Source organism: Colwellia sp. 5_MG-2023 (genome assembly GCF_030547795.1).
Classification (GTDB): domain Bacteria; phylum Pseudomonadota; class Gammaproteobacteria; order Enterobacterales; family Alteromonadaceae; genus Colwellia.
The window spans coordinates 1-51,126 of the sequence record NZ_JAUOPW010000028.1; the positions used below are offsets into that span (position 1 = coordinate 1).

The 51,126-nt window shown below is 36.0% G+C and carries 45 protein-coding genes and 1 tRNA gene; 13 read left to right on the forward strand and 33 right to left on the reverse strand.

The annotated features are described in order from the left end of the window. From Q4496_RS15165 to Q4496_RS15215, 11 genes are all read right to left on the reverse strand, one after another. A tRNA-Lys gene (locus Q4496_RS15165) sits at positions 1-73 on the reverse strand. Positions 74-245: 172 nt separating this feature from the next. After that, positions 246-1,037, reverse strand: coding sequence for a tol-pal system protein YbgF (ybgF, locus tag Q4496_RS15170; RefSeq protein WP_215972634.1), 792 nt, complete (start codon positions 1,035-1,037; stop codon positions 246-248). Between the two features lie 68 nt (positions 1,038-1,105). Next, the gene (gene pal, locus Q4496_RS15175; protein WP_215972635.1) at positions 1,106-1,654 is read right to left on the reverse strand and encodes a peptidoglycan-associated lipoprotein Pal; all 549 of its coding nucleotides are present in this window, start codon (positions 1,652-1,654) and stop codon (positions 1,106-1,108) included. 91 nt (positions 1,655-1,745) lie between these two features. After that, positions 1,746-3,089, reverse strand: a complete 1,344-nt coding sequence (gene tolB, locus Q4496_RS15180) for a Tol-Pal system beta propeller repeat protein TolB (protein WP_215972636.1) — start codon at positions 3,087-3,089, stop codon at positions 1,746-1,748. Positions 3,090-3,172: 83 nt separating this feature from the next. Continuing rightward, positions 3,173-4,105, reverse strand: a complete 933-nt coding sequence (gene tolA, locus Q4496_RS15185) for a cell envelope integrity protein TolA (RefSeq protein WP_215972637.1) — start codon at positions 4,103-4,105, stop codon at positions 3,173-3,175. A 1-nt stretch (position 4,106) separates the two neighbouring features. After that, complete coding sequence (gene tolR / locus Q4496_RS15190; RefSeq protein ID WP_159821120.1) at positions 4,107-4,532, reverse strand: protein TolR; 426 nt, start codon at positions 4,530-4,532, stop codon at positions 4,107-4,109. A 15-nt stretch (positions 4,533-4,547) separates the two neighbouring features. Beyond that, a complete protein-coding gene (gene tolQ / locus Q4496_RS15195) occupies positions 4,548-5,231 on the reverse strand; it encodes a protein TolQ (protein ID WP_215972638.1) in 684 nt (227 codons plus the stop codon). Beyond that, positions 5,221-5,658, reverse strand: a complete 438-nt coding sequence (ybgC, locus tag Q4496_RS15200) for a tol-pal system-associated acyl-CoA thioesterase (RefSeq protein WP_215972639.1) — start codon at positions 5,656-5,658, stop codon at positions 5,221-5,223. Before ybgC ends, tolQ begins: the two co-directional genes overlap by 11 nt. Before the next feature lie 548 nt (positions 5,659-6,206). Then, complete coding sequence (lolE, locus tag Q4496_RS15205) at positions 6,207-7,568, reverse strand: lipoprotein-releasing ABC transporter permease subunit LolE (protein ID WP_252727438.1); 1,362 nt, start codon at positions 7,566-7,568, stop codon at positions 6,207-6,209. 11 nt (positions 7,569-7,579) lie between these two features. Beyond that, positions 7,580-8,281, reverse strand: coding sequence for a lipoprotein-releasing ABC transporter ATP-binding protein LolD (gene lolD / locus Q4496_RS15210; protein WP_303610772.1), 702 nt, complete (start codon positions 8,279-8,281; stop codon positions 7,580-7,582). After that, positions 8,274-9,536: a lipoprotein-releasing ABC transporter permease subunit gene (locus Q4496_RS15215; protein WP_303610773.1), complete on the reverse strand. Its 1,263-nt coding sequence runs from the start codon at positions 9,534-9,536 to the stop codon at positions 8,274-8,276. Before Q4496_RS15215 ends, lolD begins: the two co-directional genes overlap by 8 nt. Before the next feature lie 190 nt (positions 9,537-9,726). On the opposite strand from Q4496_RS15215, the gene Q4496_RS15220 reads away from it, so the two are divergent. Continuing rightward, positions 9,727-10,332 carry a PilZ domain-containing protein gene (locus tag Q4496_RS15220; RefSeq protein WP_215972642.1) on the forward strand — a complete coding sequence of 202 codons (606 nt, stop codon included), beginning with the start codon at positions 9,727-9,729 and terminating at the stop codon, positions 10,330-10,332. Between the two features lie 76 nt (positions 10,333-10,408). Here Q4496_RS15220 and Q4496_RS15225 read toward each other — a convergent pair whose 3' ends face one another. The 8 genes from Q4496_RS15225 to Q4496_RS15260 all read right to left on the reverse strand — a co-directional run bounded on the left by Q4496_RS15225 (position 10,409) and on the right by Q4496_RS15260 (position 18,972). Then, positions 10,409-10,600 (reverse strand): hypothetical protein, encoded by a 192-nt coding sequence (locus Q4496_RS15225; protein WP_215972643.1) that lies wholly within the window; start codon positions 10,598-10,600, stop codon positions 10,409-10,411. 30 nt (positions 10,601-10,630) lie between these two features. After that, positions 10,631-11,476, reverse strand: coding sequence for an SPFH domain-containing protein (locus tag Q4496_RS15230; protein ID WP_215972644.1), 846 nt, complete (start codon positions 11,474-11,476; stop codon positions 10,631-10,633). Between the two features lie 208 nt (positions 11,477-11,684). Beyond that, a complete protein-coding gene (gene greA, locus Q4496_RS15235) occupies positions 11,685-12,161 on the reverse strand; it encodes a transcription elongation factor GreA (RefSeq protein WP_215972645.1) in 477 nt (158 codons plus the stop codon). Positions 12,162-12,315: 154 nt separating this feature from the next. Then, positions 12,316-15,534: a carbamoyl-phosphate synthase large subunit gene (gene carB / locus Q4496_RS15240; RefSeq protein ID WP_215972646.1), complete on the reverse strand. Its 3,219-nt coding sequence runs from the start codon at positions 15,532-15,534 to the stop codon at positions 12,316-12,318. A gap of 35 nt (positions 15,535-15,569) precedes the next feature. Beyond that, positions 15,570-16,754 carry a glutamine-hydrolyzing carbamoyl-phosphate synthase small subunit gene (carA, locus tag Q4496_RS15245; RefSeq protein ID WP_215972647.1) on the reverse strand — a complete coding sequence of 395 codons (1,185 nt, stop codon included), beginning with the start codon at positions 16,752-16,754 and terminating at the stop codon, positions 15,570-15,572. A gap of 272 nt (positions 16,755-17,026) precedes the next feature. Then, positions 17,027-17,830 (reverse strand): 4-hydroxy-tetrahydrodipicolinate reductase, encoded by an 804-nt coding sequence (dapB, locus tag Q4496_RS15250; protein WP_215972648.1) that lies wholly within the window; start codon positions 17,828-17,830, stop codon positions 17,027-17,029. 9 nt (positions 17,831-17,839) lie between these two features. Beyond that, complete coding sequence (locus Q4496_RS15255; protein ID WP_303602780.1) at positions 17,840-18,268, reverse strand: hypothetical protein; 429 nt, start codon at positions 18,266-18,268, stop codon at positions 17,840-17,842. Between the two features lie 80 nt (positions 18,269-18,348). Continuing rightward, positions 18,349-18,972, reverse strand: a complete 624-nt coding sequence (locus Q4496_RS15260) for an FKBP-type peptidyl-prolyl cis-trans isomerase (protein WP_303602779.1) — start codon at positions 18,970-18,972, stop codon at positions 18,349-18,351. 193 nt (positions 18,973-19,165) lie between these two features. Between Q4496_RS15260 and Q4496_RS15265 the strand changes: the two genes are divergently transcribed. Further along, complete coding sequence (locus Q4496_RS15265; RefSeq protein WP_215972651.1) at positions 19,166-20,509, forward strand: Na+/H+ antiporter NhaC family protein; 1,344 nt, start codon at positions 19,166-19,168, stop codon at positions 20,507-20,509. Between the two features lie 20 nt (positions 20,510-20,529). On the opposite strand, the gene Q4496_RS15270 is transcribed toward Q4496_RS15265, so the two are convergent. The 3 genes from Q4496_RS15270 to zipA form a co-directional block, all read right to left on the reverse strand. Next, positions 20,530-21,162 carry a hypothetical protein gene (locus Q4496_RS15270; protein ID WP_215972652.1) on the reverse strand — a complete coding sequence of 211 codons (633 nt, stop codon included), beginning with the start codon at positions 21,160-21,162 and terminating at the stop codon, positions 20,530-20,532. Between the two features lie 37 nt (positions 21,163-21,199). Then, entirely contained in the window at positions 21,200-23,272 is a 2,073-nt protein-coding gene (gene ligA, locus Q4496_RS15275; protein WP_303602778.1) for an NAD-dependent DNA ligase LigA, read from the reverse strand. 83 nt (positions 23,273-23,355) lie between these two features. Continuing rightward, entirely contained in the window at positions 23,356-24,456 is a 1,101-nt protein-coding gene (gene zipA, locus Q4496_RS15280) for a cell division protein ZipA (RefSeq protein ID WP_303602777.1), read from the reverse strand. 241 nt (positions 24,457-24,697) lie between these two features. Here zipA and cysZ point away from each other — a divergent pair, with 241 nt between their 5' ends. After that, positions 24,698-25,465 carry a sulfate transporter CysZ gene (cysZ, locus tag Q4496_RS15285; protein ID WP_215972655.1) on the forward strand — a complete coding sequence of 256 codons (768 nt, stop codon included), beginning with the start codon at positions 24,698-24,700 and terminating at the stop codon, positions 25,463-25,465. 131 nt (positions 25,466-25,596) lie between these two features. After that, a complete protein-coding gene (locus Q4496_RS15290) occupies positions 25,597-25,965 on the forward strand; it encodes a hypothetical protein (protein WP_215972656.1) in 369 nt (122 codons plus the stop codon). Positions 25,966-26,066: 101 nt separating this feature from the next. Here the strand turns inward: Q4496_RS15290 and Q4496_RS15295 are convergent, their stop codons facing one another. Continuing rightward, complete coding sequence (locus Q4496_RS15295) at positions 26,067-26,207, reverse strand: hypothetical protein (RefSeq protein ID WP_215972657.1); 141 nt, start codon at positions 26,205-26,207, stop codon at positions 26,067-26,069. Between the two features lie 496 nt (positions 26,208-26,703). Here Q4496_RS15295 and tkt point away from each other — a divergent pair, with 496 nt between their 5' ends. Further along, on the forward strand, positions 26,704-28,692 hold the full coding sequence (gene tkt / locus Q4496_RS15300; RefSeq protein WP_303602776.1) for a transketolase: 1,989 nt from the start codon (positions 26,704-26,706) through the stop codon (positions 28,690-28,692). A gap of 123 nt (positions 28,693-28,815) precedes the next feature. Beyond that, positions 28,816-29,868, forward strand: a complete 1,053-nt coding sequence (epd, locus tag Q4496_RS15305; RefSeq protein WP_303602775.1) for an erythrose-4-phosphate dehydrogenase — start codon at positions 28,816-28,818, stop codon at positions 29,866-29,868. Positions 29,869-30,017: 149 nt separating this feature from the next. Here epd and pgi read toward each other — a convergent pair whose 3' ends face one another. After that, the gene (gene pgi / locus Q4496_RS15310) at positions 30,018-31,658 is read right to left on the reverse strand and encodes a glucose-6-phosphate isomerase (protein WP_303602774.1); all 1,641 of its coding nucleotides are present in this window, start codon (positions 31,656-31,658) and stop codon (positions 30,018-30,020) included. A 271-nt stretch (positions 31,659-31,929) separates the two neighbouring features. Here pgi and Q4496_RS15315 point away from each other — a divergent pair, with 271 nt between their 5' ends. Continuing rightward, complete coding sequence (locus tag Q4496_RS15315) at positions 31,930-32,955, forward strand: LacI family DNA-binding transcriptional regulator (protein WP_215972661.1); 1,026 nt, start codon at positions 31,930-31,932, stop codon at positions 32,953-32,955. Positions 32,956-32,972: 17 nt separating this feature from the next. On the opposite strand, the gene pspC is transcribed toward Q4496_RS15315, so the two are convergent. The 3 genes from pspC to pspA form a co-directional block, all read right to left on the reverse strand. Next, positions 32,973-33,422, reverse strand: coding sequence for an envelope stress response membrane protein PspC (gene pspC, locus Q4496_RS15320; RefSeq protein WP_215972662.1), 450 nt, complete (start codon positions 33,420-33,422; stop codon positions 32,973-32,975). After that, positions 33,419-33,649: an envelope stress response membrane protein PspB gene (pspB, locus tag Q4496_RS15325; RefSeq protein ID WP_303495826.1), complete on the reverse strand. Its 231-nt coding sequence runs from the start codon at positions 33,647-33,649 to the stop codon at positions 33,419-33,421. The genes pspC and pspB overlap by 4 nt, the downstream gene beginning before the upstream one ends. 130 nt (positions 33,650-33,779) lie before the next feature. Then, on the reverse strand, positions 33,780-34,445 hold the full coding sequence (gene pspA, locus Q4496_RS15330; RefSeq protein ID WP_215972663.1) for a phage shock protein PspA: 666 nt from the start codon (positions 34,443-34,445) through the stop codon (positions 33,780-33,782). A gap of 308 nt (positions 34,446-34,753) precedes the next feature. On the opposite strand from pspA, the gene pspF reads away from it, so the two are divergent. The 6 genes from pspF to Q4496_RS15360 are packed head-to-tail and all read left to right on the forward strand — an operon-like array spanning position 34,754 to position 41,276. After that, positions 34,754-35,881: a phage shock protein operon transcriptional activator gene (pspF, locus tag Q4496_RS15335; RefSeq protein ID WP_303610777.1), complete on the forward strand. Its 1,128-nt coding sequence runs from the start codon at positions 34,754-34,756 to the stop codon at positions 35,879-35,881. Continuing rightward, complete coding sequence (locus Q4496_RS15340) at positions 35,874-37,550, forward strand: ABC transporter substrate-binding protein (protein ID WP_303610774.1); 1,677 nt, start codon at positions 35,874-35,876, stop codon at positions 37,548-37,550. Before pspF ends, Q4496_RS15340 begins: the two co-directional genes overlap by 8 nt. Before the next feature lie 2 nt (positions 37,551-37,552). Next, on the forward strand, positions 37,553-38,581 hold the full coding sequence (locus Q4496_RS15345) for an ABC transporter permease subunit (protein WP_303610775.1): 1,029 nt from the start codon (positions 37,553-37,555) through the stop codon (positions 38,579-38,581). Beyond that, positions 38,571-39,464, forward strand: coding sequence for an ABC transporter permease subunit (locus tag Q4496_RS15350; protein WP_215972666.1), 894 nt, complete (start codon positions 38,571-38,573; stop codon positions 39,462-39,464). Before Q4496_RS15345 ends, Q4496_RS15350 begins: the two co-directional genes overlap by 11 nt. Beyond that, a complete protein-coding gene (locus Q4496_RS15355; RefSeq protein ID WP_215972667.1) occupies positions 39,464-40,483 on the forward strand; it encodes an oligopeptide/dipeptide ABC transporter ATP-binding protein in 1,020 nt (339 codons plus the stop codon). The genes Q4496_RS15350 and Q4496_RS15355 overlap by 1 nt, the downstream gene beginning before the upstream one ends. Before the next feature lies 1 nt (position 40,484). Further along, positions 40,485-41,276 (forward strand): ATP-binding cassette domain-containing protein, encoded by a 792-nt coding sequence (locus tag Q4496_RS15360; protein ID WP_303610776.1) that lies wholly within the window; start codon positions 40,485-40,487, stop codon positions 41,274-41,276. 46 nt (positions 41,277-41,322) lie between these two features. Here Q4496_RS15360 and Q4496_RS15365 read toward each other — a convergent pair whose 3' ends face one another. From Q4496_RS15365 to tig, 6 genes are all read right to left on the reverse strand, one after another. Continuing rightward, on the reverse strand, positions 41,323-43,242 hold the full coding sequence (locus Q4496_RS15365; RefSeq protein WP_215972669.1) for a SurA N-terminal domain-containing protein: 1,920 nt from the start codon (positions 43,240-43,242) through the stop codon (positions 41,323-41,325). Positions 43,243-43,501: 259 nt separating this feature from the next. Continuing rightward, entirely contained in the window at positions 43,502-43,777 is a 276-nt protein-coding gene (gene hupB, locus Q4496_RS15370; protein ID WP_159821154.1) for a nucleoid-associated protein HU-beta, read from the reverse strand. Between the two features lie 351 nt (positions 43,778-44,128). Continuing rightward, the gene (lon, locus tag Q4496_RS15375) at positions 44,129-46,474 is read right to left on the reverse strand and encodes an endopeptidase La (protein WP_303602772.1); all 2,346 of its coding nucleotides are present in this window, start codon (positions 46,472-46,474) and stop codon (positions 44,129-44,131) included. A gap of 250 nt (positions 46,475-46,724) precedes the next feature. Further along, positions 46,725-48,002, reverse strand: coding sequence for an ATP-dependent protease ATP-binding subunit ClpX (gene clpX, locus Q4496_RS15380; RefSeq protein WP_215972671.1), 1,278 nt, complete (start codon positions 48,000-48,002; stop codon positions 46,725-46,727). Positions 48,003-48,123: 121 nt separating this feature from the next. Next, positions 48,124-48,771: an ATP-dependent Clp endopeptidase proteolytic subunit ClpP gene (gene clpP, locus Q4496_RS15385; RefSeq protein WP_289847530.1), complete on the reverse strand. Its 648-nt coding sequence runs from the start codon at positions 48,769-48,771 to the stop codon at positions 48,124-48,126. Positions 48,772-48,951: 180 nt separating this feature from the next. Beyond that, positions 48,952-50,259, reverse strand: a complete 1,308-nt coding sequence (gene tig, locus Q4496_RS15390) for a trigger factor (RefSeq protein WP_215972673.1) — start codon at positions 50,257-50,259, stop codon at positions 48,952-48,954. Between the last annotated feature and the right edge of the window lie 867 nt (positions 50,260-51,126).

The window sequence follows — 51,126 nt, forward strand, 5'->3', positions numbered from 1 at the left end:
TCGGCCGTGAAGGATTTGAACCTTCGACAAATTGGTTAAAAGCCAACTGCTCTACCAACTGAGCTAACGGCCGACATTGCGTTAAGGTTGGTGCCTCAACGCGCCGCATATAATACTGATATATAAATTTAGTGCAAGAATAAATTTACTTTTTTTCACTATTATACATTGTTTGATTAAAAACAAAGCACATTGCTAGTTTTGTCAACAACAAAAATAGCAATAGTCTTTAAACTAGCAAAGGCTTAGTTTAGTTTATTTAACCGAGGTTTTGCTAATTGTGCTGAAGTTGACTCAGGATATTCACTTAACAGTTGACGATATAGCTGCTTAGCTTTATTGTCATTTTTTTGTTGTTGTGCAACCATAGCTAATTTTAACAGTGCATCAGGTCTTTTACTTGAGTCTTTAAATTGCTCAACAACAATAGAAAATTCTTGTTCAGCTTCAGATAACTTACCTTTATTAAACAACAACTGCCCTAACCAATAATGTGAATTAGGCGCATAAGTTGACTGAGGATATGCCTTATTAAAGCTGTGAAACTCAGAAATTGCCTGTTCATATCGCTTATCTTTTAGCACCAAATTAAGTGCTTTATCATAAGCTTCATTCTCAGTTAAATCATCACTATAATTTTTGGTAACCGCCGGCAAATTAACCACCGTAGTACTAGCAGCTTGTGAGGTTGACTGCAAAGCCGCACTTACTCGTCTATCTAGCTCTTGATATAACTCTCGCTGTCTTTCAAGTACTTGAGATAGTTGATGTGTATGTAACTCAGTTACACCACGTAATTCATTAACTTGATTTTGTAAATCATCAAGCTGACTTTGAATATTTACTTGCGCTCGATTACGAGAGTCAAGTTTTCGCTCAACATTAGCCAATTGCTCTGTTAATGAACCTTTATTTTGTTTTTCACTCGATGCAGAGCTTACATCAATAACTGGCGCTTGAGCCGCTAGCACAACTGAGGTACTAGCAGTCAAAATTAAGCCAAATAAAACCGCTCTATTTGAAAGGGTTAGTTTCATTTTTTTTCCGATTATATTTATTTAAAGTTCGCTATGCAGTTCTGATGCATAGCGTTTAATAAATAGTTTTAGTATACAATTACCGCACGGCGATTTTTAGAAAAAGCTTCTTCAGATCTATCTTTGATCATTGGCTTTTCTTCACCATAGCTTACAATTGATAATTGATCTGCCGATACACCCATGTTTTCTAAATAAGTAACAACAGCTTTAGCACGACGCTCACTTAATGCAATATTGTACTCAGGTGTGCCACGTTCATCAGCATGACCTTCAATTAGTACTTTCACACCTGGGTTAGCATTTAAGAACTTAGCATGAGCATTCAATATGTCTGAAAATTCACTGCTAACACTTGAAACATCAAAACCAAAATAAATAATATGTTCAGAACGTAACATAGCTAATTGTTGACGTTCTTGCTCTTTAATTTCAGCAGCTCGTTTAGCAGCTTGAACTCTTACAGCTTCTTCAGCTGCTGCTTGCTGCTCTTGTACCATTTCAACGTTACTATCAACGCTTACTTGCTCGTCTGATGAATCATTAGAGCTACAAGCCGCTAGTGCTAGCATTGGTAAAGCGATAGCTACATTTTTAAGTGTTTTATTTAAAATCATATTATTTTTTTCCTTATTTTACAAAAGTGTAATTTTAATTTTTTCTTTCTTTTTTATATAATAAATAGTTTTTTATTTAATAACTATCACTTTACAAAAACGGTGACCAAGCAGGTGACTTAACTTGACCATCAAGAGCCGGTAGACGTGCTTTAAAGCGACCATCAACTGACACTAACCCAAGTACCTGCCTATTATTATGCAAGGTACTATATATTATCATTCCACCATTAGGTGAAACACTTGGTGACTCATCTAACCTAGTTTTCGTTAGCACTTGAAATAAACCTGAGTCTAATTCTTGCTTCGCTAAACGATATTGACCACGAGTTCTATTAACCATGATTAATTGTTTATTATCAGGCGTAATAGAGCCACCTAGATTCATTTCACCATTAAAAGTGAGACGCCTAACTTTCCCATCGATTAAATTTACGCGATATAGTTGCGGTTTACCACCCCGTTCTGAACTAAATATTAAAGAATTTCCATTTGGTGCCCAACTTGGCTCGGTATCTATCGCTCTATTACGCGTTACTCGACGTAATGTTTTTGTTGCTAAAGTCATGACATACAGGTCAGGATTACCGTCTTTTGATAAAACCATCGCCATTTTTTTGCCATCAGGAGAAAAGCGTGGCGCACTATTAATACCGTCATACGAGCTTATAAGCTGACGTTCACCTGTATAAATATTAATAGTATGAATTTGTGCTTGTCTATTCTCAAAAGAGACATAAGCTAATTGCTCGCCATCAGGATGCCATGAAGGAGACATAAGTGGTTCATTAGAGCTTAATAATACTTGTTCATTAAAGCCATCATAATCAGCAAAAGCTAACTGATAAGGAAAGTTTCCTCCATCTCTAACAATAACGTAAGCAATTTGTGTTAAAAACGCACCTTTTGTGCCGGTAAGTGACTCATATACTGCATTACTAATAGTGTGTGCATAGCGGCGAAACTGTTCACTACCAATTTGTGCGCTACTTTGGCTTAAAATATGATCTTCTGTTTGTACCAATTCACCATTACTCAACATAGATGTTTGTCCGCCAGTAACTTGTCCACGAATAACATCAACTAATTGATAGCTCACTCGATACTGTCCTAAGCTAACTTCATCTATTGTGCCTGTAATAATAGCTTCTACACCAATACTAGCCCACGCACTGTAATCAATATTTGTTGCTGAAGTAGGCAGTTGAGGGAATTTACTTTGACTAATGGGATTAAACTTACCACTGCGTAATAAATCATCGCTAATGACTTTTGACACTTGTTCTGGAAGCTCCCCTGCTCCCCTCCATTGAAATGGAACAACCGCAATAGGTCTTGCACTATCAACACCTCCAGTGATCACAATTTCGAGTGTAGCCATCGCTGAGGTAGAGAGTAAGGTTATAAAAATTCCAAGTAATAATTTAATTTTCATATTTTTCTATTTAATCCAGTTCTGTTAATTTTTTGAGAGTTATTGAACAAGCTATTTTAAATTTATTTTGTTTTCATCCAAAATTAGAATTCAGGCACAACAGTAACACCAATATTACGCATTTCTTTAAATACTTCAGGATCTTTAGAAACAGGCAGTGTACCTGCTTTATATACAGCCCTTTTAGCCGCTTCACATACTACAGTATCACCGCTAACGTTTTTAACTTGTGTAACAAAGCCTGAAGGCGCAAGACTGATCATCAATTTACAAGACTTACCCTCCATTGTTGATCGATCATTAATCATATTTTGATCAATAACATTAGTAATAAGCGCTGCATAGCGTTGTATTTCCGACATCATTTGTTGCTGACGAGCCTTATTACGTGTGGCCATTTCAGCGGCCATTTGCTCAGCAATTATTTTTTCTTGTGCGGCCCTTTGCGCAGCTTCTTGCTCTTTGCGTTTACGCTCTGCTATTTGCTTTTTACGAAGCTCTTCCGCTTTTTTGGCTTCAGCTTCAGCAGCTAACCTTTTAGAACGAGCTTTTGCTGCCGCCTCTTCCGCTTTTTTCTGTTCTTGTTCTTTTTGTTTTCTCACTTTCTCCGCATTTTTCGCTTTCGTATTAGCTTCTTGCGCTGCTTTATCTGCTTTTTTCTTTTCTTGTTCTTTAATCTTACGCTGTTTTTCTAATTTCTTTATCCGCGCTTCTTCTTGTGCTCTACGCTTCTTAGCATCATTGGCACGCTTTTCTATTTCTTCAATTCGTTTTTTCTCTGCTGATTGTTCATCCGCTTTTTGTTTTTTTATCTCATTTATCGCTTTTTGTAATTTTGCCCCATCAACAACCGTTGCTTCTATCGGCTTAACTTCTTGCGCAATTGAAGCACTTGCTTTGGGCTTTATTTCGCTATTAAAGTCTCCCATAAAAAGAACAACGATCAAACCTACATGCAAGGTTAAACTTAGCCAAATAGCTTTAATGAAAGTGCTCTTGTTATATTTTTGCGTCACTTTAATTCTCCAACGGTTCTGTCATTAAACCCACCGATGGTACACCTGCAACATTTTGTAGTAATACCATTAACTGAATAACTGCATCATATGAAACAGCACCATCTCCATTAACAACAACCGGTGTATCAGGGTTTACCAATAAATGTGCTTTCACTAACGTAGCAACTTCTTCAGCTGAAAGTGGCTCTTTATCATTAGCACCCAAAGTAATATAGTATCGCCCTTGAGCATCAACTGAAGCGACCAATGGCGGTTTAGTATCTTTATCTAATGGCTCAGCATCTGCTTGAGGTAAATCAACCTTAACCCCTTGCGTAATGAGTGGCGCTGTCACCATAAAAATAATCAATAATACCAACATAACATCAATATATGGAACAACGTTGATTTCAGCAACTTTTCGGCGTCTAACTCTGTTATACATAAAATACGCCCTTATTTATTCTGGCTTACTAACAACAGTTTGTCGTTGTAAAATACTCGCAAACTCTTCCATAAAATTACCGTAACTATTTTCAAGTTTTTCTACTTTATGGCTAAATCGGTTAAAAGCCATTACGGCAGGAATGGCGGCAAAAAGCCCCATAGCTGTTGCAATAAGCGCTTCAGCGATACCAGGAGCTACCATCGCTAATGTGGCTTGTTGCACCGACCCCAAACCAATAAATGAATTCATAATACCCCACACAGTGCCGAACAATCCGATATACGGACTAATAGAGCCGACTGTCGCCATAAAAGGTAAATGTGTTTCTAAGTTGTCAACTTCTCGTGATAGTGCAACACGCATAGCACGTTGGGTGCCATCAATAATCATAGTTGGATTATCAATGTGACTTTTACGTAAACGCGCAAACTCTTTAAAGCCTGCAACAAATAAATTTTCAACGCCTTGAACTTCGTTCTTAGTTGATATTTCATTATAAAGTTTACTTAAATCGGCACCACTCCAAAACTTGTCTTCAAAGTTTTTTAATTGTTGTGTCGCTAAGCTAAGCGCTTGTCGACGCTGAAAGATCATCGCCCAGCAAGCCACAGAAAAGCCTAACAACACTAACATAACAAATTTAACCAATATACTGGCTTCTAAGATGAGTTCAACAATTGAAAGTTCAGCAGACACGTTTTAACGCTCCTAATATAGATTCTGGAATAGCCATAGGTTTTACTTTTTGAGAGTTATGACTTTGAAAGTTAACACAAGCAACACGTACAGTTGCAGTACATATTAATTGTTGTTCTTGATTTGTTATTTGTTGATTAAACACTAAACTAGCACGTTTTAACGTGGTTATAGTAGAGTTTACCTTAAGTAAATCATCTAATTGTGCAGAAGCAATATTATCCATTTCAACCTTTCTGACAACAAAACCAATGTTTTGTTCTAAAAAATTAGTCTGGTTAACACCAAGCTCTCTTAACCACTCAGTACGAGCTCGCTCAAAAAACTTTAGATAGTTAGCATAATAAACAATTCCACCTGCATCAGTATCTTCGTAATAAACTCTTAGCGAGTAATTGTGGCTTGTATTTAATTTTATATTTGACATTTACAACAAGGTTTCTAAGCAATCGACACAAGTGAACATATACTAATAGATAACCTAGTAGACAAACAAGGCGAAGTTAATGAATATTTACACTTTATATCAAAAAAGTAATTTATTATGTTACGGCTAATTAATGATTAACATTAACAAAGGTGATAATTAGATAAAAGGCCTTATATAAATTAAAAACAAAATTATTCATTAGTTTTTCTAATGCGAAAAAGTAATTTTATTAGTTTGTCACACTAAGTGAACAAACTTATAATAATCTTGTTTTCTGGTATAGCCCTTTGCAGTGATAACTTACTCTCCCCTGTATTATTATCATTTATCAGAAAAAGATGAATTGATATTTTTTTGTTTTATCTTTTCTCGACATGTTTAATGTAATTTCATATAGACTTCCTTCTATCAACTTGATATTTAAGTTGGCCCGCAATAAGTTGCGGGCTTTTTTTTGCTTAAAATTTAAGATATTTAATGAAGTACATCAATTTAAGTACAGCAAGGGGCAGCATAATTTCTTACGCTTACTCTAATAAAGCAGCTTATAATTGCCCTAAAACTTGTGCTGGTTCAATTTTTGTCGCTCGCCAAGCAGGGTATATGGTAGCAACTAAAGACATCAATAATGCGGTAATTATGGTGATATAGACATCAGATAGATTTAACTGACTAGGAATATGATCAATAAAATAAACATCTGCCGATAAAACTTTAACTGTAAATATATTTTCAATAAAGACTACAATATCGGGTAGATTAAGCGCTAATAGTATTCCGAAGGCCCCGCCAATAGCCGTACCTAGCAAACCATTAACTAGCCCCTGATATATAAAGGTCAACATAATTAATTTATCACTAGATCCCATTGTTTTTAAAATCGCAATATCGCCTTTCTTATCATTAACGGCCATAATTAACGTTGATACTATATTGAAACTTGCTACCCCAATCACCAAGATTAGTACAATAAACATAACCATGCGTACCATTTGTATATCGTTAAATAAATGCCCTTGCGTACGTGTCCAATCCATAATATAAACATAATGATTAAAATTAGCAGCAATAGAGCGAGCGACACTCGGCGCAGAAAAAACATTATCTATTTTAATTCTAATCCCTTGTACTTCATCGTTTTGATAACCTTTAATTTCAGCTGCCTGTGTCAATGATATATAGGCAAGGGTTTCATCAACAGTACCGCCAAACTTAAATATACCAACAATTTCAACTTGTCTTTTCACTGGTGCAGAAAATAGGTTTTGATTACCCAGGTCATTTATTTCAGACATATGACTACTTGGTGGTAGTAAGATCTGTACTTTATCGCCGAGCTTCACTGCTAATTTTTTAGCAACTCCCGCGCCAATAACAATCCCGTTCCCTAGGTATTCTGTTACCATGGGGTCATTACTTTTTTTACTTTCACCTTGGTTCGATAAAGCATGCCAACTACCTGATACCATATAATTTTCAATATCAGATACAAGGGTTTCTAACTGAACATCAACTCCTCTAATTTCCAATGCCTTTAATTGGCTTTGATGCTGCATCATTCCTGTTAAATTAATCACCGGAGCGGCGGCAATGACTTCTGGATGACTCGCTATTCGCTTAACATTTAAAGGCCAATTTGATATCGGCTCATCAACCGATATTAATTCAGCATGAGGAACTATTGATAACAGTTTATTTGCCAATTCACGCTCAAAACCATTCATAGCACTTAAAGCGATAATTAATACCATAGTGCCCAAGGCAATACCAAGAGTAGAAGAAGCAGAGATAAAAGTAGAAAAACCATGTCCATTGCGACTTCGTACATAACGTAAAGCTAAAAAAATACTTAATGGGGTAAATATAGGGTATTTGCCACTTTTATGAGAGGTTGTTAATTTATCCATAGCTTATTGACTCAGTTACTTACAACATTATGTTGTACAAAGTTCGATAACTTGCCATGGTCTAATTGTAATTGTCTGTCCATACGCATCGCTAGCGAAATATCATGTGTAACAACAACAAAACTGGTTTGCACAGTTTTATTAAGACTACGGATCAATTGATATATCTGTTCAGCGGTATCGCTATCTAAATTGCCTGTTGGTTCATCAGCTAAAATCAATGAAGGTTTAGTCACTAATGCTCTAGCAATAGCTGTACGTTGCCTTTCACCACCCGACAATTCACTCGGTCTGTGATTAAAACGATGAGCTAACCCTACCTGTGATAGTACTTCTGAGGCAGAAGCTATCGCTTGCTTGGGCTTGTTCCCTCGAATTAATAAAGGCATAGCTACGTTTTCAAGGGCGGTAAACTCCATCATCAGATGATGAAATTGATAAATAAAACCTATATGTTGATTGCGAAAAGTTGCTCTTTCTTTATCTGATAAACTTAAAATATTAACATCATTAATAAAAACTTCACCTGAACTAGGTAAATCTAAAGCGCCTGCAAGGTGCAAAAAAGTACTCTTGCCACAACCCGAGCTACCCACAATGGCAAGCAGCTCGCCTTTTTCAACTATTAGCTCTAATTTATCCAAAATCTTAGTTTCTATATCGCCCTGCTTATATGATTTAGATAATTGACTACAATGTAATACTTTACTCATTACGTAAAACCTCTGCTGGTTGGGTTTTTGATGCTTGGAAAGCTGGATATAACGTAGCGATGAAGCTCATCCCTAAAGCTGATAGAACAATAACAACAACATTTACTAGCTCAAGCTGAACAGGTAAAGCTTGCATAGCATAGCCACTACCTAATATATTCACCCCTAACGTTGACAATATTTCATTTAAATTTAACGCAATTAATACACCTAAAATACTACCGATCATCGCTCCCCATAAACCATTTACCATGCCTTGAGTAATAAATATTTTAACTATCCCAGCTCTAGACAGACCTAATGTTTGCAATATACCTATTTCACCTTGTTTTTCAACAACTACCATAACTAGTGCTGAGACAATATTAAAAGCAGCAACAGCAACAATTAAACTAAGCATTAGCCACATCATTTTTTTCTCCATATTAACAGCAGAGAAAAGTGCTCCTTGAGTTTCACTCCAGGTGGTATAAGTTAATTTATTCAACGCGGTTGTCTGCAAGTTAGCCGCTGTTAATGTATTCACCACTTGCTGCGCATTAAAAGCATCATCTAAATACAGTCGTAATTGATCAATGCCATCAGCAGTTCTACGTAATAATTTGGCACCTGATTCGCTATGAACATAAACCATTGACCCATCAACTTGAGAGCCAACATCGAAAATGCCACGAATAACAAATTTACGTTGTACGGGAATTCTCCCCATCGGTGTAAAAATAGTTTTATTAGGTAAAACAAGGCGAACAGTATCGTTTATTGTTACTTTTAATTTTCTTGCCAGGGATTGGCCAATAACAATGCTATAGGGATGTTCGGATAAGCTATTTAAAGAGCCACTTATCATATGAGTACTGATAATGTTTTTTTGCTCAAATTCAGGGATAATCCCTTGCAATAAAACACCTTGTAAGTTTTTTGACGATTGAATAAGCGCTTCGCTACTTAAAAAAGGAGTTACCTGTTCAACATGCTTTTGTTTTAGTAGCTCTTCCCTTAAGGCAGGCCAGGAGTCAAAATTATTGGGCTTTGAATCATTTAAGTCTTGCGCAACAATTACATGTGGCACAATACCTAAAATACGTTTTTTTAGCTCCCCTTCAAAACCATTCATCACAGACACTACGGTAATAAGCGACGCTACACCTAGCAAAATGCCAACGGTTGAAAAGAAAGTAATAAATGAGATAAAGCCAGTACGCTTTTTACTACGGCTATAACGTAGTCCAATAAATAGGCTAACAGGTTGAAACATTTAATTATTGTTACTGAAATTATAAAATAAAATAGATAATCAAGCATAACACAGCCTGCGATTATTTAACGTTTTACTTGTTAGAAAGTATGTCTAAATAGTTCTATATCTGCTATAACCTTATAATTAAATACGATTTTTAAACACTTAAGCTAAGTAGTATAAAATTCATATAATTAAAGTGACAACAATGAATAAAGAAACAACAGCGCAAAAGCTAATAAAATATAATGAGTTTTTTTCGATTGAACATGATTTCTCAATTAACATAGTAGCCATTGATAGAAATAAACACATAACTTATGACGAATTTATAAACAACATGCCAACGCCATTTAAAATGGCCAGTGACATGTCGAGTTTAGATCAAGCTGCGTTACGTCCACTACAAGCGTTGTCAGGTGTGGCGAGTAAGTTAGTTGAATTTTTAAATCATCAATCAAATAAAATTGATTTATTGATTGGCTACATCCTACAACAAGAAGATGATGAAGCGCACAGATATCAAGGTATCAAGTTTGGTGGTGGTGGTTTATTATTTACTGCAAATAAATCTTTTGAATTATCACAACTTCTAGAGTTAAAAGTTTTTCTACAAAACGAAAATCATGCTGTTTATTGTTATGGTGAAGTTATTGAAATAGAAGAAGTTGATAAAGATTATTTACATAAGGTTATTTTTCACTTTATACGTGAAGACGATAGAGAAATACTAGTACGAAGCAGCTTACATGAGCAATCGAAACAACTTCAAGCGCTGGCTTTACAAAGAAATCAAGAAGATAAGAAAAACTAAGCACAATAATATCCTTATTATTTAGTGCTTGTAAGTTATCTTAATAATAGTAAAAAGCATATTGCTTAATTCAATTTTAATCCTTGTTATCTTCAACGATCGTTATCGTTTTTTGAATTAGTTTTACTCTGCCTGAATCAACTAATGCTTTTCGTAATACATATTCAATTTGAGCATTAACACTGCGAAGTTCATCGTCTGACCAACGCTGCATTGCTGCCAATACATCAGGGTTTATTCTTAATGGAAAGCTTTTTTTAGCCGCCATAATAACTCCTATAGTAATTTTTTATTGCGGCTAATAAAGACTGCCAGTATTTACAACAGGTTGTGTACTTTTATCACTACATAACACGACCAGTAGATTACTTACCATAGCGGCTTTGCGCTCTTCATCAAGCTCAACTATTGATTTTTCAGAAAGTTGCGTTAATGCCATTTCAACCATACCAACAGCGCCATCAACAATTAGCCTTCTAGCAGCAATGATCGCCGACGCTTGTTGTCGCTGTAGCATAGCGTTAGCAATTTCTGGTGCATAAGCTAAATGACTAATACGGGCTTCATGTACTTTAACACCGGCTTTTTCTAGCCTTTCTTGTATCTCACATTTTAATGCTTCAGAAACTTCTTTTGAATGGCTTCTTAAAGCAATTTCGTCGCCGTCATGTTGATCATAAGGGTAGCTAGTCGCCATATTTCGTAATGCTGATTCACTTTGTATATTCACAAAACTAATATAATCATCAACTTCAAACATCGCTTCAGCTGTATCACCTACAGACCAAACAACAACAGTCGCTATTTCTATAGGATTACCATGATTATCATTCACTTTCATTTGGTTTGATTCAAAATTTCGAACTCTAAGTGAAATGTTTTTACGTTTGAAGAAAGGAATACTCCAGCGTAAACCATTAGACTTTACAGTACCAACATAACTACCGAAAAAAGTCATCACTTTCCCCTGATTAGGCTGCACCATAAAAAAACCAGGTAATATAAATATGATAAACACAATGCCAACAAAGGATAAAACCCCAACATTATAATTAATAACTTGACTCACAACCGCTCCTATAATTATCAATAATGCCAAAAAAACACTATAGCCATTGATTGAAAAACCTTTCTTCTCTTTCATATTTATTCCTTAAAAAAACAATTGTGACATCAAAATGATATCATAATTATCTACTAATAATTAATGTTGTCAATTAAAAATGATCAATACCACTAAGTAGAAGGCATAAAAAAACCCAACATTACTATTAATGTTGGGTTTAAAAAGCCTTATATCTTATTTATATTAGTGGCTATGCTAATATAAAACACTAACTCGAGGTTATCGATTAGATATGATCTACGGCCATAATTTCGTATTCAACCACACCACCTGGTGTTGAGATTTCAATTTCACTATCAACAGTTTTTCCTATTAGGCCACGTGCAATAGGTGAATTTATAGAAATTCTGTTTTGTTTAATATCTGCTTCGTCATCACCAACAATTTGATATTTAACTTCTTCTTCAGTATCAATATTAAGTAAAGTAACGGTAACACCAAATATAACTTTACCTGTATTAGTAATTTTAGTTACATCGATAATCTGTACATTACCTAACTTACCTTCAATTTCTTGAATACGGCCTTCACAGAAACTCTGTTGCTCACGAGCGGCATGATATTCAGCATTCTCTTTTAAATCACCATGTTCGCGCGCTGTTGCTATGTCAGAAACAATTCTAGGACGTTTGACTGTTTTTAAATAATTTAATTCTTCACGTAACGCATCAGCGCCGTGAACTGTCATTGGATATTGACTCATAATTTTAATCTTATCTTTTATGTAAAATGAAATAAGTGCGAGTAACAAAGCTCGTTTAGCTAAAAGCAAAACGGAACACATAGCTTAGTAATTCATATAACTACTAAGTATGTATTCCAACAGTGCTTGTGCTTAAAAAAGCAAGTTAGTCTGCTTATTTACAACGCTTATGTAATTCTTGGATAGACGTAACAGTATTTCTATCATCAGCAGCATGCGCTTGACAAGCTGCAAATGCAGCATTTAGTGTTGTAGTATATGCCACTTTATAGCGCAATGCTCCACCACGTAATACTTTAGAATCTTCAATCGCTTTACGCCCTTCGGTAGTATTGATGATATAAGTATATTCACTGTTTTTAATTCTATCAAGAATGTGTGGGCGACCTTCATGTACTTTATTAACTAAACGAACGGGTACATTAGCTTCACCTAAGATAATTGCTGTACCGTGTGTTGCATCAAGTTCATAACCTAAAGCAACCATTTGTTTAGCTAGTTCAACTACACGTACTTTATCAGAATTACGAACAGAAATTAATGCCCTACCCGACTTAGGTACAGATACCCCAGCACCTAAATTAGCTTTAGCATAGGCTTCTTCAAAAGTATTGCCGACCCCCATTACTTCACCTGTAGAACGCATTTCAGGACCAACTAATGGATCACTACCATGGAATTTGTTAAAAGGAATAACCACTTCTTTTACAGAGTAAAATGGTGGGATAACTTCTTCAGTAATACCTTGTTCGGTAAGCGATTTTCCAGCCATCACACGAGCACCAACTTTCGCTAAAGGTATAGATGTCGCTTTTGAAACAAATGGCACGGTACGCGCTGCTCTAGGATTTACTTCGATTAAGTAAACCTGATCACCTTTAACAGCCATTTGTGTATTCATTAATCCAATCACACCTAGCTCAAACGCTAGATCTGTTACTTGCTTGCGCATAACATCTTGAATTTCTTGGCTTAGGCTATAAGCAGGTAATGAGCAAGCACTGTCACCAGAGTGAACCCCTGCTTGTTCAATATGTTGCATAATGCCACCAATAACAACTCTTTCACCATCGCAGATAAGGTCGATATCAACTTCAATAGCATCATCTAAGAAATGGTCTAATAACACAGGAGAATCATTTGATACACTTACGGCTTCTGTCATATAACGACGTAAGTCTTCTAAATCATAGACAATCTCCATTGCTCGACCACCTAGTACATAAGATGGACGAACAACTAATGGAAAACCAATAGCTTCAGCCTTTGCCATTGCTTCATCTAATGATGTAACAGTCGCATTCTCAGGTTGTAATAAGCCTAAACGATCAACCGCTTGTTGGAAACGCTCTCTATCTTCTGCACGATCAATCGCATCTGGAGAGGTACCAATAATTGGAACACCAGCAGCTTCTAAAGCACGTGCCAGCTTAAGTGGTGTTTGACCACCATACTGGACAATAACACCTTTTGGCTTTTCAATTCGAACAATTTCAAGTACATCTTCAAAAGTAATGGACTCAAAATATAATCTGTCTGATGTATCGTAATCTGTTGAAACTGTTTCAGGGTTACAGTTAACCATGATTGTTTCATAGCCGTCTTCACGTAATGCTAAGGCAGCATGAACACAACAATAGTCAAACTCAATACCTTGTCCGATACGATTTGGCCCACCACCTAAAATCATAATTGATTCTTTGTCTGTAGGATTCGCTTCACATTCTTCATCATAAGTTGAATACATATAAGCAGTGTCAGAGCTAAATTCTGCAGCACATGTATCGACTCGTTTGTAAACTGGGAAAATATTCGCATTATGACGCTTTTTACGAATCTCAGCTTCTGCAACACCAATAACATCAGCAAGACGAGCATCAGCAAAACCTTTACGTTTAAGTTTACGTAAATAGTCTGCATTCAGTATTTTCAATCCGCCTTCAGCTACTTTGGCTTCCTCTAAAACGATGTCTTCTATTTGTACTAGGAACCAACGATCAATTTTCGTTAAACGGAATACATCATCAACCGTTAAACCTAAACGGAATGCATCGGCAACATACCAAATTCTGTCAGAGCCAGCTTCTTGTAACTCATGCATAATTTTGGTTTTAGCACCAGGTTGCGTTACATCAACCATAGAGTCGAAACCATTTACGCCAACTTCTAAACCACGTAATGCTTTTTGCATTGATTCTTGCTGATTACGGCCAATAGCCATAACTTCACCAACTGATTTCATTTGCGTCGTTAATCGGTCTTCACAACCAGCAAATTTTTCAAAGTTAAAGCGTGGTATTTTAGTTACTACATAATCAATTGTAGGTTCAAATGATGCTGGTGTTTTGCCGCCAGTAATATCATTTGTTAATTCATCAAGCGTATATCCTACCGCTAATTTTGCTGCGATTTTAGCAATAGGGAAACCTGTTGCTTTAGATGCAAGCGCCGATGAACGTGATACACGCGGGTTCATTTCTATAATAACCATACGACCGGTATCTGGACAAACACCAAACTGTACGTTTGAGCCACCTGTTTCAACACCAATCTCACGTAGCACCGCTAGTGAAGCATTACGCATAATTTGGTATTCTTTGTCTGTTAACGTTTGTGCTGGCGCAACCGTTATAGAATCACCGGTATGAATCCCCATTGGATCGAAGTTTTCAATTGAACAAATAATGATACAATTATCATTTTTGTCACGAACCACTTCCATTTCGTATTCTTTCCAACCAATTAATGATTCATCAATTAATAACTCTGATGTTGGTGAAAGATCTAAACCTCGCGTACAAATATCATTAAACTCTTCAATATTATAAGCAATACCACCACCTGAACCACCCATCGTAAATGAAGGACGAATTATACAAGGGAAACCTAAGTTTTTGCTTGCTGCATGTGCTTCTTCAATCGTGTGAACAATTTCAGCACGTGGCGTTTCTAAGCCAATGGCTTTCATCGCTTTGTCGAAACGACTGCGATCTTCTGCTTTATCAATTGCATCAGCAGTAGCACCAATCATTTCAACATTAAATTCTTTTAATACACCTTGCGCCTCAAGTTCAAGTGCACAATTCAATGCAGTTTGACCACCCATAGTTGGTAGTACCGCACAAGGACGTTCTTTTTCAATAATTTTTCTAACAACTTCCCAATGAATAGGCTCGATATAAGTTGCATCAGCCATATCGGGGTCAGTCATAATTGTTGCAGGGTTAGAGTTAACCAAAATAACTCGGTAACCTTCTTCACGTAATGCTTTACATGCTTGCGCACCTGAATAATCGAATTCACAAGCTTGACCAATAACAATTGGGCCTGCACCTAAGATCAAGATACTTTTTAAATCTGTTCTTTTTGCCATGTCTCTATTCTCTCTTCTCTTGTCAAGGGTGTGGGTTAAGCCTGTTTTGCTTTGGCGTCGGTTTTATATTCGTTAATCAAGTCAATAAAATGGTCAAATAATGGTGCGGCATCATGTGGGCCTGGGCTTGCTTCTGGATGACCTTGGAAACTGAATGCGGGTTTGTCAGTGCGATGAATTCCCTGTAAAGAACCATCAAATAGCGATTTATGTGTTGTTCTTAAGTTATCAGGTAAATTATTTTCATCAACAGCAAAACCATGGTTTTGCGAAGTAATCATAACTACATCACGGTCAATATCTTTCACTGGATGGTTAGCACCATGGTGACCAAATTTCATTTTAACAGTCTTAGCGCCACTGGCTAAACCAAGTAATTGATGGCCTAAACAAATACCAAAGACAGGAATATCTGTTGTTAAAAACTCTTTAATCGCGGTAATAGCATAATCACAAGGCTCTGGGTCACCAGGGCCATTTGATAAAAAGATACCATCAGGGTTCATAGCTAACACATCACTTGCTGATGTTTGTGCTGGTACTACCGTTAGTTTACAACCACGGTCTACTAACATGCGCAAAATATTGCTTTTAGCACCAAAATCATAAGCAACTACATGAAAGTCGAATTTTTCTGGTTCAGAGAAACCTTCCCCCATAGCGCTACCAAGTGCCCAACTACCTGAGGTCCATTGATATTGCTCTTTAGTAGAAACAACTTTGGCTAAGTCCATTCCTTTAAGACCTGGAAATGCTTTTGCTTGCGCTAAGCCATTAGTTTCTGCAGCTTGTAAAGTCTCATCATTAGCGTCATCAATAGTTAAGATACAACCATTTTGAGCGCCTTTTTCTCGTAAGATACGCGTTAATTTACGTGTATCAATATCAGCAATACCTAAAATATTATTGCTAACAAGGTATTCACTTAAGCTTTGTTCACTTCTAAAATTACTTGCAAGTAATGGTAAATCACGAATTACCAAACCTTTAGCAAAAATAGCGTCTGATTCTTTATCTTCACAGTTAGTACCTGTATTACCAATATGCGGGTAGGTTAGCGTGATAATTTGCTCTGCATATGAAGGATCGGTGAGGATTTCCTGATAACCTGTCATTGAAGTATTAAATACTACCTCACCAACAGCCGTTCCCTTTGCACCAATTGCGGTGCCTTTAAATACAGTACCGTCTTCCAGTACTAAAATCGCAGATATAGCCAATGTAACCTCCAAAAAAGAAGAAAAGAATGCAGAACCTTTACTTTAAAAATTAAATTTAAACTCTATTTAAATTGTCTTTAGTAGTAAGGTAAAACAATCACAAAATTTGTACATAAAAAATGCCAAAAAACGGCTTTGAGCTAAATTTTTGACAAAATCCACTTATTTTACGCTTGTAGACCACTTTCGTCTAGTGAAATTTTCAAAAACCTATTCTTTTATGTGATTTATTCACTTTTAACCATCAAGCAGTTAAAAGTAGTAGTTATCTATTATTTCAAACCTAAAACATCTTGCATATCGTAAAAGCCATTATCAGCTTCACTCAACCAAAATGCGGCTCTCATAGCACCTAATGCGAAAGTCATTCGAGAGCTTGCCTTGTGAGTGATTTCTATACGCTCACCTAAATCAGCGAAATAAGCCGTGTGCTCACCAACAATATCACCCGCTCGAACCGTAGCAAAACCAATCGTTTCCTTACTACGTTCTTCTGTAATACCTTCTCGCCCGTACACCGCACATTCATTAAGGTCGCGCCCTAACGTATCAGCAATTACTTGCCCCATTTTAACGGCGGTCCCTGAAGGAGCATCTTTCTTAAATCGATGATGTGCTTCGAAAATTTCAATATCAGTATAATCGCCAATGGCTTTTGCTGTAATTTCCAGTAACTTAAACATTAAATTAACACCAACAGAAGTATTCGGCGCTAGCACGATAGGCATTGATTGTCCGGCCTCTTTAATACGATGGACCTGTTCATCGTTAAACCCTGTAGTACCAATCACTAGTGCCTTATTATGTTCTTTGCACCAGTTAATATTTTCAAGTGACGTTTCTATTGATGTAAAATCAATAAAGACTTCAGCTTCATTTAATTGGCTTAACTCCGTAACCGTAGTTAGCCCCATCGCGCCTATACCCGCTAATTCACCAAGGTCGAAACCTGCAAATGAAGAACTACTACGAACGCTACCTCCAATCAATTCAATACTTTCATGTTCATGGGCTGCTTGAATAAGATTACGCCCCATTCTGCCACTACAACCTAATATTGCTACTTTTACTTTCATGTTTATTCTCTACTTTGAACCTGTCAGCATAACAGGATGATCTAATGTCTGTGAATTGGATAAGTCATGGGAAACAACATTAATAATTTTCAGCTTATTATCAACTAAAATTAAATGATAAATTGCGCAAAAATCAGCAAATATCTCCCCTTTTTCATCAAGAAACTCCCAATCTACACTCATTAAAAATAAATGATCAGTGACTAGAGAGTAACTTGCCTTTTTAATGAGTATATCACTGGTTTTTGCTTGCTGTAATTGATTAAAAATCTTAGTAAGCTCTTGCTGACATGCTTTGATATCTGTCACTAAAACAACTTGGTCAGGAGTATGCAGAGTACAAGGTAGGTAATAAGCAGTCGCAGCCTTATTCAAATCATAATGGGCAAATGCCGATAAATATTCCTTTAAAAATAATGTAACTTTTTTAGTCTGCATTCTATGTGTCACCAACAAGACAAGTTGTGTTAATTTTCACTTAAAAAAAAGCCCTCAACTGAGGGCTTTAAAATAACTAACTAGCTAACGATGCTAATTAATTCAACATCAAATACTAAGGTAGCATAAGGTGGGATAGCACCTTGTGAACCTTGCTCGCCATAAGCTAAGTTATAAGGAACTGTTAGCTTCCATTTACTACCTTCAGGCATTAACTGTAATGCTTCTGTCCAGCCAGCAATTACACCGCCAACTGGAAACTCTGCCGGCTGACCACGTTCAACTGAACTATCAAATACATCACCATTAGCGAAGGTACCATGATAATGAACACGAACAGTGCTAGCAGCTGTTGGCTTATCGCCGTCACCTGTTTCAATTACTTCATATTGTAAACCTGACTCTGTAACAGTAACTTCATCACGTTTAGCATTTTCAGCTAAAAAAGCTTCGCCTTCGGCTGCTTTTTCTTTAGCAATAGCTTGCTCTTGCTCTTGTAATTTTTTAGAAACTACAGTGAAAGCTTCATTTAAATCTTCATCTGATACTTGGCTTGCTGCATTAATTAATGCATCAGCAATACCTGCTTGTACAGCGGTAATATCAAATTCTTTAAAAGGGTTGTTACGTAATTGGTCACCTAATTGACGACCTACACCGTAGCTTACACGTTGCTCAATTGTTTCGTATTTGTTTTCAGACATATTTTTCACTTACTTTTTTAAAAATTTGCGAGAGTCTATCATAAAGCTTAGCCAGTATGTAGGGTCGGAGTATCGCAATTTGTTATTTTTTATAAACGCTTTAAATATAAATACCAATCACTACTTCACACCACGTTGATTTAACGAATATAATAGGCAACGCATGTAACATTTATAATAAGAATTTATATTTATGACCACTTCTGCAGCAGAAGATCAACCAATAACGAATAAGAAAAGCCTCATTGCTTTACTGCCTTTTGCCGTATTTCTTGGCATATTTTTAGGTACTGGTATTATTTTAACGCTTCAAGGTGTTGAATTCGCTTTTTATCAACTCCCTGCCAGCATTGCTATTATTCCTGCTATTTTTGTGGCTATTTATCTTGGTAAGGTGTTAAGTAAAGAGCCTATTGATAAACAAATAGGGCAATTCATCAGTGGTGCAGGCCACGCCAACATTATGACCATGTGCATTATTTATCTACTGGCAGGGGCTTTTGCAACGGTAGCGAAAGCAACAGGAAGTGTTGATGCTAGTGTACAATTAGGTTTAGCATTTTTTCCTACTTATCTATTATTACCTGGTTTGTTCTTAGTTGCGGCATTTTTATCAACCGCGATGGGTACCTCAATGGGCACTATTGCTGCCATTGCTCCTATTGCTTTAGGTTTTATAGAGTCTGCAGGAATAGATTCAGCTTTAGTGGCGGGTTGTTTAATTTCAGGGGCTATTTTTGGTGATAATTTATCTATAATTTCAGACACCACCATTGCCTCAACACGTAGTCAAGGCGCTCACATGAAAGATAAATTTAAAGTGAACTTTAAATTTGCCGTGCCTGCTGCCATTATTTGTTTAATTATATTTTCAGTGTCAGGACAAAATATTGATTATCAATTGGCTAGTGATCCTGCCGTTTTAGGGCTGATTCCTTATATTGTTATTCTAATACTTGCCCTTTCTGGCGTTAATGTTTTTGTGGTTTTATCGTTAGGTATCGTATTAGCGGCAGCTATTGGTATGTTAACAAGCGACTATCAATTATCAGCACTAATAACTGATATCAATGCTGGTTTTTCTAGTATGCAAGATATCTTTATTTTGTCGTTGTTTATTGGAGGGTTAAGTGAATTAATTCGTCACCAAGGTGGCTTATCTGCGCTCACAAAAACTATTGAATCATTCGCACGAAAATTAAGCCCACATAATAAAAAGCGTGCCGCTGGTTTAGGTATTGCCGGATTGACTTTTGGTTGTAATTTTTTTACTGCCAATAATACCGTATCAATTATTATCACCGGCGAGACGGCAAAAGATTTGGCCACTGATGGGGAATTAACACCGGCACAATCTGCCAGCTTACTCGATGTGTTTGCCTGTATTAACCAAGGTTTATTACCTTATGGTGCACAGGCTTTATTATTAGGATCAACGTTAAGCATTTCACCGCTGGCAGTGATCTCTCATGCGTTTTACCCAATGATATTGTTCTTTACTGCAGGTATTGCATTCTGGCGAATGACAAAGAATTAATGTTCAATATAAACTTATACTTACTTTATTAACGTAGTGCTATCTTTTGTAACACTATAAATATCACTTGGTTTAAAGCCTAGAGTTATATGAAAATCTTTACTGTTTAGCAAAAAACGCTGACGAATTGATTGCCCATCAGCACTTTGAGCGACAACAAAGTAGGTTTTACTATCATCGCGTGCCACTGTACCTAAACCAAGTAAGTTAATATTAATCTGATTCGATAATTCGCCATTAACACCTGAAGCAAGTAACTTTTCAACTAATGCTTTATCTGCTAGTTGATATTCAGGTGGGCTAACTAATGTCATATGAAATAGTTGATGATCACGTGCCGCTTGAAATGCTCTATATTGCGGAAATTCATCCCCTAGTAATTTCTCTAATTGGGTTAAGTACACAAATAATTCTGCACGACTAACGACTGCACCTAAATAAGTTTGCCCTTGATTATCGGTCAATTTAGAGACTTTCAAACTAATAGTTTTGATGTTTTTACTATTGTCAGATGGTTGATGCTGATTTGCACTTAATGACTGGAGCGCCCTAACCTGCTTATTTGTCAGCTCAACTTTATCATCGGTTATGTTATGAGCTGACACATGAAACTGCATCAAAAGAATAAACATGGTTATCGATATTTTAATCATTAAATTCTCTTTATAATAAATAAGCTTTTATTTAGGGTTAGTTATGCTTTGCTAATAAAGCAACTAAATCGTCTTCTGTTAACACAGTTACACCTAAGTCTTGCGCTTTTGCTAATTTTGAACCTGATTTTTCACCAGCTACTAAAAAATGTGTTTTTGATGAGATACTCCCTGAGACTTTAGCACCTAAAAGCTGTAAAGCCGCTTTCGCTTCACTTCGCCCCATTTGCCTTAGAGTACCTGTTAACACAAATGTTTGGTCTGTTAATGGTAATTCCTCAGCAGTTTTAACAACAATGTCAGGCCAAGTCATTATTGCATCTAATGCTAATACAACCGCTAAATTGTGCTCTTCTTTAAAAAAGTTAACAATGTTTTTAGCGACAACCGCGCCTACATCATCAACAGCTTGTAAAGCCTCAAAACTTGCTGTGCGAATCGCTGTTAAAGTGTAAAAATAATTAGCTAAGTTAGCTGCAGTCGCCTCACCAACTTCTCGAATACCAAGACCATAAATAAATTTAGCTAATGTTGTATGCTTTGCTTTTTCCACCGAGGCAATTAAATTTTTTGCTGATTTTGCCCCCATTCGATCCATAGTACTAATATCAATTTCAGTTAAACTGAATAAGTCTGCAGGTGTAGAAATAAGACCTTCATCAACCAATTGTTCTACTAATTTATCACCTAGACCATCAACATCATGCGCTTTACGCGAGGCAAAATGTTTAATTGCTTCTTTCCTTTGTGCTTGACAAAATAGCCCAGCAGTACACCTTAGAACAGCCTCACCTTCAACTTTACTCACTTTAGAATCACAAACCGGGCAGGTTTGTGGAAATATAACGTCTTTAGCATCCTCAGTACGTTTTTCAAGTACAACCGAGACAATTTGAGGTATAACATCACCAGCACGACGAATAATAACTGTATCACCAATTTTCAAACCTAAGCGTTCAATTTCACTTTGATTATGTAATGTAGCGTTTGATACCGTAACGCCGCCAACAAATACCGGTTTTAAACGAGCCACTGGTGTAATAGCCCCTGTGCGACCTACCTGAAACTCAACATCTTCAATAAGCGTTAATTCCTCTTGTGCAGGAAATTTATAGGCCATTGCCCATCGCGGTGCTCGTGCAACAAAGCCAAGTCGTTCTTGTAATAAAATATTATCTACTTTTAATACAGTGCCATCTATTTCATAACTAAGCTGCTCTCGTTTACTTAAAATATCTTGATAAAAGCTTTGCACTTGTTCCTGATCATCAAGTAAACGAACTTCAGGACACATAGGTAAACCTAATGACTTAATTTGACATAAGCGTTGGTAATGGGAGTTTTTCAAAAAACCTTGCTCACCTTCAGGTGCATTATTTACCGTTAAATCACCGACAAAGCCGAGACCATAAGCATAAAAGTCTAAATTACGTTTAGCGGTAACTTTTGAGTCCAATTGCCGTAGACTGCCTGCGGCAGCATTACGAGGATTAGCAAATGATTTTTCACCTTTCTTTATCGCCATTTCATTTAAGCGCTCAAAACTCGCTTTAGGCATAAAAACTTCCCCTCGAACTTCAATAATATCAGGGTAGTCAATACCACTTTCGCCATTAAGCCTTAGAGGAATAGACTTAATGGTACGAATATTCTCGGTAATATTTTCACCTATACTGCCATCACCTCTTGTTGCCGCTTGAACTAAAAAGCCTTGCTCATAACGTAAGCTTACTGCTAAACCATCAAGTTTTGGCTCTGCACAGATAACAAGTTTTTCATCACTATTTAATCGATCACGAATACGTTTAATAAACGCTTGCCACTCGTCTATTGAAAAGACATTATCAAGCGATAACATAGGTATTTGATGGGTAACTTGGCTAAAAGCTTTTAACGCTTGGCCTCCCACTTTTTGGCTAGGAGAGTCAAGTGTTTTCAGCTCTGGGTGCTCTTGCTCTATTGCTGTTAACTCGCGCATTAACCGATCATATTCAGCGTCAGGGACAGTTGGTTGATCAAGTACATAATATTGATGATTATAGTGATTAATGTCTTGATGAAGTTGTTTTACTTTTTCAAATAACACTTGTGGAAGGTCAGTTGTCGACATGGGGTATTAACTCAAAAAAAGGCAGAGAACGCTTGGAAAGAGTCACTGTTTAATATAATTAAACAGTGACTAAAAATTTATTATCAAAATCGAGCAAGGCGATGTTGTCTATCAAACTCACGAATTTTACTAACATAATGCTGCTCTGTTTGCTTAGTCATTATATTACGTTTGTCATCAAGTAATTGTGCATTAAATTCATTAGCTAGCTGCTTAGCGGCTAATAACATTTGATCAAACGCGGCAAAGGGGTCACCGGCATTAGGAAGAGTCATAAATAAGCTGACTCCTTGTGTTACAAATGTTTCCATGGTATCCAAATCAAAAGAGCCTGGATTTAGCATGTTAGCTAAACTAAAAGTAACAGGGCCATTACCAGCACTATCTTGATGACGATGAAAAATGTTCATTTCTCCATATTTCATGCCCAAGGTTAATAAACTAGGTAAAAGTGCAGCGCCTGACATTTGGTGATTATCAGGCATTACCACACTAAGAATAATCACTTGTGTATCGATATTATTATTAACTTCAGCTTCGTTAGGGCCAGTTTTTTCCTGTGCATTATCAGCAACATTAGTGTTTGGCACATTTTCATCATCAATAGATACACCTTCACCAAAATTAATTTCCATTTGGTTTCTTTTTATTTCTTCTTTAGATAATGATTCGACCGGCTTAGTTGGTGTAAATTTTTTACTGGCAACTTGACTAGTATTGCCTCTTGCAGGTTTTGCATTAGTTACAGGCTGTTGATACATTGGCTGTTCTAAAGAAATTTCTTTTTTCGCTTCTATTTCAACTTGTGCCTGACTATTTTTTTGCTTTTTTAATTCAACATCATGCTCCGAAACTTTTTCATTAACAGCAAAGTCATTGTATAGCTCTTGATGCTGGCCGTTATCTAGGTGATTAATTTCTTCGAGACTAATAGTTTGTTCAAAGTCTTTTTCACTTTCTACTTTAGGTTCATTAGCCTGCTTTAATACTTTTACTTGGCCTACACCATATTGATCAAAACCACTATCATCAAAATTTCTAGAGACTGGCTCAACTTTTTCCTTGCTGGTTTTAAGTTTATAAGGATTTTTTTGCTTGCGAATGGTCCATAAACCATGAATAAATATAGCAGCAATAATAAAACCGCTAAGAATAATTAATGCGTTTCTGAAGTTATCTTCCATTGTTATGCCTGTCTTGTAATTCTTTTTTAAGGAAAATTGTGATTATTATTATAGTCTTTCTTATCATACTCATGTTACCTCAAGATATTTAATTCAGCGAGAAAAAAGTATGATGAATAAAAATAAAATACCATATAAACTCTAACAGAAATAGTGCCACTTTGTAACAAGTTAGTACTGTAATTACATGCAATCAGACTTTATAATCAGTCGATTAATATTAAGGTGTTATTATTTATACATGTCTAGATATACAAACAAACAATTTACTAATAAAAATTCCCCTTTAGCGCTAAGTGGTGCCGGCTATTTATTCAAAGGTTTTGAGCTTATTCGTTTAAAAGGTATTCGTCGATTTGTTTTTATACCACTATTAGTTAATTTAGTGCTTTTTAGTTGTGCCTTCTATTATATATATAGAGAATTAGAACATTATATGCAGCTAATGATAGGGTGGTTACCAAGTTGGCTTGATTGGCTTAGCGCAGTGTTATGGCCTTTAGCTGTAATAACGGTATTAATAGTATTTTCTTTTTTATTTAGTACTGCGGCTAATTGGTTAGCTGCTCCCTTTAATGGTTTATTATCTGAAAAAATAGAACATTTGTTAGTAGGGGAAACTGGCCCAAGTGAGAGTATGTTAACCATCGTAAAAGATACCCCTAGAGCTTTAGGCCGAGAATGGACAAAACTCGTCTATTACATTCCTCGCGCTATTGGCTTTTTTGTTTTAATGTGGATATTACCAGTTATAGGGCAGGTTATTTGGTTTTTATTTGTTGCTTGGATGATGGCAATACAATATAAAGATTACCCTTTTGACAATCATAAAATTTCTTTTTTTGATATGAAGCAAGCATTAAAAAAACAACAAGGATTAAGTTATAGCTTCGGTATAACGGTTACAGTCTTTGCCATGATACCTATTGTTAACCTAATTATTATGCCTGTTGCTATTTGTGGTGCTACAGCCCTTTGGGTTGATCATTATCGTAAAGACTTTTTATAAAAACGAAAGGAAGTTCTTGCTCAATAAACGACTTCAATTTGTCAGTATTTTTTATTGCGCGTAACCTCGTACTCTAATAAAGAATCATCTATATTGATAATAGTTGCATTAAAGGAATAGGAGTTTATTACATGAAAGTAAAAAGTATAAGTAGATACAGCATATTAATTGCAGCTATTATATTTAATTTAAGTGCTATTTCGATGGCAAGTGAGATAAATAAAAGCCCTATTATTACCGTACCTGTGTTAAAAGATGCGCATATATTTGCTGACTTTACCGATACGCTTCCCGCTGTTGTTAATTATTATACTTTAGCCACTAAAGAACAAATTATCACTTATTATTCTCAGCAATTTGGCAAGCCTATTTCACAACAAAACACACAAAACTATTTAACCCTACTCTATCAACAAGAACAAAAAATGATTAGAATTGTTCTCTCTCAACAAGAAAATCAGCGTCAAGTTGATATTATAATAGAGTCAAATAAAAGTTAGCGTATATTCTATTAGGTTACTTTTATTAAAAAAAAGCCCTGTAATTCATTATGAATACAGAGCTTCATTAATTATTATTGATAAGACTATAGTCAATAACTTTATTCTGGTTCTATTTGTGCTGTTTTTACTTCCATGTCATCAGCGACTGAATTACTACTCAGTATTGCTGAAACGGTCATTACAAATACTGCAAAAATAACCGTTGTCAACTTTAACCCTTTAGGGGATGACTTTCGCATTTTAGCTACCTAATTTTTATTTTAATTTTATCTCTTACGTTAGTTGTCTATTCTTATTATTTTATAAACGTTCAATTTATGTACTTTTAATACAAAAACACAAAAAAACATTAATGTAAACAACCTGATTAAAAACTAAACTATTTGATTTCATAATTCAAGGCAATTATTGATTTTTCTATTATTTATTATGTTTTTACAAAAAAATTTATTAGTAAGGTCTAATTGTTATGTGCTGTGAGGACTTTTATCATTATTTACCCTATTTATTTTTTACAAAGGAATTAAAAACTAAATCCCTACCATATTTCAATTTCTTTATTTCTTAATAAAAATCAATATATATGTTTTTTTACACAAAAATTATACTTATCACCTTAAGTAACCGAAAAAAAGATAAAAAATTATGTAATATCATTTGCGATATATCTGATGGTAGGAGAAAATACGCGCAATTCAATTATACCCTTTTAATAAAAAGTAAATCGGAGCTAATATGTCGTCGCGTCAAGAACTAGCCAATGCAATTCGTGTTTTAAGCATGGATAGCGTACAGAAAGCAAAATCAGGACACCCTGGTGCCCCTATGGGGATGGCAGATATCGCTGAAGTTTTATGGCGTGATTTTTTAAAGCATAACCCTACTGACCCTAATTGGGCTGACCGTGACAGATTTATTCTTTCAAACGGCCATGGTTCAATGTTAATTTATTCTTTATTACATTTATCTGGTTATGATTTATCTATTGATGATTTAAAGAACTTCCGTCAATTACACTCTAAAACTCCTGGTCATCCTGAATATGGTTATACTCCTGGTGTTGAAACAACAACAGGTCCATTAGGCGCAGGTATTTCTAATGCCGTAGGTATGGCTATTGCTGAGAAGACTTTAGCTGCTCAATTTAACCGCGAAAATCATGACATAGTTGATCATTTTACTTATTGTTTCTTAGGTGATGGTTGTTTAATGGAAGGTATTTCTCATGAAGCTTGTTCATTAGCAGGTACGTTAGGATTAGGTAAATTAATCACTTTTTGGGATGACAATGGTATTTCTATTGATGGTCATGTTGAAGGTTGGTTTACAGATAACACGCCACAACGTTTTGAAGCTTACGGTTGGCACGTAATTAGTGTTGATGGCCATGATAGCGAAGCGATTGCAGCAGCAATTACTGAAGCAAAATCAGTGACAGACAAACCAAGTATGATTTGTTGTAAAACTATTATAGGTTTTGGCTCTCCAAATAAATCAGGCACACATGATTGTCACGGCGCACCATTAGGTGATGATGAGATAGCTGCCACACGCGAATTTTTAAACTGGCCACACGCACCATTTGAAGTACCAGAAAATGTATATTCACAATGGGATCAAAAAGCAAAAGGCGCAGCTAAGCAAGTAAGCTGGAATGAAAAATTCTCGGCTTACCAAGCGGCTTACCCAGAGCTAGCAAGTGAGTTTGAACGTCGTGTAATTAAAGGTGAATTACCACAAGATTTTGAAGAAAAAGCCAATGCATTTATTCAGCAATGTCATGAGAATGCTGAAAATATCGCGTCACGCAAAGCATCTCAAAATGCTATTGAAGCTTTTGGTCCTGTATTACCAGAAATGTTAGGCGGCTCTGCCGATTTAGCCGGTTCAAATTTAACCCTGTGGTCTGGCTCAAAAGGTATAGAAACTGATCCAGCTGGTAATTACATATTCTACGGTGTACGTGAATTTGGTATGAGCGGCATAATGAACGGTGTTTCATTACATGGCGGCTTCATCAACTACGGCGCTACTTTCATGATGTTTATGGAATATGCACGTAATGCTGTACGTATGTCTGCTTTAATGGGTATTCAAAATATCTTTGTTTACACCCATGATTCAATTGGTCAAGGTGAAGATGGTCCAACTCATCAGCCGATAGAGCAATTAACAAATTTACGTACTACACCTAATTTAACCACATGGCGACCATGTGATGCTACTGAGTCAGCTGTAGCTTGGAAAGCTGCGGTACAAAATCAAAAAGCACCTTCTGCTTTGATTTTCTCACGTCAAGGTTTACCTGCAATGGCCCGTAGTCAAGAGCAAGTAAACGATATTGCAAAAGGTGGTTATATTTTACAAAATTGTGAAGGAACTCCTGAGGTAATTCTTATTGCTACCGGTTCAGAAGTAGCATTAGCGATTGATTCAGCTAAATCACTGACAGAGCAAGGTACCAAGGTTCGTGTTGTATCTATGCCATCAACTAATGTTTTTGACGCACAAACAAGTGATTATAAAGAATCTGTATTACCTGCTAACGTTACTAAACGTGTTGCTATTGAAGCTGCTCATGTTGATTTTTGGGCTAAATATGTTGGTTTAAACGGCGCGGTAGTAGGTATGACTACTTTTGGTGAATCTGCACCAGGTAATGTATTACTTGAACACTTTGGCTTTACCGTTGATAACGTTATCAAAACAGTCAACGCGCTTTAAGCTTACAGCTTAGCTTTATACTTTAGCTTTATACTTTAGTAATAAGCAAGTAGAAAACGGTGGGCAAGAAATTGCCCACCTTACACATCTAGGTACAGTGAATAACATCACTTCAAGTAATTTATGATAAATATTGCTATTAACGGCTTTGGTCGTATTGGTCGAAGTATTGTTCGCTCGCTTTATGAAAGCGGTAGAAATAACACTTTCAGAATAGTTGCGATAAACGACTTAGCACCCGCAACCGGTATTGCTCATTTATTGAAATACGATACAACCCATGGACGGTTTGCTTTTTCTGTTGAACAAGAAGACGAAAAGCTATTTATTTCCAATAAAAGTACCTCACAAACTAACCAATTTAGAAATGAAATAGCATTACTTCATTTTGACAAAATTGAACAAATCCCTTGGCGTGAACACAAAATTGATATCGTTCTCGACTGTACAGGAAAATTTGGCAGTAAAGCCGATGGTTTAGCGCACATTAAACAAGGTGCTAAAAAAGTATTATTTTCTCATCCTTGCACCCAAGATATTGATGCAACCATTATTTATGGAATAAATCATCAAGAACTTACCAGTGATGACACGGTTGTATCAAATGGATCATGCACAACTAACTGCATAGTACCTGTAATAAAAGTGCTTGATGATGCCTTTGGTATTGAAAGCGGTACTATAACAACAATTCATTCTTCTATGCATGATCAACAAGTCATCGATGCTTATCACCCTGATCTACGACGTAGTCGTGCTGCTAGCCAGTCTATTATACCTGTTGATACAAAATTAGCGGTCGGCATTGAACGAATTTTACCTAAATTTAAAGGTAGGTTTGAAGCCATTGCTGTTCGAGTACCAACATTGAATGTTACAGCAATGGATTTAAGTGTTACGGTTAATGAAGATGTCAGTATTCATGCTATTAACCAAATAATACAGCAAGCTGAAGCAACACCATTAGCTCAACAAGGCTTACAAGGCATATTAGCTTATACCGAAGAAGCGCTAGTTTCTGTTGATTTTAATCACGATACCCATTCTTGTATCGTCGATGGTAATCAAACACGTGTTAGCCATAAACGTTTAGTTAAAATGCTAATCTGGAGTGACAATGAGTGGGGATTTGCAAATAGAATGTTAGACACTGCTCAAGCAATGGCCTCTATTTAGTCCTCATCACTGAGCTAACTAGTCAGTTAAACCGAATATTATAAAACAAAAAGCAGCCATGTAACTTATGACTGCTTTTTTATGATCTCAGTACCACTCTATAGGCTACTCATGCATAGAAATAAAATACTTAGAAAATACAGTGTTGTTTACTTAGCTTTTTGATAAAACTTCATTAAACTGGCTGTTGAACAATCATGCTTAGATGATATTGTATTGCTCTCTAATTCTTGCTGTATCTCAGCTGCTAACCCCTTACCTAATTCAACTCCCCATTGATCAAAAGAACATATTTGCAAGATAATTCCTTGAACAAATATTTTATGTTCATAGGCTGCAATTAAACTACCTAATGTTTTGGGATCAATACGTTTTAATAAAATAGTATTGGTTGGCCTGTTACCTTTATGTACTTTATGAGGAGCCACTTTATCAATATAGTCGGCTGTACGACCTTTTGCTTTAAGATCAGCCCTTACTTGTTCTTCGTTTACGCCAGCCATTAATGCTTGGGTTTGAGCAAAGAAGTTTGCCATTAACGTTTCGTGATGACCTTTTACCGGTGTCACACTTTCTACAGAGCCAATAAAGTCAGCAGGTACAACATTATTACTTTGATGCAGATATTGATAAAACGCATGCTGCCCATTAATTCCCAGCTCGCCCCAAATAGAAGGGACTGTCGCATAGTCAACTTCATCACCATCCCAAGTAACCGATTTTCCATTACTTTCCATTTCAGCCTGTTGTAAGTAAGCTGAAAGCATATGTAAAGTTTGATCATACGGTAGAATAGCTTGTGAGCGTGCGCCCAAAAAAGTGGTATTCCAAACACTAATTAACGCCATTATCACAGGCATATTATTACGTAATGGCGCGTTAATAAAATGTTGATCCATATCACTAGCACCATCAAGTAGCTCTTTAAATTTATCAAAGCCTAAATCGAGCGCAATTGCTAAGCCAATCGCTGACCATAATGAAAAACGTCCTCCAACCCAATCCCACATATCAAAAATGTTATCAGCTTCAATACCAAGACTCATAGCATTCTCTTTGTGAGCAGTAACAGCAACAAAGTGTTTCGCAACTGACTTCTCATCAAAGGACGCACTTGTTAACCACTTCATCGCTGTTTTTGCATTAGTCATAGTTTCGGTCGTTGTAAACGTTTTGCTTGATACAATAAACAAAACGTTTTGAGGATCTAGCGGCCTTAGAACTTCAACAATTTGAGCACCATCAACATTTGAAACATAATGAACGTTCACTGCGCCATCACTATAATGCTTAAGTGCTTCCGTCACCATTTGAGGGCCTAAATTAGAGCCGCCAACACCAATATTTACAATATCGGTAATACGCTTACCTGAATACCCCAACCAATGCCCTTGACGAACTTTATTTACAAACGCTTCCATTTTTATCAGTTGTTTATCGACTTGCTCGGTAATATTTTCGCCATCTAAAATTAATGCTTCGTCACTTTTACGGCGTAAAGCGGTATGTAAAACTGCTCGCTCTTCCGTTTTATTTATTTTTTCGCCAGTGAACATTTTAGTCCGCCATTGGCAGACTTCTGTTTCTTCAGCCAAATTCAATAAATTATCCATGGTTTCACAATCAATTAAATTTTTAGAGTAATCAAGTAACAAATTAGGCAACTCAATAGAGAATTTTTCAAAACGCTCTCCATCATTAGCAAATAAAGTATTCATATGCTGAGTTTTCTTATCTAACGCTAATTGTTGTAGTTTTTTCCAGCTAGGTAATATTTGACGATCTGACATAGTTGTTCCTGTAAATGACTCTCATGATGAGTAAAGTATTATGCTCGTACATAGTAAGGCTAACACATGACGAGATTATGTTTTTATAAACAATTATGGTACCCTACTCAAGAATGACAACGCTGTCAATTATTGGTTCTTAGCTTATTATGCTTTTACTGTGTATTTAATTAGATAAAAATAGTATTAGTTATTGCTGCATAGATAAAGAAGCACTACTCTACTGCTGTAGTAATGGCTGCTCTAAAAATAATAAAGGTTAAATGGATAGATGAAAGCAACAATTAATGATGTCGCCAGACTTTCGGGTGTTTCAATTAAAACCGTTTCACGTGTAATGAATAATGAACCTTCGGTTCGTCAAATTACCCGAGAAAAAGTACAGGAAGCGGTAAAAGAGCTGAATTATCAGCCAAATTTAGCGGCCCGAAACTTAGCAGGTACAAAATCTTTTACTATTGCCTATGTATATGACAACCCAAATGCTTATTATATTATTGATATGCAAGAAGGTATTTTATCTGCATGTCGTCAACAGGGTTTTGAGCTATTAATTAACCCCTGTGACTCCCAAAAGGAAGATATTACCGAAGATATTATTAATACAATAAAACATGCACGTGTTGCTGGTTTAGTATTAACACCACCATTTTCGGAACAACCTGAATTTGTGAAGCGTATTACTGCGCTTGATATAAAAGTAGTTCGCATTATGTCAGGAGACGTTGCACCTGATGAATTAAGTCCCTGTGTTATGGTAAACGATAGAGAGGCAGCACAAACGATCACCCAACACTTGATCGACTTAGGACATAAAAAAATTGGTTTTATTGCAGGTGGTGCTGAGCATATGTCTACGATTGAACGTTACAAGGGATATAGACAGGCATTAAAAGTTAATGATATAGCATTTAATAAGAATTTAGTGATTGAAGGTGAATACTCATTTGAATCTGGTGTAAATGGCGCTCAAAAATTAATGGCAAAAGAAGTAAGCCCAAGCAATACACCAACAGCAATATTTTCGTGTAATGATGAAATTGCCGCTGGTGCTTTATTTGCAGCTCGATTAATGAATATAAAAATACCTGAACAGCTATCAATTACTGGTTTCGAAAATAGCCCTTTTTCTCGTCAAACATGGCCAAAACTTACCACCGCTGATCAACCTAATAAACAAATAGCACATGATGCAGCAAGCTTATTAATTAGTCAGGTACGTAAACAAAAGGGAAGAAATGTTATAAGCCAGTACATTCCACAACTAATCGTTAGAGATTCTACTGGAGCCCCTTAGGTAGTAGCTAGGTATAATTACAGTTTATTAATTTCCCTAGCAACGCTAAACTCTGAAGATGTTACATACTGCTCAATACGTTGTAGTTGCTTCTCTAAAGAGCCAAACTTTCTTCGAATATCATGGAAAGCTTGTTTGGGTGGTTCACCTGATTGCCAAACTCTTGTTTTCACTTTAATTGATTCATTTTCATAATCGCTAGCTGATGGGGGAGTACCCCCTGATGAATCAGATTTTGACGACTCTGTCTGATGAAATTTATTAGACATCTTAGGGTCTTTATCAAGAATAAGCCAAGCCGCAATATAACCTAAAATTAAAAAAGGTATGCCAAAGAGCACCCCTGACACTACTAAAATTCGTACTAACCAAGTCTCCCAACCAAAATAATCTGCAATTCCCGCACAAATACCCGCTATTTTACCGCGCGAGGTATTTCGGTATAAGTCTCCCCCTTTAATCCTCATAATTTACTTCTCCATTCAGGAGTCTCTGCATCCAAGATTGCTTCTAGCGTTTTAATACGATCAGCCATTTTATCTGCCATCTCGGATAAATCAGATAACTGAATATACTCTTCTTCAGTCAAGCCTTGATTTACTTGTCCTTTACTACGGTAATGTAATATTAGCCAAATGGGGGCAACAATAACCATAAAAATAATGACTGGCGCCATAATGATCTCTTCCACGATACTCTCCTTAACTTTTTCTCTAACTTATTAGCTAACGGTTTAGCCATTGGAAGTAATAAATAAACTTATTACTTAAGGTTTAATTACGTTAAACCTTACACTTTAGAAATAATAACTAACTCGCTAATAGTTAATCCTGTTGTTTTTTCATTTTCGCTTTTAACGATGCAAGTTCATCATCAACTTTCTCGTTTGATTCAAGCTCTGCAATTTCATCAGCTAAAGATTTACTACCTAAATCATATGATTCAACTTGTGCTTCAATACCATCAATTTTACTTTCATAACGGTCAAAACGACTTAGTGCATCATTCACTTTGTTACTATCAATATTCTGCTTCACCTTTAAACGAGAATTTACAGTTTTTTCTCGCATAATAATCGCCTTTTGACGAGTTTTGGCATCTGCTAATTTATCTTGCAGTTGTGATATTTCATCTTGAAGTTTAGTAATATGCTCTTCAACATTCACAAGCTCTTGTAATAAAGATTGAGAGTTTTCAGTACTCTTTTTCTTTTCCATTAAAGCCGCTCTAGCTAAATCTTCACGATCTTTGCTTAGAGCTAATTCAGCTTTTTCTTGCCATTGTGCGGCCTCATTCTCAAAACGAGTTACTTGACGAGTTAGCTCTTTTTTATCCGCTAATGTTTTAGCAGAGCTAGAGCGTACTTCAACTAAAGTGTCTTCCATTTCTTGAATAATTAACCTTACCATTTTAGCTGGGTCTTCAGCTTTATCTAATAAATTATTGATATTAGAATTAATAATATCGGTAAACCTTGAAAAAATACCCATAACAACCTCTCTCTAGAATTAATAACTTCATTTAAACGTAAACCATCTATATTATACGCTTGTTGAAATTAGTATAAATTCGAATTTAAATTTATACTAAGTTATATTCATGTTTTACGCCAATATGACATAAAACATTAACCTTTTGTTTTAAAGAGTTTTTTTATAATATTAAAAAATTCTTTTCTATAACTAATTAATGAAATACACTATTTGTTAGTTAAATTAACTAATACCAAGTCTTTCCTGTTATTTCTTATCCAACAAGAATAAACTGTATGATATTGGTATCAATATTAGGTCAGGTAATGGGACGCTTTAATAAACAAGATAACTTGCTGGGACAATCAAATAGCTTTTTAGAAGTATTAGAGCAAATATCTCAAATTGCACCACTTAGTAAGCCAGTATTAATTATTGGTGAACGCGGAACAGGTAAAGAATTAGTTGCTGCTCGTTTACATTATTTATCAAAGCGCTGGGAGCAAAGTTATTTAAAACTCAATTGTGCCGCTTTAAATGAAAACCTACTTGAAACCGAGCTATTTGGCTATGACTCTGGTGCTTTCACTGGCGCAAGCAAACGTCATGAAGGTCGTTTTGAACGCGCCGACAATGGCACCTTATTTTTAGATGAAATTGCGAATACGTCAGGCTTAATACAAGAAAAGTTATTACGCGTAGTTGAGTATGGTGAATTTGAACGTGTAGGTGGCTCTCGTACAATAACTACTGATGTACGCCTCGTAGCAGCCACTAATGAAGATCTTCCATCATTAGCTGCATCAGGGCAATTCAGAGCAGATTTACTCGACCGCTTAGCATTTGATGTTATAACACTACCACCATTGCGTGAACGACTTGATGACATTTTAATGTTAGCAGAGCATTTTGCTATGACAATGGCACGTGAATTAGAGTTTGAATTATTTAGTGGTTTCACCGAAAAAGCGAAAAGAGCCATGCTTGAATACGCTTGGCCGGGTAATATTCGTGAGTTAAAAAATGTAATTGAGCGTAGTGTTTATCGCTGTAATAACCCGCACTTGCCTGTTAATGATTTAATTATTGACCCATTCGAATCTCCTTTTAGACCTAACCAGCGCATTAAAACCCATGATAGAGTCCATACACCACAACATGAGACAATAAGTGACAACGGCGTAGATTCGATTAACAATAAAAGTGACAAGAATACGAGTAATGAGATAATTCAGCCGGAATTAACCGCTACCACAGCACTAATAAACACTCAATTCCCTCAATCATTAAAGTCCTTATCACAAAATTACGAAATAGAATTGATTAAATCAGCTTTGGCGCACTGTCAATATAATCAAAAGAAAACCGCACAAGCACTAGAATTAACCTATCATCAACTAAGAGGTTATTTAAAAAAATACAATTTGCTTGATGGTAATGACACTGATGAATAAAATTAAGGTTAATCTACTTGCTTGCCTGAGCCTTTTCGCATTATCCGCGTGTTATGATGAAAGCACAGTTTCATTAGATGAACACAGTGTTATATATTGTGCGGAAGGCTCTCCTGAAACATTTAACCCGCAATTAGTAACATCTGGTACCACCATTGATGCTACATCGAATCAGTTATACGATCGTTTATTGAGTTATCAAGGAAAAGAGAATACGCTTACACCTGCAATAGCAAAAGCTTGGCATGTAACAAAAAACGGTAAAAAGATCACTTTCTATTTACGTAAAAATGTTGCTTTTCATCAAACAGAATATTTTACACCAAGCCGATTTCTAAATGCTGACGATATTATTTTTAGTTTTAATCGTATTTTAAATAAAAATCATCCATTTCATTATGTATCAGGCGGTGATTATCCCTTTTTTCAAAATATTGAGTTTAATAGCCTAGTAGAAAAAATAGAAAAAATAAATGATCATACTGTTCGCTTTCATTTAACTCATCCTGATAATTCCTTTCTTGCCAATTTAGCAACTGATTATGCGGTTATTTTATCCGCCGAATATGCTGAACAACTAAGTAAACAACAAAGAAAAAGCAATATAGATACCGATCCTATAGGCACTGGGCCATTTAAATTAAAAGAATATCGCATTGGCTCTTTTATTCGTTATTACCGTCACGAACAATATTGGCGAGAGCCGGTAAAAATTGAACAATTAGTTTTTGATATCACGCCAAGTAATACTGGAAGGCTAACAAAGTTACTAGCAAAAGAATGTGATATATCAGCTTACCCTATTGCCCATAATAAAATAGGTGAAAATAAAAGCTTAACCTTAGAGTCAATTACCGCATTAAATGTCGGCTATTTTGGCTTTAATATTAAAAAGCCACCTTTTGATAATAAACTGGTTCGCCAAGCGGTTAGTTATGCTATTAATAAAAAAGTATTACTCGATACCGTTTATAAAGGTAAAGCAGTATTAGCAAAATCGATACTACCGAATACCTCTTGGGCATTTGACGATACGATTCCAACTCATGAATTTAATCCTGTGCTGGCAAAAAGCCTATTAAATACGGCAGGGTTTCCTCAAGGATTCACTATGGATTTATGGGCTATGCCGGTACAAAGACCTTATAACCCTAATGCAATAACAATGGCTAAACTTATACAAGCCGATCTAAATGATATTGGAATTAAAGTTAACATTGTTTCTTATGAATGGAATACTTTCTTAAACCGCTTAAAGCTTGGCGAACATCAGAGCTTTTTATTAGGTTGGTCAGCTGATCATCCAGATCCTGATAACTTTTTCTCTCCTATGCTAAGCTGCTCTGCAAGTAATACAGGGAGTAATACCACTTTTTGGTGTAACCAAGAATATGATGATATTATTCAAAAAGCCTTACAAACAACTGACTTAAGTCAAAGAAAAAAATTCTATTCCCAAGCAATGAAAATTATAGAAGAGGAAATCCCTTTAATTCCCATTGCTCATTCAAAACGTTATCAAGCACGTAATAAAGAAATTACGGGTGATATCCTAGCAGCCTTTGGGGGTATTAATTTTTATCATATAGATAAAAATAAAAAAACGCCCCTAAGTGCAAAAACTAACAACGCAGTGAAAGTGGCTCAACCTAATGTAGGTGAAAATTAATCATGTTAATTTTCACTTTACGTAGATTAAGCTTATTTATTTTTACAATGTTAGTACTAACATTATTATCTTTTAGCTTAAGTTTTTTATTTCCAGGTGATTCAATCATCAACATCTCGGGTGCTATTAACGCAACCCCTGCTCAATTAATAGAAATAGAAAAACATTACCACACTGAAAGTAATATCTTTTGGCAATATATTACTTATCTACATAACATTGTTAATGGCGAGTTAGGTATTTCAATGGCAAGTCAATCTGATATAGCCACGGAAGTGCTCAACCTATTACCTGCAACTATTGAACTTAGTTTGGTTGCTTTATTTATTGCAATGTTTATTGGTATTCCACTTGGTTTTATTGCGGCAATAAAACACAACAAAACCACTGATAATATTATCGTATCAGTTTCAATGTTGGGCTATTCAATCCCCGTATTTTGGCTAGGTATATTGGCTATTTTAACCTTTTCGATAAACTTAGGCTGGTTGCCATCAGCCGGACAGATTAGTTTATTGTTTGAAATTGAGTTGATAACTGGTATTCAATTTATTGATATATTACTCAGTGATAGCCCTTATAAATGGCAAGCTTTTAGTGATGCCACCGCACATATTATACTACCTGCTTGTGTTATTGCTGTAGCTCCTGCCACTATATTTATTCGCTTAGCTAGAACATCAATGATAGAGGTTTTAGAAACAAGCTATATTCGAGCAGCAAATGCAAAAGGTTTAACCTTTCGACAAATGATATTTCGCCATGCGATCAGAAATGCGCTAATACAAATAATTCGTCACGTTGGTTTACAGTTTGCCAACCTGGTAACGATTGCCATGGTCACCGAAGTTATTTTTAGTTGGCCTGGTATAGGCCGTTGGCTCATCGAAAGTATTTACCAACGAGACTATACCGCGATACAAAGTGGCTTGTTGGTGCTGTCGTGTTTTATTTTTATCGTGCACATTTTAACTGACTTTATCTATGCTGCGTTAAATCCACTAGCCCGAGGTAATAAGTATGGCTCGTGATAAAATTTATTTAGAAGAGATATTCCCTTCACCTTTTATGCAGCTTTGGCAGGTTTTTCGTAAAACACCTTCTGCAATGGCAGGATTGAGCTGTTTTATATTCTTAATAATTTTAGCTGTTTTTGCACCAATACTAGCACCACATTCACCAATTGATGGTCAACTAGATATGCTATTATTACCTCCTGCTTGGCACCCTGATGGAAATATAAGTTATTTACTTGGTACTGATGAACTTGGCCGAGATATGCTTTCTCGCTTAATGTATGGTACTTCTTTAACCTTTGGCCTAAGCTTTATTGTAGTTATTACATCACTTATTATTGGTGTTGTTATTGGCTCCTTATCAGCATTAACCACAGGGATAAAATCAAGCTTCCTCAATCACTGTTTGGATGTCATCTTATCTATTCCTTCATTGTTATTGGCTATCATCATTGTTGCTATATTAGGACCTGGTATTAGCAATACCGTATGGGCTGTAGTGATAGTACTTATACCTCAGTTTATTCACATTACACGTTACGCCGTAAAAGAAGAATCGCGTAAAGATTATGTACTTGCATCGCGGCTAGATGGTGCAAGTCCTTTTAGAATATTGTATTACTCTATTTTTCCAAATATTGTCGATCGAGTAATGAGTCAGGCAACCTTAGCACAATCAGCCGCTATTTTAGATATAGCTACATTAGGTTTTTTAGGCTTAGGTGCTCAAATTCCACTACCGGAATGGGGAGCAACATTAGCTAACGGTTTAGATTTATTTTACATAGCCCCTTGGACAGTATATTTGCCAGGTTTAGCTATTTTGTTTGCTGTTATAGTTACCAACCTTGTTGGTGAAGGTATTCGCCATTCTCTTAAGCTTCGCAAGGACAAGTAATGAATTTACTCGACATTAGAAACTTATCCATTGAACTTATCAGTGAAAATAAAAATATTTTAGCGGTTGATAAAGTTAGCCTGATCATGAAAGAAGGCGAAGTTCGTGGGTTAGTTGGGGAATCCGGCTCTGGTAAATCACTTTTAGCACAAGCAATTGTTGGTGTACTAAACGACAAATGGAAAGTACATGCTGATAGGTTCCATTGGCGAGGTGTCGATTTATTGCGTTTATCTATTGCGGAGCGTAAAGCGCTTATATCGCGAGATATTGCTATGATATTCCAGGAGCCTATGGCCTGTTTAGATCCAACAACCACCATCAAAAACCAATTAGCTGAAGCGATTGATACTAGTTCACTCACCGGTTTTTTCTGGCAGAAACAGCGACAGCGTAATGAGGCAGCTATTAAATTATTACATAAGGTCGGCATAAAAAAACATAACGCTTGCCTTAACAGTTACCCACATCAATTAACAGATGCGCTATGTCAGCGCGTTATGATCGCTATAGCCCTAGCTAGAAGGCCGATATTATTAATTGCAGATGAACCTACTGCAGCAATGGAGAATACAAATCAGGGGCAAATATTTAGGCTGTTGGCTAGTTTAAATCAATTAAAAAACATGTCGATATTATTAATTAGTCATGATTTAGAAAATATTACACATTGGACACATAAGATAACAGTGATGTACAGCGGACAATTCGTTGAAGCTGGAACTACTGAACAAATATTCAAAAATCCATTACACCCATACACTAAAGCTTTAGTTGATAGTAGCCCGAGTGCAAATATAGAGTTGCCTGCTAAATCAAGATTAATGGCATTACCTGGTACTATTCCAATTTTGCAACATCTTCCTATTGGCTGTCGTTTAGGGCCACGTTGTCCAAGAGCCCAACAAGCCTGTGTACAAGCACCGACAATCACTAGCTTTCATGATCATAAAGTTAGTTGCCACTACCCTTTAATACCGACAAAAGCTAAACGTAAAGCTATTAAAGAGGTATGTTAAAATGACAGAATTACTTAAAGTTGAAGAGTTAAGCAAGTCTTATCAGCAGAAAGGCTTTTGGTTTAAAAAGAAAGTTATTATTGCATTAGAGCCTATTTCTTTCAGTATTGAAGCGCATAAGACTTTAGCTATTATTGGTGACACAGGCTCAGGAAAATCGACACTTGCTAAATTATTAGTCGGAGCAGAGCCAGCCAGTAGCGGTCATATTTACCTGAATGGCAAAAAACTACATGATAGTAGTTATAAAGAAAGATGTCAGCATATTCGTATGATTTTTCAAGACTCAGGGACAACTCTCAACCCTAGCCTAACTATTTTACAACTATTAGATGAGCCGCTTAAACTCAACACAACATTTAATGAAAAAAAACGCCAAGAGCTGATCAGGGTTACCCTACAACAAGTTGGTTTATTAGGCGATCATATGAATTTTTATCCTCATATGTTTTCTGGTGGGCAAAAACAACGTATATCCCTTGCTAGAGCAATTATTTTACAGCCTCAAGTAATCATACTGGACGAGGCATTAGCAGCACTTGACCCTTCATTACGCTCTCAAATGATTAATTTATTATTAGATCTACAACAACAAATGGGGCTTGCCTATATACTCATATCCCATAATTTGGGTATTATTCGCCATTTTAGTGATGAAGTTTTAGTGTTATCACACGGGAAGGTAGTTGAATCAGGAAAAACAATGGAGGTTATGAATAAACCTCAGCATAAAGTCACGCAAAGATTATTAATGAATCAAAACTTTCAACTGAGATCTAGAACCGTAAAATAATATCAATGAAAAGTAGCGAGCTTTGTTACTCGCTACTTACTACCAACTAAAAGCTCGTTGGCGCTGCCACTGTATTTATCTTTATCTTTGCATCTAACTTTAATGAATCAACATAGCTTGCGTAAGCAGACTGCGCTAATTGAGAAGTTTGTTGCTGAGAAAGCTGCGGGTTATCAATAATAACTTTTGGTACATTCACTGCTTTTAGCTCTACTAGAGCCAAATCACCGTTACTTAAAGCAACTGAAGAGGCAGAAATACTCCCATCAACAGGGTGTGGTAATACAAATGCTTCACGAGTGATACTTTGATCTATATCTGTACCATAACGTGTCATATTTTCTTTGCTAGTAAAGCTTGCATAGTTTTCAAGTAACTGTTCAGTAATATCTTCACCCGCTTTAAACTTCGCAAGTAAATCATTTACTGTTGTCTGAGCTTTTTCTGTCGCTTTTTGAGAGACTAAAATAGCTTTTATTTGCTCTTCAACTTCAGCAAGAGGTTTAACATTCGCTTCTTGGTATTCATTTAAGCGTAATACTAATGAAACACTATCGCTTACTTCAATCACATCAGAATTCATATTATCTTGTAAAACTATATCTGAAAACGCTGCCTCAATAACTTTAGCATTATCAAAAGGTGCAGCATTGCCTGTAGGAGATAACCAAGAAGAAGTTTCTACAGTAGCATTCACTTCACTTGCTGCATCTTCTAAACTGTCAGGAAACTCAAAGCTAATACGCGCCATTTCTTGCGTTAAGGTGTAAAACTGCTCTTGAGCTTTATCACTACTTACCTTGATGTATAGCTCATCTTTAACGTCAGCTAAACTCTGAATTTCTTCAGGCTTAAGGTCAGTCAATTTAATGACATGATAGCCAAAGCTTGATTTAACAAGCCCTGTTGTATCACCAACAGTCGTTAATTCAAATGCGGCTTCATCAAAAGCCTCTCCCATCACGCCACGTTCTATATAATCTAAATCACCACCATTTTCACCGCTAAAAGTATCAGTAGATAACGCTTTAGCTAATTCGGCAAAATCTTCACCGGCAGATAAACGAGCTAATACAGTTTCAGCTTGAGCTTTAGCTGCTGCTTCGCTGTCATCATCACCTTCAGTAAAGCCAATTAAAATATGTGAAACACGACGTTGTTCTGCTTGGGTAAAGCTTGCAATGTTATCTTGATAATATGTTTCAACATCACTGTCAGACACTTCAATATTTTTAGCAATATCATCAACAGCTAAACGAATATAATTTACTTTAACTTTTTCTTTATTTTCAAAACGTATTTGATTCGTTTGATAGTAAGTTTTAATTTCTTCTTCACTTACCTCAACACCGGCTTCAAACTGTTTAGCTGATAGCGTTGCATAACGAATATCACGTGTTTGACCTTGCAAGTTTTGTTGTAGTTTTTCTTGGTAAGGTAAATTAAATTCTGTAGCTACTAGTGCTTGTGATAACTGACTACGCGTCATTTCTACACGTAGGTAATCACGAAAGCTAGACGACTGATAAAAACCGGCTTGATTAATAACCGCTAAATAACGATTGTTATCAAAAACACCATCCACCTGAAATTCAGGCATTACACGAATAGTCTCTTTAATGCGCTCATCTGAAACACGTATTGCAAGATCTTCTGCACTTTGATCTATTAATTTTTGATTAATTAAATTATCTAATACGCCTTGACGAAAGTTAGCCATATAGTTAGCGTCATTCGATAATGTATCAAACATTTCACCAAACTGTTGAGCCATACGATTGCGCTGTGCTTGATATGCTCTATCAAACTCTTGTTGACTTATTTTTTCGCCATTAACCGTTGCGACAGAAGTATCTACAGAATTAGTGTAGCTACCCAGACCTGCAACAGCGAAGGTTAGTATAATAAGACCAAGGATTATTTTGGCTGTTAAGCCCTGCGAGCTTTCTCTAATATCTTCTAGCATTTTTTTCTCTTATCTCCAAAGCCGATTTTTTAAAATCGATAAATATTAAACCGATAAAAAATATCGATACTTAAGCTATAGTTTTTGTTGCTCGCGATTTTAGCAGATGCGGACCATCGCTTGAAGTGCAAGATGTGTTTTATTTGATTAAATTATTTATAAATAATTTAATCAAATAAATTAAAAGCAAAAGACCACCTAAAGGTGGTCTTTAAATATATCTTTAATATAAAATCACGAAATGTAATTAATTATATTATTAGCTATTACAAGCATCTTTTAATGCTTTACCCGCTTTGAAAGATGGGATTTTAGCTGCAGCGATTTGAATAGTTGCACCAGTTTGTGGGTTACGGCCAGTACGTGCTGCACGGTCACGTACAGAGAAAGTACCAAAACCAACTAAAGCAACTTGCTCACCACTTTGTAATTCTTCAGTTACAGCGCCAATAAATGAATCTAATGCGCGACCCGCAGCAGCTTTTGAAATGTCAGCGCCTTCAGAAATTTTCTCGATAAGTTGAGATTTATTCACAGTGTATACCCCTTCAATTGTTATTATTACAACGCTATTTTACTTTTCTTTAATAAAAGTTTTAATAAAAGTTCGTCCTAAAAAAATAAAGATTCGTTATGTTATTTTATTTTATTGAACATCAAGCGCCGAGTTGAAAAAAAACTATTATGTCTAATCCTTTATTATTTATACCTATTGAGCAGCAGCCTCTTAGGTATACTAAACAAGGGGTCTAGCGACATAAGCGTTGTTAACTTACCATAGTTTCAGCGTTTGAAAAGCCTTTATTTCACTTTTTTACTGTTTTTTCGCGTTTTTTTGCTTTTTTTGCTTATTTCTATCAAAAATGCAACTTTTTACGCATAAAAATTACTCTGCCTTCCACTGCTCTACAGGGTGTTCAAGTGCTATAGAAAGTACGTCATCAATCCATTTTACAGGGTGAATAGCGAGATCTGCTTTAACATTTTCAGGTATTTCTTTTAAATCACGTTCATTTTCATGAGGAATAATAACCGTTTTTATACCACCACGATGAGCCGCTAGTAGTTTCTCTTTTAAACCACCAATAGCAAGCACTTCACCACGCAACGTAATTTCACCTGTCATAGCAACATCAGCCTTGACCGGGTTACCTGTTAAACTAGAAACAAGTGCCGTACACATACCTATACCTGCACTAGGTCCATCTTTTGGTGTTGCTCCTTCAGGAACATGAACATGTATATCTCTTTTTTCATAGAAATCATCGTTAATGCGTAATTTTTCTGTTCTGCTACGTACAACCGTCATTGCTGCTTGAATAGACTCTTGCATAACATCACCCAATGAACCAGTGTAGGTTAGCTTACCTTTACCTGGTACAGACGCTGTTTCAATAGTCAGTAATTCTCCGCCTACTTGTGTCCATGCTAACCCAGTCACTAAACCAACTCTATTCTTATCATCAGCTTTACCGTAATCAAAACGTTGTACCCCCAAATATTCATTTAGGTTTTCTTGGTTAACAACCACTTTTTTCAGCTTTTTATCGAGTAAGATAGCTTTAACTGCTTTACGGCATAACTTAGATATTTCACGTTCTAAATTTCGAACACCCGCCTCTCGCGTGTAATAGCGAATAATACCAATAATGGCACTATCTTCAATTTTAATTTCATTAGCCTTTAAACCATTACGTTGTATCTGCTTCTCAACCAAGTGACTACGCGCAATATTTAGCTTTTCATCTTCGGTATAACCAGACAAACGAATAACTTCCATTCTATCAAGTAATGGACCTGGAATATCCATGCTATTTGATGTCGCAACGAACATCACATCTGATAAATCATAATCGACTTCTAGATAATGATCATTGAAGCTTGAGTTTTGCTCAGGATCTAATACTTCTAATAATGCTGATGCTGGATCACCACGCATGTCCGATGCCATTTTATCTATTTCATCTAATAAAAAGAGTGGATTTTTAACCCCCACTTTTGACATTTTTTGAATAAGTTTACCTGGTAATGAACCAATGTAAGTTCGACGATGACCTCTAATTTCAGCTTCATCACGTACACCACCTAAAGCCATACGAATATATTTTCGGCCTGTAGATTTTGCAATAGATTGCCCTAATGAGGTTTTACCTACACCGGGAGGACCAACTAAACAAAGAATTGGACCTTTCAGCTGGCTAACACGCTGTTGTACGGCCAAATATTCTAATATACGCTCTTTAACTTTATCTAAGCCATAGTGATCTTTGTCTAGCACTTCTTGTGCTAACGCCAAGTTACGTTTAAGCTTACTACGTTTTTTCCATGGCACATTAATCATGCATTCGATATAGCTACGAACGACAGTAGCTTCAGCTGACATCGGCGACATCATTTTTAACTTCTGCAATTCAGCTAAGGTTTTATCTTTTGCTTCTGTCGGCATTTGTGCTTCATCAATACGCTTTGACATTTGCTCAAGCTCATCAGGTGTTTCATCACCTTCATTAAGCTCTTTTTGAATCGCTTTCATTTGTTCATTTAAATAGTATTCACGCTGACTTTTTTCCATTTGCTTTTTAACGCGAGTACGAATTTTTTTCTCAACTTGTAATAAGTCAATCTCACCTTCCATCAATGCCATTAAATGCTCTAAGCGTTTAACAATATCAACTATTTCTAATACTTTTTGCTTCTCTTCTAGCTTCAATGGCATATGAGCAGCCATAGTGTCAGCTAATTGCTCGGCATCATCAATTCCCGAAACCGAAGTAAGTACTTCTGGTGGAATTTTCTTATTTAGCTTTACATAACCTTCAAACTGAGAAATAGCAGAACGAATTAATACTTCATTATCATCTTCCGCACTATTTTCTATCGTTAAATACTCAATATTGGCACTGAAGTATTCTTCTGTTTCAATAAACTCAGTGACTTTAGCACGTTGCACACCTTCCACTAGCACTTTAACAGTGCCATCAGGTAGTTTTAACATCTGTAAAATAGTTGCTACAGTACCAGTTTCATAAACATCCACAGCTTGAGGATCATCGACTGCAGCATCTTTTTGTGCAACTAAAAATACTTGCTTATCATTTTCCATCGCAAGATCTAAACAACGGATAGATTTTTCTCTACCTACAAATAATGGAATTACCATTTGTGGATAAACGACAACATCTCTTAAGGCAAGAACGGGGATTTCAACTACACTAGTTAATTCTTCGGTCATGTGTGTCTCTTTGGAAAGTTTAAATTACTGATAAAATCTATATGGGGATAAATAGAAAACTTACAAGCAATAATAACAATTTGATTTTATTTATTCCCAACTCATGGTTGAGATTTATACATATTAAAGCACACAGAGCTTGTTAGAGGTAGCCCAACTTAGTTACCTTAATATCACTATTATGGCTGTTAAAAAACAAAAAAGAGCCCTTAGGCTCTTTATATTTCAATATTAATTTGTCAGCAATGATTTACTCTGATGCTGCTTGCTCTTGTTGACTATCGTAAATAACCAAAGGTTTAGATTCACCTTTAATTGTAGTTTCATCAACAACTATTTTACTCACGTTCTCCATTGATGGGAGTTCGTACATGGTATCAAGTAAAACAGCTTCAACAATTGAACGTAAGCCACGAGCACCTGTTTTTCTGTCCATTGCTTTTCTAGCAATGGCGTTAAGTGCATCTTCTCGGAACTCTAATTCAACATTTTCCATATCAAACAATGCCGTAAACTGCTTAGTTAATGCATTTTTAGGTTCTTGTAGAATTTGGATTAATGCTGCTTCATCCAATTCACGTAAAGTAGCAACAACCGGTAATCGACCAATAAATTCAGGAATCAATCCGTATTTTACTAAATCTTGCGGCTCAACATCTTCCAATCTTTCAGTTAAGGTGACTTCTTCATCTTTACCGCGCACTTCGGCACCAAAACCAATGCCAGTTCCAGTGTGACAACGCTGTTCAATCACTTTATCAAGGCCTGCAAACGCACCGCCACAAATAAATAAAATTTTAGAAGTATCTACTTGTAAAAACTCTTGCTGAGGGTGCTTGCGACCACCTTGTGGTGGTACTGAAGCGATAGTACCTTCAATAAGTTTTAATAAGGCTTGTTGAACACCTTCACCAGAAACATCACGCGTAATTGACGGGTTATCTGATTTGCGAGAAATTTTATCTATTTCATCAATGTATACTATGCCACGCTGTGCCTTTTCAACATCGTAATCACATTTCTGTAATAGCTTTTGAATTATATTCTCAACATCTTCACCAACATATCCAGCTTCAGTTAATGTCGTTGCATCAGCCATAGTGAAAGGTACATCAAGGAGGCGCGCTAAAGTTTGCGCTAATAATGTTTTACCTGATCCTGTTGGACCAATAAGTAAAATATTACTTTTACCTAATTCAACACCATTGTGTGAATCACCATTGCGTAAACGCTTATAGTGATTATAAACCGCCACTGCGAGTACTTTTTTCGCATGGTCTTGGCCTATAACATAGTCATCCAAGCTTTCACGTATTTCAACAGGAGAAGGTAAAGCTTCCTTTTCTTCTTTAGGAGAAATTTCTTTTATCTCTTCACGAATAATGTCATTACATAATTCAACACATTCGTCACATACAAATACTGATGGGCCAGCAATTAGCTTACGTACTTCATGTTGGCTTTTGCCACAAAATGAACAGTAAAGTAATTTACCATTGTCACCGTCACCACTTTTAATATCGGTCATGCCCTACCTCAAATCTTAATTCCGTTAATGATTACTATAGCTATAAATAATTATAATATGGCAATCATTCAATCATCTTTTAAGTTGAACTTGATGAGTCAAATTCAACTTACAGTTAATATTAACTATTTCTTTGTTCTAATATGGAGTCAACTAAACCATATTCAACTGCGCTTTCAGCACTTAAGAAATTATCGCGATCAGTATCTTGAGAAACTTTCTCAAGAGGTTGCCCTGTATGCTCCGACATTAAACGATTTAATTTATCTTTAATAAACAATATTTCTTTCGCATGAATTTCGAAGTCAGATGCTTGCCCTTGGAATCCACCAAGAGGTTGATGAATCATCACACGTGCATTAGGTAAACAATATCGTTTACCTTTTTCACCACCTGAAAGCAAAAATGCTCCCATGCTTGCAGCTTGACCAATACATACAGTAGAAATATTAGGTTTAATAAATTTCATTGTATCATAAATGGCCATACCTGCTGTTACAGAGCCACCCGGTGAATTAATATAGAGGAAAATATCTTTATCAGGGCTTTCTGATTCTAAGAATAATAATTGCGCAATAATTAAATTAGCCATGTGATCTTCAACTTGGCCGCATAAAAATATAACACGTTCTTTAAGTAATCTTGAGTAAATATCATAAGAACGTTCACCCTTAGCTGTCTGTTCGACTACCATTGGTACTAAAGCACTCTCTGGGCTAGTCGCTGAATTTTGAGAGTTTGATTGGGAATTGAATTGGGAATTAAACAAGTGTGTTCCGTCCTTAAATATAAAATACATGATTACTTTAACTAAGCAGCTTAAATTAAGCTACATTCTTTAAGTAATCATTAAAATAATACGCTAAATAAAAATGGCTTGTATGAAGATATCCATACAAGCCATTAAATTTAAGCGATTGCTAAGCTTTTTGTCAATAAAAAAGCGATATTACTTCCCTTCAGGGTTCATAATTTCTTTAAAAGTTGCTTTTTTATTTTCTACTTTCGCTTTTTCAACTAAAAATTCAACTGCCTGCTCTTCTAAAGCGACATTTTGCATTTGTTGCATTAATTCTTTGTTGTTTGCGTAGTATTCAATAACTTCTTGTGGATCTTCATAAGCTGACGCTGCTGTTGCAATTAACTCATCAACTTTAGCCATATCAACTTTCAGTTCATTAACTTTAATCACTTCGCCTAATAACAAACCAATTTTAACACGACGTTCAGCTTGCTCTTTAAACATCTCGTTAGGTAGTTCAGGTAAGTTCTTCGGATCCATTTGACCTTGGAAACGTTGCATTGCTTGTTGACGTAATACGTCAATTTCTTGTGCAACTAAAGCTGATGGTAAGCTAACATCATGGCTAGATAATAAACCTTCAAGTACTTGCTCTTTAACTTTAGCTTTAACAGCTTGAGTTAATTCACGAGTCATGTTTTTACTAACTTCTTCACGTAAAGCTTCAACACCACCTTCTTCAACACCAAAAAGTTTTGCAAACTCTTCATCAACAGGAGGTAATACAGCACCTTCTGTTTTATGAACAACAATATCAAACTCTGCTTCTTTACCTTTTAGGTTTTCTGCATGGTAATCGTCAGGGAAAGTTACTTTAATTGTTTTTTCTTCACCAGCTTTCATACCTGTGATTTCTTTTTCGAAACCAGGAATCATGCGGCCAGCGCCAAGTTCTAGTTCAAAACCTTCAGCTTTACCACCTTCAAACTCTTCACCGTCAATGCGGCCAGTGAAATCAAGTACTAACTTGTCACCTTTCTTAGTTTTACGCTTATTCTCTTTCCACGTTTGGTGCTGCTTCTGTAATGTTTCAAACATTTCATCTAGATCGGCATCTGACACTTCAACATCAGGACGCTCTACTTTAATATCTTCTAGACCTTTTAACTCAACTACAGGGTAAACTTCAAAAGTTGCTTCAAATTTTAATTCTTTACCATCTTCATTGCTTTTTGCAACAAATGAAGGACGACCCGCAGGGTTAATTTTTTCAGCAACAATAGCATCAACAAAGCTGCGTTGCATGATTTCACCGGCAACTTCTTGACGTACAGATTTACCGTAACGTTTTTGAATAACTGATGGTGGAACTTTACCTGGACGGAAACCGTTGATACGTTGGGTTTTACTTACTTGACGAAGACGATTCTTAACTTCAACATCTACTGTTTCGGCTGGAACAGAAATAGTCAAACGACGTTCCAAACCTTGTGTAGTCTCAACTGAAACTTGCATTTATATACCTCAAAACTTAGCGTGTTACGCTTTCTTATATAGCATCAATTTTACTTGCTAATAATAGTAAAAAAAGTGCCTTGCTCATACGAACGGTTAAAATTTATGACGCGGAATTATAGCTAGACACAAAAGAAGTTGCAAGGGCAAGTTTCTGGCGGAAATCGTAGCCTAAATAAAGCCTCGTCGAGGATACTCTTACCTACAGCATAATGACTGTTACATCAACTACCAAGATAGTTAAAATACATATATATTATAATAACTTACGTATAAAAAAAGGGTAGCATAAGTTTAAGTAAAATAAATTAAATACCATGAAAGTGATCAAATAACACTCGCCCCTCTCTTATAAAGGAACAAATTGTATTCTCGAACATTGCAAACAACCAAGATAATTACCGTAAAACATAATTTTCTACTTCATTGGTAAATGGCTTTTATTCGCCAAGTATAAGTTAAAAATTCATTATTAATGTAAAGTTCAACATTGCAACGGAACTTGATAACACCCAAACCAATTTTGGTTAGATATGGGAAATAATATTTTTGAAAAGTGGTCGGTGATGCAAGATTCGAACTTACGACTGAACCTGATGACACCCAAACCAAAATTTAGTGAATGATGAGCTTAATAAATATCAATCATGAATATGGAATTAAATTGAGAAGTGGTCGGTGATGCAAGATTCGAACTTGCGACTGAACTTGATGACACCCAAACCAATTTTGGTTAGATATGGAAAATAATATTTTTGAGAAGTGGTCGGTGATGCAAGATTCGAACTTGCGACTGAACCTGATGACACCCAAACCAAAATTTAGTGAATGATGAGCTTAATAAATATCAATCATGAATATGGAATT

Excerpts from the sequence above, each read along its gene's own strand:
- ybgF (WP_215972634.1), bottom strand. The coding sequence starts at position 1,037 with ATGAAACTAACCCTTTCAAATAGAGCGGTTTTATTTGGCTTAATTTTG.
- pal (WP_215972635.1), bottom strand. The coding sequence starts at position 1,654 with ATGATTTTAAATAAAACACTTAAAAATGTAGCTATCGCTTTACCAATG.
- tolB (WP_215972636.1), bottom strand. The coding sequence starts at position 3,089 with ATGAAAATTAAATTATTACTTGGAATTTTTATAACCTTACTCTCTACC.
- tolR (WP_159821120.1), bottom strand. The coding sequence starts at position 4,532 with ATGTATAACAGAGTTAGACGCCGAAAAGTTGCTGAAATCAACGTTGTT.
- ybgC (WP_215972639.1), bottom strand. The coding sequence starts at position 5,658 with ATGTCAAATATAAAATTAAATACAAGCCACAATTACTCGCTAAGAGTT.
- lolE (WP_252727438.1), bottom strand. The coding sequence starts at position 7,568 with ATGGATAAATTAACAACCTCTCATAAAAGTGGCAAATACCCTATATTT.
- lolD (WP_303610772.1), bottom strand. The coding sequence starts at position 8,281 with ATGAGTAAAGTATTACATTGTAGTCAATTATCTAAATCATATAAGCAG.
- Q4496_RS15215 (WP_303610773.1), bottom strand. The coding sequence starts at position 9,536 with ATGTTTCAACCTGTTAGCCTATTTATTGGACTACGTTATAGCCGTAGT.
- Q4496_RS15220 (WP_215972642.1), top strand. The coding sequence starts at position 9,727 with ATGAATAAAGAAACAACAGCGCAAAAGCTAATAAAATATAATGAGTTT.
- Q4496_RS15225 (WP_215972643.1), bottom strand. The coding sequence starts at position 10,600 with ATGGCGGCTAAAAAAAGCTTTCCATTAAGAATAAACCCTGATGTATTG.
- Q4496_RS15230 (WP_215972644.1), bottom strand. The coding sequence starts at position 11,476 with ATGAAAGAGAAGAAAGGTTTTTCAATCAATGGCTATAGTGTTTTTTTG.
- greA (WP_215972645.1), bottom strand. The coding sequence starts at position 12,161 with ATGAGTCAATATCCAATGACAGTTCACGGCGCTGATGCGTTACGTGAA.
- carB (WP_215972646.1), bottom strand. The coding sequence starts at position 15,534 with ATGGCAAAAAGAACAGATTTAAAAAGTATCTTGATCTTAGGTGCAGGC.
- dapB (WP_215972648.1), bottom strand. The coding sequence starts at position 17,830 with ATGAAAGTAAAAGTAGCAATATTAGGTTGTAGTGGCAGAATGGGGCGT.
- Q4496_RS15255 (WP_303602780.1), bottom strand. The coding sequence starts at position 18,268 with ATGCAGACTAAAAAAGTTACATTATTTTTAAAGGAATATTTATCGGCA.
- Q4496_RS15260 (WP_303602779.1), bottom strand. The coding sequence starts at position 18,972 with ATGTCTGAAAACAAATACGAAACAATTGAGCAACGTGTAAGCTACGGT.
- Q4496_RS15265 (WP_215972651.1), top strand. The coding sequence starts at position 19,166 with ATGACCACTTCTGCAGCAGAAGATCAACCAATAACGAATAAGAAAAGC.
- Q4496_RS15270 (WP_215972652.1), bottom strand. The coding sequence starts at position 21,162 with ATGATTAAAATATCGATAACCATGTTTATTCTTTTGATGCAGTTTCAT.
- ligA (WP_303602778.1), bottom strand. The coding sequence starts at position 23,272 with ATGTCGACAACTGACCTTCCACAAGTGTTATTTGAAAAAGTAAAACAA.
- zipA (WP_303602777.1), bottom strand. The coding sequence starts at position 24,456 with ATGGAAGATAACTTCAGAAACGCATTAATTATTCTTAGCGGTTTTATT.
- cysZ (WP_215972655.1), top strand. The coding sequence starts at position 24,698 with ATGTCTAGATATACAAACAAACAATTTACTAATAAAAATTCCCCTTTA.
- Q4496_RS15290 (WP_215972656.1), top strand. The coding sequence starts at position 25,597 with ATGAAAGTAAAAAGTATAAGTAGATACAGCATATTAATTGCAGCTATT.
- Q4496_RS15295 (WP_215972657.1), bottom strand. The coding sequence starts at position 26,207 with ATGCGAAAGTCATCCCCTAAAGGGTTAAAGTTGACAACGGTTATTTTT.
- tkt (WP_303602776.1), top strand. The coding sequence starts at position 26,704 with ATGTCGTCGCGTCAAGAACTAGCCAATGCAATTCGTGTTTTAAGCATG.
- epd (WP_303602775.1), top strand. The coding sequence starts at position 28,816 with ATGATAAATATTGCTATTAACGGCTTTGGTCGTATTGGTCGAAGTATT.
- pgi (WP_303602774.1), bottom strand. The coding sequence starts at position 31,658 with ATGTCAGATCGTCAAATATTACCTAGCTGGAAAAAACTACAACAATTA.
- Q4496_RS15315 (WP_215972661.1), top strand. The coding sequence starts at position 31,930 with ATGAAAGCAACAATTAATGATGTCGCCAGACTTTCGGGTGTTTCAATT.
- pspC (WP_215972662.1), bottom strand. The coding sequence starts at position 33,422 with ATGAGGATTAAAGGGGGAGACTTATACCGAAATACCTCGCGCGGTAAA.
- pspA (WP_215972663.1), bottom strand. The coding sequence starts at position 34,445 with ATGGGTATTTTTTCAAGGTTTACCGATATTATTAATTCTAATATCAAT.
- pspF (WP_303610777.1), top strand. The coding sequence starts at position 34,754 with ATGGGACGCTTTAATAAACAAGATAACTTGCTGGGACAATCAAATAGC.
- Q4496_RS15340 (WP_303610774.1), top strand. The coding sequence starts at position 35,874 with ATGAATAAAATTAAGGTTAATCTACTTGCTTGCCTGAGCCTTTTCGCA.
- Q4496_RS15345 (WP_303610775.1), top strand. The coding sequence starts at position 37,553 with ATGTTAATTTTCACTTTACGTAGATTAAGCTTATTTATTTTTACAATG.
- Q4496_RS15350 (WP_215972666.1), top strand. The coding sequence starts at position 38,571 with ATGGCTCGTGATAAAATTTATTTAGAAGAGATATTCCCTTCACCTTTT.
- Q4496_RS15355 (WP_215972667.1), top strand. The coding sequence starts at position 39,464 with ATGAATTTACTCGACATTAGAAACTTATCCATTGAACTTATCAGTGAA.
- Q4496_RS15360 (WP_303610776.1), top strand. The coding sequence starts at position 40,485 with ATGACAGAATTACTTAAAGTTGAAGAGTTAAGCAAGTCTTATCAGCAG.
- Q4496_RS15365 (WP_215972669.1), bottom strand. The coding sequence starts at position 43,242 with ATGCTAGAAGATATTAGAGAAAGCTCGCAGGGCTTAACAGCCAAAATA.
- lon (WP_303602772.1), bottom strand. The coding sequence starts at position 46,474 with ATGACCGAAGAATTAACTAGTGTAGTTGAAATCCCCGTTCTTGCCTTA.
- clpX (WP_215972671.1), bottom strand. The coding sequence starts at position 48,002 with ATGACCGATATTAAAAGTGGTGACGGTGACAATGGTAAATTACTTTAC.
- tig (WP_215972673.1), bottom strand. The coding sequence starts at position 50,259 with ATGCAAGTTTCAGTTGAGACTACACAAGGTTTGGAACGTCGTTTGACT.